Source organism: Allobosea sp. BH3, from assembly GCF_025499465.1.
Lineage (GTDB): Bacteria > Pseudomonadota > Alphaproteobacteria > Rhizobiales > Beijerinckiaceae > Allobosea.
In genome coordinates this window covers 796,321-852,572 of sequence record NZ_JAIMCA010000002.1, presented here as the reverse complement: position 1 = coordinate 852,572, position 56,252 = coordinate 796,321, and the positions used below count along the sequence as shown (strand labels likewise).

The 56,252-nt window shown below is 62.6% G+C and carries 52 protein-coding genes and 1 tRNA gene (1 of these 53 running past the window's edge); 24 read left to right on the top strand and 29 right to left on the bottom strand.

Annotated features, from left to right (window positions below):
• The first annotated feature begins 46 nt into the window (after positions 1-46).
• Positions 47-123, top strand: a tRNA-Met gene (locus tag BoBH3_RS09025).
• Here BoBH3_RS09025 and BoBH3_RS24530 read toward each other — a convergent pair.
• The 10 genes from BoBH3_RS24530 to BoBH3_RS08975 all read right to left on the bottom strand — a co-directional run bounded on the left by BoBH3_RS24530 (position 80) and on the right by BoBH3_RS08975 (position 10,914).
• The gene (locus BoBH3_RS24530) at positions 80-1,711 is read right to left on the bottom strand and encodes a recombinase family protein (protein ID WP_410050575.1); all 1,632 of its coding nucleotides are present in this window, start codon (positions 1,709-1,711) and stop codon (positions 80-82) included. The two genes, BoBH3_RS09025 and BoBH3_RS24530, sit on opposite strands and share 44 nt — an antisense overlap.
• Positions 1,711-2,778: a tyrosine-type recombinase/integrase gene (locus tag BoBH3_RS09015; RefSeq protein WP_262330425.1), complete on the bottom strand. Its 1,068-nt coding sequence runs from the start codon at positions 2,776-2,778 to the stop codon at positions 1,711-1,713. Before BoBH3_RS09015 ends, BoBH3_RS24530 begins: the two co-directional genes overlap by 1 nt.
• A complete protein-coding gene (locus tag BoBH3_RS09010; protein WP_262330424.1) occupies positions 2,775-4,529 on the bottom strand; it encodes a tyrosine-type recombinase/integrase in 1,755 nt (584 codons plus the stop codon). Before BoBH3_RS09010 ends, BoBH3_RS09015 begins: the two co-directional genes overlap by 4 nt.
• A gap of 171 nt (positions 4,530-4,700) precedes the next feature.
• Positions 4,701-4,883 carry a helix-turn-helix domain-containing protein gene (locus tag BoBH3_RS09005; protein ID WP_262330423.1) on the bottom strand — a complete coding sequence of 61 codons (183 nt, stop codon included), beginning with the start codon at positions 4,881-4,883 and terminating at the stop codon, positions 4,701-4,703.
• A gap of 260 nt (positions 4,884-5,143) precedes the next feature.
• The gene (locus tag BoBH3_RS09000) at positions 5,144-5,947 is read right to left on the bottom strand and encodes a transcriptional regulator domain-containing protein (protein WP_262330422.1); all 804 of its coding nucleotides are present in this window, start codon (positions 5,945-5,947) and stop codon (positions 5,144-5,146) included.
• 9 nt (positions 5,948-5,956) lie between these two features.
• Positions 5,957-6,202: a helix-turn-helix domain-containing protein gene (locus BoBH3_RS08995; protein ID WP_262330421.1), complete on the bottom strand. Its 246-nt coding sequence runs from the start codon at positions 6,200-6,202 to the stop codon at positions 5,957-5,959.
• Positions 6,203-6,360: 158 nt separating this feature from the next.
• Positions 6,361-6,666, bottom strand: coding sequence for a hypothetical protein (locus BoBH3_RS08990; protein WP_262330420.1), 306 nt, complete (start codon positions 6,664-6,666; stop codon positions 6,361-6,363).
• Positions 6,667-7,126: 460 nt separating this feature from the next.
• Complete coding sequence (locus BoBH3_RS08985; protein ID WP_262330419.1) at positions 7,127-9,370, bottom strand: xanthine dehydrogenase family protein molybdopterin-binding subunit; 2,244 nt, start codon at positions 9,368-9,370, stop codon at positions 7,127-7,129.
• Positions 9,371-9,381: 11 nt separating this feature from the next.
• On the bottom strand, positions 9,382-9,852 hold the full coding sequence (locus BoBH3_RS08980) for a (2Fe-2S)-binding protein (protein WP_410050570.1): 471 nt from the start codon (positions 9,850-9,852) through the stop codon (positions 9,382-9,384).
• Between the two features lie 168 nt (positions 9,853-10,020).
• A complete protein-coding gene (locus tag BoBH3_RS08975) occupies positions 10,021-10,914 on the bottom strand; it encodes a LysR family transcriptional regulator (RefSeq protein ID WP_262330418.1) in 894 nt (297 codons plus the stop codon).
• 324 nt (positions 10,915-11,238) lie between these two features.
• On the opposite strand from BoBH3_RS08975, the gene BoBH3_RS08970 reads away from it, so the two are divergent.
• From BoBH3_RS08970 to BoBH3_RS08950, 5 genes are all read left to right on the top strand, one after another.
• The gene (locus BoBH3_RS08970; protein WP_262330470.1) at positions 11,239-12,225 is read left to right on the top strand and encodes an aldo/keto reductase; all 987 of its coding nucleotides are present in this window, start codon (positions 11,239-11,241) and stop codon (positions 12,223-12,225) included.
• A gap of 76 nt (positions 12,226-12,301) precedes the next feature.
• On the top strand, positions 12,302-13,459 hold the full coding sequence (locus tag BoBH3_RS08965) for an NADH-dependent flavin oxidoreductase (RefSeq protein ID WP_262330469.1): 1,158 nt from the start codon (positions 12,302-12,304) through the stop codon (positions 13,457-13,459).
• Positions 13,460-13,461: 2 nt separating this feature from the next.
• Positions 13,462-14,139: a nitroreductase gene (locus BoBH3_RS08960; RefSeq protein WP_262330417.1), complete on the top strand. Its 678-nt coding sequence runs from the start codon at positions 13,462-13,464 to the stop codon at positions 14,137-14,139.
• A 31-nt stretch (positions 14,140-14,170) separates the two neighbouring features.
• Positions 14,171-14,635 carry a cytochrome P460 family protein gene (locus BoBH3_RS08955; RefSeq protein WP_262330416.1) on the top strand — a complete coding sequence of 155 codons (465 nt, stop codon included), beginning with the start codon at positions 14,171-14,173 and terminating at the stop codon, positions 14,633-14,635.
• Positions 14,632-15,345 carry a DUF4405 domain-containing protein gene (locus tag BoBH3_RS08950; protein ID WP_262330415.1) on the top strand — a complete coding sequence of 238 codons (714 nt, stop codon included), beginning with the start codon at positions 14,632-14,634 and terminating at the stop codon, positions 15,343-15,345. Before BoBH3_RS08955 ends, BoBH3_RS08950 begins: the two co-directional genes overlap by 4 nt.
• Positions 15,346-15,991: 646 nt before the next feature.
• Here BoBH3_RS08950 and BoBH3_RS08945 read toward each other — a convergent pair.
• The 9 genes from BoBH3_RS08945 to BoBH3_RS08905 all read right to left on the bottom strand — a co-directional run bounded on the left by BoBH3_RS08945 (position 15,992) and on the right by BoBH3_RS08905 (position 22,871).
• The gene (locus BoBH3_RS08945) at positions 15,992-17,359 is read right to left on the bottom strand and encodes a glycoside hydrolase family 130 protein (RefSeq protein ID WP_262330414.1); all 1,368 of its coding nucleotides are present in this window, start codon (positions 17,357-17,359) and stop codon (positions 15,992-15,994) included.
• 38 nt (positions 17,360-17,397) lie between these two features.
• On the bottom strand, positions 17,398-19,683 hold the full coding sequence (locus BoBH3_RS08940) for a glycosyltransferase family 4 protein (protein ID WP_262330413.1): 2,286 nt from the start codon (positions 19,681-19,683) through the stop codon (positions 17,398-17,400).
• Entirely contained in the window at positions 19,680-20,606 is a 927-nt protein-coding gene (locus BoBH3_RS08935) for a class I mannose-6-phosphate isomerase (protein ID WP_262330412.1), read from the bottom strand. Before BoBH3_RS08935 ends, BoBH3_RS08940 begins: the two co-directional genes overlap by 4 nt.
• A 231-nt stretch (positions 20,607-20,837) precedes the next feature.
• Positions 20,838-21,095 carry a hypothetical protein gene (locus BoBH3_RS08930; protein WP_262330411.1) on the bottom strand — a complete coding sequence of 86 codons (258 nt, stop codon included), beginning with the start codon at positions 21,093-21,095 and terminating at the stop codon, positions 20,838-20,840.
• Between the two features lies 1 nt (position 21,096).
• Entirely contained in the window at positions 21,097-21,234 is a 138-nt protein-coding gene (locus BoBH3_RS08925) for a hypothetical protein (protein ID WP_262330410.1), read from the bottom strand.
• A 116-nt stretch (positions 21,235-21,350) separates the two neighbouring features.
• Positions 21,351-21,704 (bottom strand): hypothetical protein, encoded by a 354-nt coding sequence (locus BoBH3_RS08920; protein WP_262330409.1) that lies wholly within the window; start codon positions 21,702-21,704, stop codon positions 21,351-21,353.
• Positions 21,705-21,953: 249 nt separating this feature from the next.
• Entirely contained in the window at positions 21,954-22,166 is a 213-nt protein-coding gene (locus BoBH3_RS08915; protein ID WP_262330408.1) for a hypothetical protein, read from the bottom strand.
• A gap of 74 nt (positions 22,167-22,240) precedes the next feature.
• On the bottom strand, positions 22,241-22,510 hold the full coding sequence (locus BoBH3_RS08910) for a DUF1488 domain-containing protein (protein WP_262330407.1): 270 nt from the start codon (positions 22,508-22,510) through the stop codon (positions 22,241-22,243).
• 79 nt (positions 22,511-22,589) lie between these two features.
• Positions 22,590-22,871, bottom strand: a complete 282-nt coding sequence (locus BoBH3_RS08905; RefSeq protein WP_262330406.1) for a hypothetical protein — start codon at positions 22,869-22,871, stop codon at positions 22,590-22,592.
• A gap of 495 nt (positions 22,872-23,366) precedes the next feature.
• Here BoBH3_RS08905 and trhA point away from each other — a divergent pair, with 495 nt between their 5' ends.
• Complete coding sequence (gene trhA / locus BoBH3_RS08900) at positions 23,367-24,149, top strand: PAQR family membrane homeostasis protein TrhA (RefSeq protein ID WP_262330405.1); 783 nt, start codon at positions 23,367-23,369, stop codon at positions 24,147-24,149.
• A gap of 213 nt (positions 24,150-24,362) precedes the next feature.
• Here the strand turns inward: trhA and BoBH3_RS08895 are convergent, their stop codons facing one another.
• The 3 genes from BoBH3_RS08895 to BoBH3_RS08885 form a co-directional block, all read right to left on the bottom strand.
• Positions 24,363-25,487, bottom strand: coding sequence for an extracellular catalytic domain type 1 short-chain-length polyhydroxyalkanoate depolymerase (locus tag BoBH3_RS08895; RefSeq protein WP_262330404.1), 1,125 nt, complete (start codon positions 25,485-25,487; stop codon positions 24,363-24,365).
• Positions 25,488-27,330: 1,843 nt separating this feature from the next.
• Positions 27,331-28,392, bottom strand: coding sequence for an IS110 family RNA-guided transposase (locus BoBH3_RS08890; RefSeq protein ID WP_262330403.1), 1,062 nt, complete (start codon positions 28,390-28,392; stop codon positions 27,331-27,333).
• Between the two features lie 204 nt (positions 28,393-28,596).
• The gene (locus BoBH3_RS08885; protein WP_262330402.1) at positions 28,597-31,875 is read right to left on the bottom strand and encodes an NERD domain-containing protein; all 3,279 of its coding nucleotides are present in this window, start codon (positions 31,873-31,875) and stop codon (positions 28,597-28,599) included.
• 537 nt (positions 31,876-32,412) lie between these two features.
• On the opposite strand from BoBH3_RS08885, the gene BoBH3_RS08880 reads away from it, so the two are divergent.
• The 3 genes from BoBH3_RS08880 to BoBH3_RS08870 are packed head-to-tail and all read left to right on the top strand — an operon-like array spanning position 32,413 to position 36,508.
• Positions 32,413-33,291 carry a hypothetical protein gene (locus BoBH3_RS08880; protein WP_262330401.1) on the top strand — a complete coding sequence of 293 codons (879 nt, stop codon included), beginning with the start codon at positions 32,413-32,415 and terminating at the stop codon, positions 33,289-33,291.
• Positions 33,291-35,486 (top strand): DEAD/DEAH box helicase, encoded by a 2,196-nt coding sequence (locus BoBH3_RS08875; protein ID WP_262330400.1) that lies wholly within the window; start codon positions 33,291-33,293, stop codon positions 35,484-35,486. Before BoBH3_RS08880 ends, BoBH3_RS08875 begins: the two co-directional genes overlap by 1 nt.
• Positions 35,487-35,533: 47 nt before the next feature.
• A complete protein-coding gene (locus BoBH3_RS08870) occupies positions 35,534-36,508 on the top strand; it encodes a hypothetical protein (protein WP_262330399.1) in 975 nt (324 codons plus the stop codon).
• 200 nt (positions 36,509-36,708) lie between these two features.
• On the opposite strand, the gene BoBH3_RS08865 is transcribed toward BoBH3_RS08870, so the two are convergent.
• Positions 36,709-37,110, bottom strand: coding sequence for a hypothetical protein (locus BoBH3_RS08865; protein ID WP_262330398.1), 402 nt, complete (start codon positions 37,108-37,110; stop codon positions 36,709-36,711).
• 343 nt (positions 37,111-37,453) lie between these two features.
• Here BoBH3_RS08865 and BoBH3_RS08860 point away from each other — a divergent pair, with 343 nt between their 5' ends.
• The 13 genes from BoBH3_RS08860 (at position 37,454) to BoBH3_RS08800 (ending at position 49,511) form a co-directional block, all read left to right on the top strand.
• Positions 37,454-38,362 carry a LysR family transcriptional regulator gene (locus BoBH3_RS08860; RefSeq protein WP_262330397.1) on the top strand — a complete coding sequence of 303 codons (909 nt, stop codon included), beginning with the start codon at positions 37,454-37,456 and terminating at the stop codon, positions 38,360-38,362.
• A gap of 98 nt (positions 38,363-38,460) precedes the next feature.
• On the top strand, positions 38,461-39,291 hold the full coding sequence (locus tag BoBH3_RS08855) for a DUF1932 domain-containing protein (protein ID WP_262330396.1): 831 nt from the start codon (positions 38,461-38,463) through the stop codon (positions 39,289-39,291).
• Positions 39,291-40,280 (top strand): Bug family tripartite tricarboxylate transporter substrate binding protein, encoded by a 990-nt coding sequence (locus BoBH3_RS08850; RefSeq protein ID WP_262330395.1) that lies wholly within the window; start codon positions 39,291-39,293, stop codon positions 40,278-40,280. The genes BoBH3_RS08855 and BoBH3_RS08850 overlap by 1 nt, the downstream gene beginning before the upstream one ends.
• A 4-nt stretch (positions 40,281-40,284) precedes the next feature.
• Positions 40,285-41,400 (top strand): 4-oxalomesaconate tautomerase, encoded by a 1,116-nt coding sequence (locus BoBH3_RS08845; protein WP_262330394.1) that lies wholly within the window; start codon positions 40,285-40,287, stop codon positions 41,398-41,400.
• Between the two features lie 23 nt (positions 41,401-41,423).
• A complete protein-coding gene (locus tag BoBH3_RS08840; protein WP_262330393.1) occupies positions 41,424-42,149 on the top strand; it encodes a PIG-L deacetylase family protein in 726 nt (241 codons plus the stop codon).
• Complete coding sequence (locus tag BoBH3_RS08835; protein ID WP_262330392.1) at positions 42,146-42,829, top strand: 4-carboxy-4-hydroxy-2-oxoadipate aldolase/oxaloacetate decarboxylase; 684 nt, start codon at positions 42,146-42,148, stop codon at positions 42,827-42,829. Before BoBH3_RS08840 ends, BoBH3_RS08835 begins: the two co-directional genes overlap by 4 nt.
• Positions 42,830-42,882: 53 nt before the next feature.
• On the top strand, positions 42,883-44,058 hold the full coding sequence (locus BoBH3_RS08830) for an ABC transporter substrate-binding protein (protein WP_262330391.1): 1,176 nt from the start codon (positions 42,883-42,885) through the stop codon (positions 44,056-44,058).
• Between the two features lie 40 nt (positions 44,059-44,098).
• Positions 44,099-44,956, top strand: coding sequence for a branched-chain amino acid ABC transporter permease (locus tag BoBH3_RS08825; protein ID WP_262330390.1), 858 nt, complete (start codon positions 44,099-44,101; stop codon positions 44,954-44,956).
• Entirely contained in the window at positions 44,953-45,972 is a 1,020-nt protein-coding gene (locus BoBH3_RS08820) for a branched-chain amino acid ABC transporter permease (RefSeq protein ID WP_262330389.1), read from the top strand. The genes BoBH3_RS08825 and BoBH3_RS08820 overlap by 4 nt, the downstream gene beginning before the upstream one ends.
• Positions 45,969-46,724 (top strand): ABC transporter ATP-binding protein, encoded by a 756-nt coding sequence (locus tag BoBH3_RS08815; protein WP_262330388.1) that lies wholly within the window; start codon positions 45,969-45,971, stop codon positions 46,722-46,724. Before BoBH3_RS08820 ends, BoBH3_RS08815 begins: the two co-directional genes overlap by 4 nt.
• Entirely contained in the window at positions 46,717-47,427 is a 711-nt protein-coding gene (locus BoBH3_RS08810) for an ABC transporter ATP-binding protein (protein WP_262330387.1), read from the top strand. The genes BoBH3_RS08815 and BoBH3_RS08810 overlap by 8 nt, the downstream gene beginning before the upstream one ends.
• 24 nt (positions 47,428-47,451) lie before the next feature.
• Entirely contained in the window at positions 47,452-48,561 is a 1,110-nt protein-coding gene (locus tag BoBH3_RS08805) for a 5-methyltetrahydropteroyltriglutamate--homocysteine S-methyltransferase (RefSeq protein WP_262330386.1), read from the top strand.
• Positions 48,558-49,511, top strand: coding sequence for a catechol 2,3-dioxygenase (locus tag BoBH3_RS08800; RefSeq protein WP_262330385.1), 954 nt, complete (start codon positions 48,558-48,560; stop codon positions 49,509-49,511). The genes BoBH3_RS08805 and BoBH3_RS08800 overlap by 4 nt, the downstream gene beginning before the upstream one ends.
• A 288-nt stretch (positions 49,512-49,799) precedes the next feature.
• Here the strand turns inward: BoBH3_RS08800 and BoBH3_RS08795 are convergent, their stop codons facing one another.
• From BoBH3_RS08795 to BoBH3_RS08770, 6 genes are all read right to left on the bottom strand, one after another.
• Positions 49,800-50,606 carry an enoyl-CoA hydratase/isomerase family protein gene (locus tag BoBH3_RS08795; protein ID WP_262330384.1) on the bottom strand — a complete coding sequence of 269 codons (807 nt, stop codon included), beginning with the start codon at positions 50,604-50,606 and terminating at the stop codon, positions 49,800-49,802.
• Between the two features lie 22 nt (positions 50,607-50,628).
• A complete protein-coding gene (locus tag BoBH3_RS08790; RefSeq protein WP_262330383.1) occupies positions 50,629-52,290 on the bottom strand; it encodes an AMP-binding protein in 1,662 nt (553 codons plus the stop codon).
• Position 52,291: 1 nt separating this feature from the next.
• Positions 52,292-53,092: an ABC transporter permease gene (locus BoBH3_RS08785; RefSeq protein WP_262330382.1), complete on the bottom strand. Its 801-nt coding sequence runs from the start codon at positions 53,090-53,092 to the stop codon at positions 52,292-52,294.
• Entirely contained in the window at positions 53,089-53,937 is an 849-nt protein-coding gene (locus tag BoBH3_RS08780; protein WP_262330381.1) for an ABC transporter permease, read from the bottom strand. Before BoBH3_RS08780 ends, BoBH3_RS08785 begins: the two co-directional genes overlap by 4 nt.
• A gap of 81 nt (positions 53,938-54,018) precedes the next feature.
• Complete coding sequence (locus BoBH3_RS08775) at positions 54,019-55,068, bottom strand: ABC transporter substrate-binding protein (RefSeq protein WP_262330380.1); 1,050 nt, start codon at positions 55,066-55,068, stop codon at positions 54,019-54,021.
• Positions 55,069-55,099: 31 nt separating this feature from the next.
• Positions 55,100-56,155 (bottom strand): ABC transporter ATP-binding protein, encoded by a 1,056-nt coding sequence (locus BoBH3_RS08770; RefSeq protein ID WP_262330379.1) that lies wholly within the window; start codon positions 56,153-56,155, stop codon positions 55,100-55,102.
• 66 nt (positions 56,156-56,221) lie between these two features.
• Here BoBH3_RS08770 and BoBH3_RS08765 point away from each other — a divergent pair, with 66 nt between their 5' ends.
• Positions 56,222-56,252: the beginning of a TetR/AcrR family transcriptional regulator gene (locus tag BoBH3_RS08765; RefSeq protein WP_262330378.1), read on the top strand. The gene runs 710 nt beyond the window's last position; the window shows 31 of its 741 coding nt (coding positions 1-31); it begins with the start codon at positions 56,222-56,224; its stop codon lies off the right edge, out of view.

The window sequence follows — 56,252 nt, the reverse complement described above, 5'->3', positions numbered from 1 at the left end:
ATAAGGCCGCGCCGCCAGTCCTGGACGCCAAAGGCCAAAAAGTTGACGCGGGGTGGAGCAGCCCGGTAGCTCGTCAGGCTCATAACCTGAAGGTCGTCAGTTCAAATCTGGCCCCCGCAACCACTGAGAGTGAAAACCCCGCCTCCCCGCGAGATGGGGTTTTCGCGTTCGCGGAGCACAACGCCAGGATCCGCGCCAAATCGCCGTGGAGCTCGAGATCGACGCCGCCGCCATCGCGTGGCGAAACTACGATCCGCTCGATCATCGAGCGGATCGCCTCAATCGCTTCATCACGTAGCTCAGGATCGTTCAGCAGACTCTCCAGCTCTGCTACTCGCCGTCGATACGCCTCCGCTAGATTGGGGTGGACGAGGACCGGGGAGGGCTCCCACGCTTCAGAGAGCCGAGCCGTCAGCAGTCGCTTCTCGTCCTCCAGCTCGGCCAACCGCAGCTTCATCGACGGCTGATAGAGGCCGTCCTCAATGGCGCTCATGATGCCATCGATCTTGCGCTGTACGGAAGCCAGAGAGGCGACAGTGCTCAAACGCAAGCCGTCGGCTTCGGCAGTCGTCCGATTGCACTCTTCTTGATAGGCGCGCGAAAACTCCGCCACGAGCTCAGGCGTCAGCAGCTTCTGTTTGAGCGCCCCTAGGATCCGCTCTTCGAGTTCTACGCGACTAACTGTCCGGTCATTGGCGCAGATGCCCTTGGAGCGGCGTCCGGCACAGCCGTAGCGACCAGAGGCGACGAGCGTATAGCCCTCCTGGCAACATCCGCACGAGAGCAAGCCCGAGAGCAGGTACTTTCGGCGATGTGCCCGGTTGAGCGCGTTACCCTCGTCGTCACGTCCCATCTTTAAGGCGACGGTCTCCTGGCGCCGCTTAACCGCACCCCAGAGCTCCTCGTCCAAAATGCGAAGCTGTGGCACGGCTTTGCGCTCCCACTGATCGGGCGGGTTCGGCCGCGCCAGCCTGCGCCCCGAGTTGGGGTCCTTCACATAGGAGCACCGGTTCCAGACGAGTGCGCCGGCGTAGAGCTCATTGTTTAGCAGGCCGGTGCCGCGCTCCTTTTGACCGCGGATCGTGGTGTCCAGCCATGGCCTGCCTTCGGGTCCTGGCACCGCTTCGTCGTTTAACCGATGCGCGATCGCGCGTGGGCTAACACCGGCGGCAAAAAGCTGGAAAATCTTGCGGACGGTTGCCGCCTCAGCCTGATTGATTCGGCGTTCGCCCCGCTCTTCCCCTGGAGCAATCTCGTAGCCGAATGCCTTGCCTGAGGCCGCGCGTCCTTGGAGGATGCGGCCGAGCTGACCGCGACGGGTCTTCTCGCGGAGATCCGCCACATAAATCTGGGCCATGGTGCCGAGCATGCCGACATGCATGGTCTCGACGCGGCCGAGGCTAACCGCATGAAGCGCGATGCGTGTGAACTGGAGCTCGTCGTGCAGTCGCGCGATCTCGGACAGCTTGCGCGACAACCGATCGAGCGCTTCGACGACGATCACATCGAACTTGCCGCGGCGTGCTTCCATGAGGAGATCCTGGTAGCCAGGCCGTTCTAGGGTCGTGCCGGAAATGGCGCGGTCGTTGAAGATCGCGACGACCTGCCAGCCCTGCGCAGTTGCATAACGCCGACACATCTCGACCTGGTCCTCGATCGAGGCGTCACGCTGGTTCTCGCTCGAATAGCGGGCATAGATGGCCGTGCGCATCATCGTGCCTTCTTCCTAGGCGGGTTCAAGAGCGCATCAATGCGCCGACTGGCCCGAAGTGTGTTGGCCCGGATGTAGTAGCGCTTGGTCGTCGAGAGATGCCGATGCAAGAGCAAGTTCGCCGCGGCGTACTCATCGTCGGGCGCATCTTCCGCCAAATGGGTTGCACCCATCGCCCGGAACTGATGCGGGTTAATTGGCCTGCCGGTGAGCCGCTGCGTCACCTTACAAATACGCTCATGCAGCCAGTAGTGGTTGCGGTTGACGCCGAACTTGCAGAGCCAGAGCCTGTCCGCCGTCGCAGCGTGCGGGAAACACGGTCGCACCGTTGCGAGGTAGAAGGCCAAGGCCTCGTTCAGGGCTATGGGAAAAGGCATCATGATCGGCGCGCCATTTTTGGTCTGCTCACCGGCGATCATGATGTTCCAGCCAGTGTTCGACGGCTTTAGCTCGTGGCCGAGCCGCAGCGTCGAGAAATTGGTTGCTCTCAGGGGCCGACGGACCAGCAGCGCGAGGCAGAGGGCATCACGGAAGCGCGCCGCGGCTTTGAGAGAGGGTTCGTCTTCGCCAAAAGCCTCTCGGGCCTCAGCGAGCTCTGCGCGTGCCAGACGATCGAGCTCGACGGGGCAGGGCAGGTCGGGCCGTCGTGATTGCTCTTGTGACGCCACAATCTGCAGCCGGTTGCAGGCTTCTTGAAGCCAGCGCCAGTTGATCTCCGGATGCATCGCCTTCAGCGTGACCTTCAATCCGACCAGTAGAGAAAGCTGCGAGACGGGCGAAACGATCGTGGCGGTGTGCTCATGGTAACGTTCAACTACGTCGAGGGTCGCGCGCTCGGCGGGCGTCTGATGCGGATCAAGCTGCCCAGACCAGGCGAGATATCCGAGGAAACGGCCGTAGTTCTGGATGTTCGTAACCTTGGTCCGTGGCCGCCAGTGGGCTGCGGTTCCGCCTTCGCCGAAGAGCGTGCGCTTGGCGATGGCGCGTGTCCAAAGCTGCTGGTCGATGACGGGCCACTCGTTGAAAGGCAAGGAGCGTCGCGCGGGATCGAATGAACGAATGCTCATGCGTTATCTCCCTCTTCCGGCTCGCCGCCCATGAGGAGCGCGTCAAGGCGTTTGCTCGCGGCGTTGCCGTTACGGTCGGCGTAGAACGTGATCGTGGTCGATGTCGAGGCGTGGCCGAGGACCCGCGAGACCTCGGCGACCGACCTCGGGTCGCGCTCGACACACATCTTCTGCAGCAGGTGTCGGTAGAGGTGAGGATTGATGTCCATACCGAGCTCACGTCCGACATCGGTCACCTGCTCATACATGGCATTTTTGGAGCGTGGTCCGCCGTCCTCGCCTGGAAAAAGATAGGGTCCGGAGGCGCAAGGCAGGTCAGGGCGAAAGTCGTGGATGAGTTCATCGATTAGCGCCCCGCAATCGGCATTGAGCCAAACCTCCAAGGCTCGTCGAGCTTTGAGCGCGGTGGGAGGGATGCTAAGAACGACTGAGCCGTCGGCCTGATGCTTGAGCCAGAACAGCTCGATCTGCCGCAGCGTCGCCAACCGAGGCGCAACGCGCAGCAAAATCGCGATAGCAACCGCCTGTTCCATCCGCTTGGCCGCGCGGTATGGGTTTGTCATCTGGCGCGCCTGCGCGGCTGCCCGTTCGGGAAACCTCAAGAGCTTCTCATAGTTGCCGGGTTCGTCGAACTGCGCGAGGCGCAGTCGGTTCTGCTCCGTGATCTCCTTGCGGCGTTCGGGGCGGCCCAAGCACAGGCGCTCGAGCCCGGCGATCTGTCGATCCGTGACGCCGTCGAAGTGTTTGCACAAGACGCGGATCTTGTTCGCCATCTCCAGCACGCGGCGGTCGTTGCCCTGCAGTCGGTCATGCTCGAACTCAAGCGCGACGCGCAGCTTGTCGGGATCGCACAGACTGTTCAGGCTAATGATCTCCTTGATCTGCATGGCGCCGGATCTGACGAGAGCGCTCGCCACCTGCCGGAACAGTGAGAGCTGGCTCTTGACGGTGTCCGGCCGAAGCTCTCTCAGCAGACCTTCATCGCGAAAGATCGAGCGGCTCGTCGCCGCCGAGCTCGTACGTCGCTGCCAAGACGCCAGCTCTGCCTTGAAGCTTTCCGAGAATGCGGCCAGCGGAAAGATGTGCGGGACGGGGGTGGTGGGAGAGGTAAGACGAAGCTGAGGCCAACCAGCGATGTCACGACCAGCCCGGTTCCAGGCCGACACCGTGCCATGCACGATAGTCTTCGGCAACTTCACCACTTCCGTGGCAAGCAGCTCAGCTAGAAAATCCGCCAGCGTGCTGTTGGTGACCGCTGCTGGCGATATCCGCCGGCTCGAGCAAAATGCCGCGAACCGCGATAGAGCATGCCGGCGGAAGGGGACATCGATCAGCTCGACGAGTTCCATCCATTCCGCATTCCATTGCCGCTTGACGGCATGGCTTTCCCTGACCTCGACCGGGCCGTAGGTCTTGACGGCAAAAGCAAGGGTCGAGCGCAACGTCTGGAACGACTTCTTCTTCAGATTGTGCTGCCGCGGCGTTGTGCCTTCCAGTATGTGGCGGACCGCTGCGGCCGTCGCCGGTATCGCAACCAGAGGCTGCCCGGCGATCGTCGCGAATCGGTTCAGGCCAGAAAGGAGATCGCGGCGACGGGTATCAGCGAGGCACCTATCTGCCTGAACGAGCTCCGCGACGTCGGCGAGGGTCTGAGCCTCCTTTCTCGGCAGGTTTGGGCTCCTAACCTGCGCCGGGCTAGCTTCCATCAAAGCCGGCTCTGATCTCTCAAAATTGAAGGAGATCTGGTCCATCGGGAACTCCTTTTGTGGACAGACATGGACAGGATTGGAAGGAAAGGGACGTGCGACCCAGTTCGGGAATTAGCACACGGTCGGTCCTACGGCGTTCGGCCTGGTGGGGTTTCCCGAAAGCTCGCAAGGCATTGTTTGAAATGGACAAAGATGGACAGCTACATCCACTGATCAGGTTGCGTTCTGGCGCTCGAAACGCAGGATCTCGCTCTCGGAAATCCTCAACGACTTGCCGACGCGGATGGCGCTCAGGCCCTTGGCGTCAATCAGGCGACGTACAGACTTCACGCTGACTTTCCAGCGCTGCGCGACCTCGGGCAAAGAGAATAAAGTTGAAGCCTGAAGCCTAGCCATTGGAATGCCCGCTGACGCTCGATGCCGAAGCGATCGGGTGGTGGGCCTTGGCTTCCTGCAGTCCAAGAAGGCCCGCAAGGCGCTGGAGCGCCGCAAATCCGGCCGCACTGTGGGAAACAGGCGGGGAAGGGTTGTTAATGCGCCTTGGCGGATTTGATGGGCTGGTGGGTAGCATTGGGAACCTCCGCCCCTCCAATGGTCAGGAAGCTCCCTTGATGGCCACTGCGAAAGAACGCCGCTGCTATTTCCTCAGTCCCCGGCTAAGAAATGCTGATGAAATCGGTGCGCAGTCGCTGAGCGGTCGAGTATGTATCTCTGCCGGAATGATATGTTTTAGCCTTATGCTTACTCGTATTTGCAAATTCTGCTTTGGTGATCCCCATGTCCATTGCATCGAGAGCGCGAATATAGGCGGGAAATTTCTTTTGATGTATACGCTTTAGTTTAAATTTCTTTTCTCTTTCTAGGAAATGTCGAAGATAGTTCAATTGCTCATCTGTGTCTGCGCGCGGGTCAAGCGTCGCGTAGAAAACCAGCGGGTCTGATCTTAGCAATGTGGTTATGTCTTCACCGTGGTAACGGATACGCTTTTCCCGTCTCGACTCTATGAATTTAACGGTCCCCTCAAAATCAGGCTCAAACATGTTTCTGGGACTGAACTCCCACTCCGATGCAGATCTTCTAATAGAATTAAGGCCTCGACGGGGGTTTGGGACATTTTCCAAATGAAAAACGTTTCCTAAGAATTCATCAAGGGAAAATCTGTCTTGTGTGTAATTGAAGAATTTATTACTCATATCCTTAGATATGTATATTAGATAAAATCTACGGTAAAGCTCGTTGCGACGCAGGAATTCCCATCTCCACTCGATACGAGTGAGGTCGGACAGTCTGTCGTACGAATTTGTGTCGTCCCAATTTTTATCTGCAAAGTAACTGGCGTGAAATATGCCATCGGTCATATCAATAATTTCGTGCGCTACGCGCGTATATTTATAACCTAAATAGGAAAGGTTTATAGTTTTTGCTAAGAGTTGGCGGTTGCCATCATCGTAGTATTCCATAATCCCTTGCTACTCGTCTTCAGCGTGCAAAAGCTTGTCGATCAATTCGTGCGGGTCGAAGCCGATTGCACGGGCCAGGGCCAGAAGCTCCGAAACGTCGACTCGACGCTGGCCGCTCTCAATGTTCGCAATGAACGGTTGATGCCGACCAAGACGCTCCGCGACTTGAGACTGATGCAGTCCAGCCTTCTCGCGATACTCCGCCAGCAGCGCAGCCAGCTTTTGATGTCGAGCTGAGCGGAAAGTCGCAGCCATGAGCGCCCTGAAAGGAAGACGCTCCGAGGTACGAGCTTGACCAATGAATTCAAAAAATGGATATCTAAAAATCGGATATAGTCTGACGCAACGTGAGGGGTTATGGAAGCGGCAAAAGTGGTGGCAGGAAACCCCTCGCACGCCGAACGGTGGCTGAATCAGTTGCCAACGAGGTGGGCCGCCGCTGGCGCAGCGGCCGGCTTGGCGCTTGCATCCTTCATCCTTCTTGCTGCGTCATTTCCCGGCGGCATCATTGAGCGCGCGCTGGTGTTGCTGGCCATCGGAGTCGGATCAGGTTTGTCTTGGCTACTCATCGGATATTGGGCGCGATGGAGTTTGCGGGCAAAATTCTCCATGTCGCCCGATTCCGCTGTCTCCTCGATCAGGCATAACTGGTTGACCGGTGCGGCGATTCTGGCAGTGGCCCCAGTCGTTTTGCGGAAAGCAGTGATCGAGCTCGGCACATACCGGGGCGTTCCGCCTACGATAGCGGATGATCTTCTCCAAGCTGGGGCCGCGCTTGCCGTCTTGCTGACAGGGGCTCTTGCGCTATCGATTGTTTCGGCGCGGGGGTTGTCGCGTCAGATCCTCAAGGATTAAGAAATTTCCGCGATGGCCCTGCGACCTGCGCATCCACGGAAAACGATGCGCAGTCGCATCTAAGCGGACGTGCGATCGCGCCTCGCCAAATTGGAGCCGTAGACTCTCACTCTGCGCCACAACCGGACATTGGGAGATCGCCCAAAACCGGACATTCCTCGTTGAACCTTACAAATTCAGCTAGTGACCGATTGTGCAGAAAAAAATCCGCAACAATACTTCGGACGAGATCAGCCGTCCCGGATGTGGAAATTTCATCTCCCCACAGATGGTGGTGCGAGCCTTAAAGCGCATTTTGCAGCAAGCTCTCCCGCATTCGTCAAATTAGCTGATCGCGAAGGGCAACTGCCGCATGCGCCTGCCCGTCAATTGAGCGACAGCATTCGCAAATGCCGGAGCAAGAGGGGGCAAGGCGGGCTCTCCCATACCGGTCGGGGGATCGGCGCTCGGCACGATGTGAACCGAGAACTCCGGCGCCTCGGTCATCCGAGCCACCGTGTAATCGCCAAAGTTGCTCTGCTCGACGACCCCGTCCTTTAGTGTGATTGCCGAACCGGGGAGACACATCGACAGCCCCATGATGGCCGAGCCCTGAACCTGTGCCTCGATCGAACGCGGGTTGACGGCCAGATTGCAGTGAACGCCCGCCGTTACCTTGTTCAACACGGGTTGGCCGTCTTTTATTGATGCCTCCACGACATAGGCCACGATGGAGTCGAAGGACTGGTGCACGGCGACGCCCCAGGCACGGCCGGTTGCCAGTCTGGTTTTGCCGTACCCACTCCGGTCAACGGCAAGCTGGAGGGCTGCGCGATGACGTGGGTGATTGTTGCCAAACAGCGCCATGCGGTAAGCGACCGGATCCTTTTTCACGGCCCGGGCGATCTCGTCGAGCAGCGTCTCCATAACAAAAGCGGTGTGGGTCGAACCGACACTGCGCCACCAGAGAACCGGAACGTTGAGCTTCGGGTGGTGCACGGTGAGACGCATCGGCACGGCGTAGGGGTCACGCATGCCCTCGGTGGCCGTGGCATCGACACCGTCTTTCACCTGGAATGAGCCAAAAACCGTTCCGGTCGTGATCGACTGGCCCACAATCACATGGTCCCAGGCCAGAACCTTGCCTTGGTTGTCGAAGCCGATACGTGCCCTGTGCAGATGCATGGGGCGGTAGTACCCGCCCTTCATATCGTCTTCACGGCTCCAAACGGTGCGGATCGGCCCATTGAGACCGGCCGCCTTGGCCGCTTTCGCGATCCCGCAGGCTTCGACGGCCACGTCACTGGTGCTGGAGAACCTGCGACCGAACCCGCCACCGGACATCAGGACGTTGACCCGGATCTGCTCCGGCTGGAGGCCGAGCGCCTTGGCGGCTGCCGCGCCGTCGAGGCCCGCACACTGGCTGCCCATCCAAATCACGGCTCTGTCGTCGGCAAGATCGACCGTGCAGTTCAGCGGCTCCATCGCCGCATGGGCCAGATAGGGAAACACGTACTCGGCCTCGAGCTGGCGCGGGGCCGACGCCAGGGGAGTCATGTCAGCGTCCATCTTGCGCGGACCTGGCTGGCTCGCCAGTTCGCGATACTGCGCGAGCTGGCGTTCGCTATCGACCTTCTCGACCGTGGATGTGTTCCATTCCAGCTTCAGAGCGTCACGGCCCTGTGTCGCCTGCCAATAGCCCTCTGCCACAACGGCTACGCCTTCCGCGCCGTTGTCGAGCGGCACGCGCAGAATGGCCTTTACGCCCTTGATGCTGCGAGCCGCAGTGTCGTCGAACGATGCGAGCTTACCGCCGAAAACGGGGGGGCGGGCCACGACGGCCGTCAGCTGCCCGGGCAGGCGCATATCGATGCCGAAGTCCTGACGGCCGCTGGTCTTGTCCTGAGCGTCCAGGCGCGGGGTCGGACGGCCGATGATGCGGAAGTCCTTCGGATCCTTCAGGGTGAACTTCTCGGGAACGGGAAGCGCCATGGCTGCTTCCGCCAGCTCGCCGTAGCCGGCTTTTAGCCCCTGCGGGCCAACAACCGTGCCTGCCTCGGTCCGCAAGGTTCCGACGTCGACGTTCCATTTGGCGGCGGCGGCATTGAGCAGCATGAGCCGCGCGCGGGCGCCCAGCTCACGATATTGCATGAAGCTGTTTTTGATCGTGTGCGAGCCGCCAGTCAGGTGAATTCCGAACTTGGGGTCCGCATAAGCCATGTCGTTGGTGCCGTGACGGCTCCGAACCAGGCTCCAGTCGGCATCGAGTTCTTCTGCCAGGATCATCGGCAGGCCGGTATTAACGCCCTGGCCGAATTCGAGCCGGTTGATCGTGATGGTGACCTCGCCGCTACTGGCAATCTGCACGAATGCGGCCGGCAGCTGGGATGGTTTGAGTGTCGGGGGAGCCGCATTGCTGGCGACCGTTTGCGCCGCGCCCGCATGCGGAAACGCGCCGAGTGCGAAACCGGCGGCTCCGGCCATCTTCAGAAAGCTGCGGCGGGGCAGGGTAGCGGTGGGCATGTTGCCCTGAGCCATGAAACGCTGAAAGGCGCGCGGCACGTCGGTCGGATCAATATCCTGAAGCATCGCTCGCCCCCTTAGACCAGGCTACGTGAAGCATCGGCGATGGCGGCGCGGATGCGGGCATATGTCCCGCACCTGCAGATGTTACCGGCCATTGCGGTGTCGATCTCGTCGGGTGTTGGCTGCTTGCCGGCCGGAAGCGATTTGATGAGGGCGGTTGCGCTCATGATCTGCCCGCTCTGGCAGTAGCCGCATTGAGCAACGTCGTGCTTGACCCACGCGACATGCACCGCAGCCCCGATACGATGGTCGCCGGCAGCGACGGCCTCGATCGTCGTGATCTGCTTTCCAACGGCCTCAGAAATCGGCGTGCTGCACGAGCGGGTCGGCTCGCCATCGAGATGGATGGTGCAAGCGCCACACAGCGCGGCGCCGCAGCCAAACTTGGTGCCGGTCATGCCCAGGGTGTCGCGAAGAGCCCATAGGATTGGCGTGCCGGGGTCGAGATCGAGCGTGTGCTCGCGGCCATTCACGACAATCTGCATGATGCGCTCCTTGGGGTTTCGGATCGACCTGAGGGAATGCAGGCATGCCCGCACTTCGACAGCGATCAGTCCCGCGAAGGTTACAATGGGTGCAATGTAGCGACTATGAGGGGAATTCAGCTTGGGCTTATGCACGCATTCGATAAATAGCCCAGCCGAAAAGTGCCCCTAGCTGCGATGGCGTAGTGCGTCGACCAAGGCCGTCAGTGCGGGCGGCGTCTGCCGGCGGCTCGGATAATAGAGGAAAAACCCGGGATAGGGCGCGCACCAATCCTCGAGGACGCTGATGAGCTTTCCCGATGCGATGAGCCCGGCGGCCTGGTCCGCAAAGACGGTGGCCAGCCCTCGGCCATCCAAGGCGGCCTGCAGGATCATGTCGGCGTCGTTGATGATCAATGAGCCTTCGACGCGCACTGTCAGCTCTTGGCCATCCTTCTCGAATTCCCAGGCATAGAGGCCGCCTGAAGCCCGCTGGCGGTAGTTGATGCACTGATGTTTGGCGAGGTCCCGGGGCGTGACCGGGACAGGATGGGCCTCAAAGTAATCGGGAGAGCCGACGATCGCCGACCGAATATCAGGGCTAATGCGGACAGCGATCATGTCTGTTTCGACGCTTTCGCCCAGACGCACGCCAGCGTCGAAGTTTTGAGCAACAATATCGGTAAGCCCGTCATCGAGCGAGAGTTCCACCTTCACATCGGGATGCTCGGCCATGAAGCCCATCAATTTGGGCCAAAGCACTGAAACAGCCGCATGCTTGACGGTTGTCAGCCTCAGCGTGCCCGCCGGCTTGTCCCGCAGCTCACTCAGACCCGCGATTTCCGCGTAGATCTCAGACAAGGCCGGTTTCAACGTCCGCAAAAGGCGGCGACCCGCTTCTGTGGCCGACACGCTGCGCGTTGTGCGTGCCAACAATCGGATGCCAAGGCGCTCCTCGAGCTGCTGGATCGCATGGCTCAATGCCGATTGAGACATGTCGAGCTTGGCGGCGGCACGCGTGAAGCTGCCGGCCTCCGCAACGGCGACGAACGCCGCCAGATCGTTGAGTTCATCCCGTTTCATTGATGCACAAGATCGATAGGCCCATGCGGAATGTCAAGGCTAATCGAAAAGTGCGCCGTGCGCTATATTATCGACATAACGAGAATGCTCTGCCGAATTTCAGGGTGTTCAACAATACAGCAATGAGATTGGGCACCTATGAGCGAAGAGTTAAAAGCAAAACAAACTACCGATCCGCAACAATATGACGCTGGTCGCCGCTACTTCATGGCTAAAGCCGCTGCGGTCGGTGCAGCAGGTGGATTATTGCTGCTGGATCACAAGGTTATTGCCGCTTCGCCTGCAACAAATTCTGCCGTCAAATCAAGGAATACTGCCGTGAATATGGACAAGCGCAAGCTCGGGAGCCTGGAAGTATCGGCCCTTGGTTCGGGCTGTATGAACATGAGCGGCAACTACAACGGGCCGGTCGACAAGGCGCAGGGGATCAAGACGATCCGCGCAGCGGTCGACAACGGTGTGACGTTCTTCGATACCGCCGAGGTCTATGGCCCCTACATCAACGAAGAGCTGGTTGGCGAGGCGCTGCAGCCGGTCCGTGACCGGGTCAAGATCGCCACCAAGTTCGGCTTTGCCATCGATGGCACGATCGCGCTGAACAGCCGGCCTGAGCATATCCGCAAGGTGGTCGAGGAGTCCCTTAAGCGCCTGCGGACCGATCACATCGATCTTTACTACCAGCACCGTGTCGATCCTGCGGTTCCGATCGAGGACGTCGCCGGCGCCGTTAAGGACCTGATCCAGCAGGGCAAGGTGCTGCATTTTGGCCTGTCGGAGCCGAGCGTGAAGACCATCCGTCGCGCACATGCTGTCCAGCCAGTGGCCGCCGTCCAGAACGAGTATTCGATGTGGACCCGCAATGTGGAGCTGAACGGCATTCTCGACGTCTGTGAGGAGCTCGGCATCGGCCTGGTTCCGTGGGCGCCGGTGGGCGAAGGCTTCCTGACCGGAAAATATGATCTCACCACCAAGTATGACGCGAAAACCGACTTCCGGTCGGGATTCCCGCGGTTCTCGAAGGAGTTCATGCCGCTCAACATGCCGATCATCGAGTGGCTCAAGGGCTACGCGACGGCCAAGGGCGCCACACCTTCGCAGATCGCATTGGCCTGGCTGCTGGCGAAGAGCCCGAACATCGTGCCGATTCCGGGAACTCGTAGCGAGACCCACTTGCTCGAGAATCTGGGCGCCCGTCGCTTCCCGCTGACCCCGGATGACGTCCAGGCGATCGACACCGCTCTGTCGAAGTTCCCGGTTTTCGGCGACCGCATGGGCGCCGAGCACATGAGCCAGATCGACTATTCGGCCTGATCTCAGCTCGCGAAGACACCAGCCGGCGCTTTCGCCGGCCGTGCGTCGCGATGATCCACCAACAACCTGGCACCCTATTATGACCTCGAGCACCCTTTTCCAGCCGTTCACACTCGCGCCCGGCCTCGTGCTGCGCAACCGCGTCGCCATGGCGCCGATGACCACCTGGGCCGGCAACGACGATGGCACCGTCTCCGATGATGAAGTCGCCTATTATCGGCGCCGTGCTGGCGACGTGGGATTGGTCATCACGGGCTGTACCCATGTCCAGGCCAACGGCATCGGGTTCACCGGGGAGTTTGCCGCCCATGACGACATGTTCATTCCCAGCCTGACGCGCCTGGCGGCAGCGGCGAAGAGCGGCGGGGCGCCCGCGATCCTCCAGATCTTCCATGCAGGGGTGAAAACCCTGCCAGAGCTGACCTCTGACATCGTCGCGGCCAGCGAGGTTGAAGGCGAGGCGGGGCCGTTCGCGCCCGGTCTGATGCCGCGCGCGCTGTCTGATGATGAGGTCGTGCGCGTCGTCTCGGCCTTTGCCGATGCAACCAGGCGGGCCATTGCCGCCGGGTTCGACGGGGTCGAATTGCACGGTGCGCACGGTTTCCTGATTCAGAATTTCTTCTCGCCGCATTTCAATCGACGGACCGACCGCTGGGGCGGGTCTCTTGAAAACCGCATGCGCTTCCCGTTGTCGGTCGTAGCGGCGGTCAAGGCAGCGATCGAAGAACATGCTGATCGGCCATTTGCCCTCGGCTACCGGATTTCGGTCGAGGAAGGCCAGGAGGACGGCCTGCGTATCGCGGATTCTCTTCAGCTGATTGATCGCCTGATCGAAGCGGGCGTGAGCTACATCCACACTTCCCTGGGAAGTGTGCTGTCGCAGAAGCCGGCTGACAGCCCCTCCGGCCCGACCATTGCGACGGTCGTGCATGAGTATATCCGAGGCCGGGCGCCGCTGATCGCAGCGGGACAGGTGCGGACCCCGGACCAGGCGGAGCAGGCCATCCAGGCCGGCCTCTCGGTGGTCGCGGTCGGTCAGGGCCTGGTCATCAATCCGGATTGGGTGGAGCTGGCCAAGGCTGGGCGTGGAGGAAGCGTCAAGCTCTCCATTTCCGCATCGGCGGCCGAGCAGGCTGACGTTCCGGGCAAGCTCTGGGACGTCATAGAAGGCACCCCCGGCTGGTTTAGCGTCGAGGCCCCGGCCACTGCGCCTAATGCGATGGAAGTCGCCTAGAAATGAACGCCGCCATGTCATTCCACGACACAGTGCGCGCGCGGCGCTCCTATCGGGGTTTCAAGCCCGATCCCGTGCCGGAGTCCATCATTCGGGCCGTGCTCGAGGACGCTGCTCTGGCGCCCTCGAACTGCAACACCCAGCCTTGGAACGTCCACATCGTCAGTGGCGCAAAGCGAGATCAGCTCTCGGCTGCCTTGCTCAAGGCAGCGGCGGCCGGCCAGCTGTCGCCAGACTATTCCTGGGACGATGACGCCTTTTTCGGTGCCTATGACGATCGGCGCCGAGCCCAGGGTAAGGCCTACTACAGCAGCCTGGGGATTACCCGTGAGGACCGTGAAGGCCGCGCACAGGCAGGCGCCCTGAACCTCTCGTTCTTCGGCGCGCCCCATGCGGCATTCCTGTTCAATTCGGTCGTGGGCGACAGCGTCCGCGTTGCCGGCGACCTCGGCATGTACGGGCAGACCTTCCTGCTGTCGCTCGCTTCACACGGGCTTGGCGGCGTGCCGCAGACCGTCCTCGGCTTCTACGCCGACACGGTGCGCGAGGTGCTCGGGATCTCCAGCGACCTGAAGCTGCTCTACGGCATTTCGTTCGGCTTCCCGAAGCTCGACGCGCCAGCCAATCGCGACCGGATGCCGCGCGAGCCGGTCGAAGCGACCGTCACCATTCACGGCTGACCTTCCATCCATCATAAAAGAGGGGCGATATATGCATCGCAGGTGGAGTTTTCTGGCCGCGTTCGCGGCGCTTGTCGGCATTCTGAGTTCGGCCGCGTTGGCGCAGACCAGCCGCGCCACATTTCCGAAGGACTTCGACGAGTATGTGCTCTACGCGACCTATGATCGGGGCTCGGCCAAGGAAGAGGCCTTTGCGACGCGAGAGACATTGGCGATTGCCAAGGCTGGCAAGCCGCTGCCTCCTGGCACTCAGCTCGTTCTGGGAATCTGGAAGAACAACGCCCTGACAGAGTATTTTGTCATGGAAAAGGGCGTGAATTGGGGTGCTGACTTCCCGGCCGAGGTGCGCAACGGCGACTGGCATTTTCAGCAGTTCGACCTGAACCGGCAGGTGCGCCGGACGGCAACAGGCGACCGGTGCATGTCGTGCCACGGCTCCCAGGCCAGAAGCGACTTCCTGTTCACCTGGGACCGTATGCAGTCCTATCTGCCTTGAAACCCGTTTTCCGTCTGCGGCTGGCGCTTGATGCGTTGGCTGCAGCGCTCCTCCTGGCCGCGCTAGCCTATGACTGGCGCGGAAACGTGGTGCACGAGCTGATCGGCACGGCGATGTTCGCCTTGCTGATCGCCCACAATGTCTTCAACCGGCGCTGGTACGGGACGCTCGCGCGGCTGCGGGCGTCTCCGCGCAGCAACGTGGCTAAGGCGCTGAATCTGATCTTCCTGGCGACGATGTTGGAGCTTCTCGTGACGAGCATCATCATTTCCCAACGCGCTTTTTTTAGCTTCCTGCCTCTCACCAGCACATTCACGGCCCGTCAGCTGCATGCGTCGGCCGGCTACCTGGTGCTGATCGGTGCCGGACTTCATGTTGGGCTGCAGTGGGGCATGCTGATGGCCGTGGCCCGAAGAATGCTCGGCATCACCTCCGAAAGCCGGGTTCGGACTGGGCTGATGCGGATTGCGACAGCTTTCGTGGCAGGGCTCGGAATTGACAGTCTGTCGGCTCTGGGCGTGGGCTCAAAAGTTCTGATGCAGACGACCTTTGCGTTCTGGGATTTCGAGAACGATGCCCTGGCATTTTTTGCCCGGGCAACGGCCATTTTCGGCCTGTCCGTAGCGCTTTCTCACTATGCGATGAGGCTCCTCGCCCGAATGTCTGGGGTCAAGATCAGATCAACACCCGTTCAACCTCATCCAAAGTGATATCGTCTGAATGCGATGAAATCCTGTATGCTCTCGCGCAGCATTCATGTCCTCCGGCGACAGCGTCAAGATTGAATAAACCTCGGATCGAGCAACGCAAGATCGCGTCAGCGAACGGACAAGATACCTCGCCTGCCGGGCGCGGTGAGCGGACATTGGGCCACTGCCAAAAAGCGGACCTGGTTGGCGTGTGGGCTACACTTTCGTCGCCCACTGAAATCGCCCTGTTAGCTCGCGATGCCGTAGCTTCTTCCACAGAGCTCGCTAGGCCGGCTCGACGGGTTAGGTCCGCTTTGGTTCAAATCTGCCGGCCATTACGCCCAAAACCGACAGATCGAGGTCAAAGGCTTCCCAATGCAAGCCCAAGCCGTCCCCAAGGATACGGCAACCACCTTTTCTTTGTCGGTGAGGAGGGGGCTCGGGCCACCATCGAAGCTATGGAGAGGCTGCGCCGCTCGGCGAGTGAAATACGCAGGGATCTGTCAGAACCACTGACCGATTGAAGCCACGGGTTAATTCCATCAAACTAGGCGGATCAATTCTCCACCGCGCCATTACCAGACATCGAGCTTCCGCCGGAAAGCGGACGTCGTTGGCGCGCCGAAAAGATGTCGCCGGACGCCGAAATGGTCATCCCGGCGCCCGATCAGGATACCCGCGGCGGCTTATCGCCATTGGCCAAGCGAGCCTGTTCCATCGCGGTCTGGAATGTGTCGCAGAGTTCCATCGACTGCAGCAGCGCGGCGGTCTTGACCGTGGCGAATTGGCAGAAGGTATCGGAGACCGCGTATGGCAAGATGATCATGTCGCCCTGGCGCATCGCGCCACAGGTGTAGACGACATTGGGAACATACCCTTCGCGCTCCGAAGGCTCGGGCCGGACGAAGGGCTCGCGCGAGCGGGCGAGCACTTTGGACGGGTCTGCCTTGTCAAGCAGAACCGCGCCGATCGTGTATCTTCGGACCGGCCCCACGCCGTGGATCAAGAGCAGCCAGCCTTCGTCCAGCTCGATGGGCGAGCCGCAGGTGCCGATCTGGACGAACTCCCAGGGGAAACGCGGCTTCAGGATCGGCATGCCGCCGTTCCAGGTCAGGAGGTCGTCCGAATAGATCAGGTAGAGGTTTTCATTGTCCTGGCGCGAGATCATCGCGTACCGGCCGCCGAGCTTGCGCGGAAACAAGGCCATGCCCTTGTTCACGGCGGCCGAGCCCCGCAGCGGCGACATGCGAAACGACAGGAAGTCACGGGTCTCGATCAGCTCGGACCGGATCGCCTTGCCGTCATAGGCGGTATAGGTGGCGCGGAAGACCGTCCCGTCGTCTTCCGCAAATGCGACGAAGCGCGCATCCTCGATGCCGTTCGATTGGGAGGCCGTCACGGGGAAGATCACCCGCTCGCTGATGTCGCCATCGGCTGCAAAGACGACCTCGACATCCTCACCTTCGAGATGCGCCATCCGGTTGTGCAGGGTGGCGATCGTCGCCAGACGCGAGGTCGGATCGACGCTGACGCTGCCGTCGGCGGCGATCGATCCGGAGCGGAACGTCAGGGATGAGATATGTCCCTCTCCGACGGCGCGAACGCTCAGCACGAAGCGCTGCCCCCCCACCGGAGCGCCGGACTGGTCGGGATGCGCAACGATGCTCGGATTGAAGAGCGCCGCCGCCTCGAACGAGTACTCGTGCAGGAAACACGATCCGACCAGCCGGCGCTGCACCTCTGTGAAGAGGTGGTGCGAGGCGAAGGCACCCTCCATCTCGTCGGCGCGCGCCTCGAACCTCTCCAGCAGATTGCGGTGCCGCCCCTTGAAATTCTCCAGCACCTCGGCGAGGAGGCTCGCCGCCTCCTTGGGGGTGAGCGACAGCACCCGGTCGACGATATGGTTCGCCTTGGCCTTGTCGGCAGGTTGGAGATCCCTGGGCTCGCCAACGGGGCCAAACCTGCGCACGACGACCCTCGCGGGGTCGGGATGCAGATAAAGAGCCTGCCTGTTCAGGAAAGTGGGTCGAGACAAGACGATCCCAATCTGTCTGTGCGGTTTCTGTCAAAGGCTCAGGCGCGCAGGGCCTGAAGTTGTGCCAATTTTGGGCGGTCCTCGCTGATGCGGGCGAGCTGTCGAATTTCGGCGAGGCTGAGAAGATAGGATACCGCAGATTCGCCTCCGCGGTTCTCATTCGGCCTGTCGCGATGCAATCCATCGCGGCAGGCGCCGGTGTCCAGATCGACCAGCGGCGACGAGAGATCGTTGTGGCCGAGAAACCAGGCGAAGGCGCGATCGGCTTCGGTACGCCATTGCGTATCGCCATCGGCGCGCCAGGCTGCGAGGCAGGCGGAAATGGTCGCGGTTGCTTCCAGAGGCTGCTGATCGAAGGCCTTCGGAGCGATGCGCCTGTCGCCAAAACTGTCCGAGCCGACCGGCCTGAACAAGCCCGCTGGCGTGGTCTGGAGTGCCGTAAGCCAACGCAGCGAACGCAAGCCGGCTTCGAGATAAGCCGAAGCCTTCATCGATACGCCCGTTGCGATGAGGGCTTGGGGCAGGCGCGCATTGTCATAGGACAGGCCATCTTCAAACCAGACCCAGTCGGGCGTCTCGACCGCCGAGAGCAGGCCGAGCAGGCGGTTGGCGAGCAGCGTGCGCAACGAGATGGCAATGTCGGGCGCACCGGCGAGGCTGCAGCACGCATCCAGACCGAGCAGGGCGAACGCCCAGGCGCGCGGGGAGGTGAAGCCCTCGACGGCGGGCACAGCTTCGGCGAACAGCGCGGCGGCCCATCGGCGCCGCGAAGCGCTCGCGTCGTCGCGTGCGCAGACGCCGAGCGCCCAGAGTGTCCGCCCGTGGCTGTCTTCCGAGCCGGCATCCTCCAGCCAGCGCCGGTCGAAGCTCATGAAATTGCGGAAGCGCCGGTTCTCCGGATTCCAGGCGTGCTGGATGAAGGAGGCGAACCGCCCCGTCAGCGCTTCCTCCAGGCGCGGCTCGCCGGCGCCGTTCAGCACACAGGCGAGGAGCAGAGCGCGGGCATTGTCGTCGACGCAATAACCATGCGCGCGATCGGGCACGGAATGGATCGCGTGCTGGAACAGTCCAGTATCGTCACACATGGCCAGAAGGTGGCCGGTCTGCATCTCGGGAGGCGCCGCCATAAGGGGTGAGGGTCTTGGCTGGGCGGCACCGGCTATCACGCTCAGCATGCGGCTGCGTCGGGCCGCCTCGAAGGTGGTGAGGTAGCGCTTCGCGGTTCGCTCCCATGTCATCGAGCGGCTGCTCGCATAGGCGCGCAGCCTCATGGCCTGTCGCCGGGCCGCATCGGTCAGCAACCCGGCGATCTCATTGCCGATGGCGACGGCATCGCCGAACGGCACCAGAATGCCGCGCCCGTCGGCAAGCAGCTCGCGGGCATGCCAGTACGGTGTCGAGACCACCGCCTTGCCGAGCCCGAAACTGTAGGACAGCGTGCCCGAGGTCATCTGCGCCTCATTGAGATAGGGCGTGACGTAGACGTCGCACATCGAGATGAAGTCCAGCAGCGTCGCCTGATCGACGAACTGGTCGAGGAAGACGACGTGGTCCTCGACCCCGAGTTCCCGTACGCGGGCCATCAGGCTCTCGCGATAGGTCTCGCCATGGTCCCTGACCAGATTGGGATGCGTCGCGCCCAGGATCACATAGACGGCGTCGCGCCGGCGCCTCAGGATCGAGGGCATAGCATCGATCATCACCTCGATGCCCTTGTTGGGCGAGAGCAGCCCGAAGGTCAGGATGACCGAGTGGCTGCCAAAGCCTAATTGCTCCTTGGCTTCATCAGGCTCGACAAAGGCGAAGTCGGGAATGCCATGCGCGATCACCTCGATCTTGTCGGCAGGCAGCCGATACACGGTGCGCAGCAGATCGCGCCCCTTCTCGGCCATGACGATGACGCGCGCCGAGGCGTCGACGATGCGCTCCATCACGTTGCGTTGCATCGACGTCGGTTCCGCCAGAACGGTATGGAGCGTGGTGACGACGGGCATCGTCAGGCGCGACAACAGCGCCATGACGTGCCCCCCGGCCTCGCCGCCGAAGATGCCGAACTCGTGCTGGAGGCAGACGACGTCGAACCCGCCCTCGTTCAGGAAGTCGGCGGCGCGGACATAGTCTTCGAGCCGTTCGTCGCTGATCTGGCACTGGACTTCGAGCGGATAGTCGTAGCTATGGCCACGGTCGTTCATGGCGACGATCGTGGTCTCCATGCCCGCCCCGGACGACGCGACCGCCTGCTGCAGATCCGTGGTGAAGGTCGCGATCCCGCAGCGGCGGGGCAAAGAGTTGCCGATGAAGGCGACGCGGCTGAGCGGTCTCATGATCGTACCTGCGCAAAAGGAACCGGCGATCGCACGAATGCCGGAGGCGCAGAGGCACCATCTGTGTCGACGCGATGGATGATGTCGCGATCAGGTGTCGCCGCATCGTAGGCGAGCAGACAGGAAAAGCCGTCCCGGCCCGCTGCGACGCGGACGGTCTCGTCCTCGATGAAGCAGCCCTGGCCGATGCCCACTTCCAGCTCCCCGATAGCGGCATTGCCGGCGATGGCGGCCAGCCAGCTTTCATGTGTGGCCTCCAGCTCCCAGATCGACCCGGCAGGCAGATCGAGCCGTTCGAGGATGAAGTGCGGGTTCACCGCAAGCACGCTCCGGACATCGCTCAGACGCTGCGCCGGCGCCTGGCGCTCGGCCGGCCCGGCATCGGCGACCGAAACGCCCTGCTCGACGTGCAGTTCGCGGGCGCGGCCATGGTCAAAGAGACGGAAGGTCGTATCGCTGCGCTGCTGGATCTCGGCCAGCACGAGGCCCGGGCCGATCGCATGGATCGTCCCGGCCGGAACGACGATGACGTCGCCCTTGACCGCCTTGCGCCATGCGACGAGGTCGGCGATCGAGCCATTGGCGATGGCGGCACGCAACTGCGTCGGCGTAAGCACCGACTTGAGGCCGACGCCGACCATGGCGTCAGCGGCTGCGGACAGGACATACCAGGCTTCGCTCTTGCCGTGCGGCAGCCCCATCGCCTTCGCGTCGTCGTCGCCGGGATGCACCTGGATCGACAACACCTCCTGCGTGAACAGCAATTTGAGCAGCAAGGCGGGCTCCGGCGCATCCGGGGTGCGGCGCTGGAACCAGAGCTCTCCGATCGGCACGCCCGCATCGTTTGCCGGGCTCCAGGGCAGGAGCTCGGTCGAGCCCCATGGCTTCGGCATGATCTCTATGCAGGCCTGTTCGAGCGCCATGTCGGACTCCTTGTTCTCATGGCCGGCGATCGGTCGACGGATTGTCGGCTTGATGCGGCCATGGTCGGCGACGGCTTGTCGTGGCGCCGGTGCGAGGGGTTTCCTTCGCAAGCGGCCTTGGGCGGCTCGCGCATCGGCACTAGCCAGCCTGCTCCGCATCTGGGAGCAGTCCCCTTCGAGGCATAGCGGATCGAGCCGCCATCGACGCGGTGGCGACTTACTGGCGCCTGCCTAGGCTTCGACGTCGGCCTCCAGGGCTCGCGCCAGTTCCCCGGAATTCACCGTAAAGACCTGAGAGCTGCCGGGTGTCGAAAGCGCCGGGGTATGCAGCATGGTCGCAATCTGCCGATAGGCGACGAAGGAGGCGGCTGAAATCTCTTCCTCGTCGATCACCAGGCGATAGGTGCCGGCCGGCTGCAGATGGTCGAGCGCGCTCAGTTCGAACGGGCTCCTGAACGTGACCGTGGTCTCCCGGCTGCGGATGTTCATATCAGGCCTTTTTCTTCTTCTTGCTCGCAAGATCGAACGCCGCCGGCATGATGCGCGCCGATACGGGCGCCGCCGCGGCTTCCCTCTTCTTCTTCGGCTTCTTGGCTTCCCGGTTGCCGCGCATCTGACCCTTCGCCATGACGATCTCCTCTATGTTGCTCGATGCGCGCCCGCATGGCGGCGAGTTCCGCCATCCCCGCGCGGATCATGCGCGGAGCGGCTCATCAGCCAGCGCGACGGTCGTTTCCGTCAGGCTCAGGTCTTCGGCATGCCGAGCGCTTCGGCACAGGCCTTGGCGACCGCTGTGTCCGGCGAGGTGCTGCCGATCATCGTGGCCCAGCCACCCTTGGCGATGAAATCGCCCTGACTCCACGAGTTGATCTTCTTCAACTCGATCAGCGCGGCACCGGCGTTGGGCTGCTGTTGGAAGTTGCTCACGCAGATTGGCGACAGGGCCGCGACAACGGCGTTCTGGGATCTCTCTTTCGCCAACCGTTCGCTCGACGAGGCTGTCGACCAGCCACCCCAGGTGAACCCGACGACCGCGAGGGCAATCGCACCACCCACCGCGCCCCAAATGGCAGGTTTGGTTTCTGCGGGGATTTTCATGGGACCATCTTTCATTCTGCGGAAGAAAAATCATCCGCAAAACATAATAGCACAGTTTTCAGAGAAAAATTTAATAATCATCGTTTTTGATAATTATAAAAATCTACCGCCTAGGGATCATAATGGCGGAAAACCGAACATGAATCATGCAATAACTCAGAAAATACTTTTTGCTGCGGAAATATAGAAATTTTTTTTGCGGAGAGGCATCAGCTCCCCGCGGGTCCACGAAGGCCGAAATCCGGGGCTTCAGCCGCCCCCGCGACGGGCAACGGTCCGCTGAATCTCATGGTGATCGACGGCACGTTCGCGGCCATCGGGCCCTATGACCCGATACTGATGCTCGCCATTGTCGCGTGGCGGCATAATGCGGAGAACCTTGTATTCGCCGAGTCTCTGCGTGTTGAACAGGCCGCTCGTCAGCTCAACGAGGTCGCCGATCTTGTAGCCAGCGGAGCTCATGGGTTTGCCTTTTGGCTATCGGAGGGGATGGGAGACCCGGTTGCAGTGAGGCGCACCAGGGATTCTGGTGACTTTCAGCCGAAGCTGTCCGGGGTCAGTCTGTGAAAGGCCAAAGGGCGTTTCCGATATGCCGCCCGAGCGGCGTCGCGAATGGCCTCGCGGTTGTGATCGAAAGCCGTCAGGGCAGATGTTTCCTGCCCGTCGAAGGGAGCGGGGTCGAGCTTACGCAGCGCATCCAGGTCGATCTGGAACGCGATCTCCAGCGATGCATCGGAGCCCCAGAAGCTGATGCATTGCCGCCCGGCCTCGTAGCGCCGGATAGAGTTGGGGAAGTCGAGTGCCATCTTATTGCTCCCGGCTGGAAGGCCGAATTTCGCGATCGAATTCACCTCGCGCGGCGCAAACCTATGCGCTGCGAATGCCTCAGCCCGGCCCATTGTCCTGACCGCCCTGCCGCGGCTTTCGCTGGGCGAGTTCTGCTCGATAAGCGTCGTCGTGAAGAATTCTGCGCCTTCTTCTCAGCCAGACTCCGACGGCAAAGGAGCCGAGGGCGAAGGCCTCGAGCGCAGCCAGGTGGGGCAATAGGGACAGGCTGTAAAACTCCGCCACGCCCCAGGCGGTCATGGCAAAGAGCGAACTCCCGACAAGGCCATACATGATGGCCGAGCCTTCCGGGGGCGGAGCGTAGGCGGAGGCGGCTTTCAACGCGCCCCTCCTGGCCCGCTCTAGCTCCATGAGAGAAGCACGACGGCGAACGCCAAGGCGAAGGCTGCGACCAGGCCCAAATGAGCGCTCCAGCCGCGATACCCCGCCGCGAGCAGAATTCGGTAAAAAGGCCGGCTTATTGAGATGGCTGTCATGTCGGGCTCCAGATATTGAGCCCACGGGCGACAACTCTATGCCGGGCGTCGCCCAAGGATTCTCAAAACAAAATAATATTTAGAGATATACGAATATCATCATATGTTAATTATGTCAAACACCTATTTAACAAATTGTTAAAAATAAGAAAAGGCCGCAACTAATAGATAAATATCATGATCTGACGATTTCAGATTCTCGCAATTACTTGGCGTCTCGCTTGCGCGCGCCCGCTTCAGAGCCCAGGCGGCCTTGGAGAACGCGCAGCGACACGCTGACAGGGAGACGAGACGATGGCTCGCCCCACCGCGGCGCGGCCTCTCATTCCCTGTCCGCGAGTTGGCGATATTCGAGATCGAGGCGGAAACAGTCGCAAAAGCCATATTTGTTTCATGCGAATGCGAGACGCTGCCGGGCGACGAACTCTCCCATCCCGGCACGGCCTCGGAAGGACACGACCTGCACCAACCCGCTTTCGGACGCTTCACATTCAACCGCGCCGAGCTTTGGGCGGACGGCGTGGTCCATGTCCTTGGGATCGTGCTGGGGATTGCTGCGGTCGCGGCGCTGATCCTGCGTGTGGCCGCCATAGCTCCGCTGCCTGATCTGATCCCCGTCCTGATCTACAGCGCCGCGCTGATGGCCGTTCTCATCGTTTCCGCCGTCTACAACCTTTGGCCGGTTTCGCCGATGAAATGGCTGCTGCGGCGCTTCGACCATTCGGCAATCTACGTGCTGATTGCAGGGACCTATACCCCGTTCCTGATGAAACTCGGCGAGAACATCATAGCCCAGGCGCTTCTCATCCTCGTCTGGACCGCATCGACTGCGGGGATCGTGCTCAAGGTGGCGCTGCCTGGCCGCTTCGACCGCCTGTCGATCGGGCTCTATCTTCTCATCGGCTGGAGCGGCATCGCGGTGTGGCAGGGCATCGCGCATTTGCCCGCCACCAGCCTATGGCTGATGCTCACAGGTGGCCTTCTCTACACGATGGGCGTCGCCTTCCACGTCTGGAAAAGCCTCCCGTTCCAGAACGCCATCTGGCATGCCTTTGTCCTCGTGGCGTCCGGCTGCTTCTATGGGGCCGTGTTTCAGGCCTATGCCGCGTTTCCTTCGGCTTGAGTCACCCAACCCTCGATCTCGGCGCCCGGCCGTCCTCCCACGCGCCTCGCCCCGATCGAAGGTATCATCCGGATCGCGTAACAAGGCCGCGATGCGGCAGATATCGCCTTCCTGACCACCGACAAGGCCTGCACCATCGTATCGCAGACAGTGCAGGTCTCCCGCAGTGACGAAGCGAGCTGAAGCCGCCCCTGTCGGCGCTCGCCCCGGTGCTCATCGCATGAGGCCGGCCACCCGCAACGCGTCCTCGATGACCTTTCCGACCCCGGAGGCGGGAGCGCTCGGCTGTGGAAAGGGGGGCCCTGACGCGCCGTCGGCACTTCCTGAAGCGGGCTCGGTTCTCTGGTTGCCGGATGGGATCGTGTGCGACAGCTCCGTTCCGGTCCCAATCAACTGCCAGAAGCGAGCGATGTGACGCGTCGAGGAAATCCCAGCGTCGAGCATGAAGGCGCCAGGGTTGCCGATCTCGTCCGCCCTGCTGAGCGGCGTGCCGTGCCCCATGCCTGCGACGCTGACCGCCTCTATCTTCGCGATGCCGGCCTCATCGCGCCACAGGCGTCGCGAATGCGGCCCGATGCTATTTCGCTCGGGCTGTGCGTTCAGCAGACCGTGGATACCGCGCCATTGCGCGATGATGGCGTCCATGTTGCCGGGCGCGACCGTGTGGTCGGCGCTGCCATGCCAGAGCGAGAGGGTCGGCCAGGGGCCTGCATGGCGCGATGCGCCGCGCACCAGCGCTTCGAGGCTGCGCACCGGCGGCTGCCCATGTCCGCGCATCCGGTCCAGCGCCTCCGGCACCGACGATGCGCATCTGAAGGGAAGGCCGGCAATGATCGCGCCGCCGGCGAATAGATCCGGATATGTCGCGAGCATCGCGCAAGCCATGGCTCCGCCGGCCGACAAGCCCGTGATGAAGACCCGCCGCCGATCAAGACGGTGGATCTCTGTCATCATCTGCACCATCTGGGCGATCGACAGCGCCTCTCCGGAGTCACGCCGGACGTCCTCAGGCACGAACCAATTGAAGCAGAGGTTCGGATTGTTGGCCCGCTGCTGCTCGGGGCATAGCAGCGCGAACCCGTGCCGGTCGGCGAGCTGCGACCAGCCCGAGCCGTAGTCGTACCCAGCCGCCGTCTGCGTACAGCCGTGGAGCACGACGACAAGCGGCGCGCGCTCCGGCAGGAGCTCAGGAACATGAGTGTAGGCTCGGAGCGCTCCCGGATTGGAGCCGTCCCAACCGAAAGGTGACAAGCGCGACGACGGGATAGGGTCGCCGGCCGAGGGAAGTCTCCTCTGCAATGCCTTCAGGCGGGCGATCGTGTCGGCCATATTGCGCATCGTGGCTGTCCTTTTCGGGTCATGCCGGATGGCGCTGACAGGAGGGCAACCGTCACAGGGCAATTATGTTGCAGTGCACAACGAGAAATCGATGCGCGTATCGTGCATGCCTTAACATGGCCCGGCTTCGAGAGGCTGCAGGGGAGATCATCGAGCGAGATAGAAGTCGTATTCGGGCCGCTGGGGCGGGCGCATGGCGATCACGGCCTGTTTCGGCGGCCTTCCATTGCTGAGCATCCTGCCGTCCACGGCACGGCCGGCGCGGCACATCGTCAAATTTTTCCTATTGGGATTCCCGGCACCGGACAGGCGGAACCATAAACGAGCTTTCTGTTCCCAGCCTCCTGAGCGTCGCAAAGCTGGAGCCGGTCGGATCCAGCCCCGGCGTAGGAGGCATCGAACCGCCGCGCTTCCGGCCGGCCATGTGACGAGCGTCTCTATCGAGATGGGGCTGTCAAAGCGCCCATCGTAGCGCATGTCCAAGATGGGGAAACAGGCCGTCGGACGCATTGCTGGAACGGTCTCACGCTATGCGCCGCCCCCTATTTGACCAGTCCTCCTGCGCTCCTGGCGCCGGCAAACTGGCCTCGTCTGCAATCCACTCGTCCGCTGCTACGCGGAACGAAACGGTCTGCTCGCTGAAACTTGTTATCGAGACGCGGTAAACAATGCTGCGTGGCCAACATATCGCGAGAGGGCTCTGCAATTTGCTGAATTGGCCAAATCTGCCTTCGATGAAGCCGATGTATGATTTTCTATCAGTGCTCAACGAATACGAACAACTAACAGCCATCCGACTGCACGGCGGAATGAGCACATGCGCTCTGCCGGTGATCCATGGCGGTCCCGCAGCTTCTTCTGCGGCAAGGATTTTTCTTAACATGGAACACTCCGCACGTGTGGCGCCCTTGTTCAGGGCAATTGTTTGAGGTGCTTATCGTGGGAGTTGACCCTGATTCATGTAGTTTAAATCAGATTGGTGACCACATCATAGCATCGCAGCAAAATATACCGCAATGAGCGGTGTGTATTTCCATTTTTACTGCGGGGAGATGGGGAGGCGATTTTAGATATTTTACTAAAATCGATTTTCAATCGATAGTCAAACTATATTTTATTTACTTATTTATTCGACCGATCGTTGGGTAAGCAAAAGCTCCGGCGACGCGAAGGCTAGCGCTGCTCGCCAATGCTCTCGCCGCTCATCGGCCCGGCTCACGGCAGCAATGCAATCGCTGACGGGCATGGATGTTCCCCGCTCGGATTGCGACGAGTCGGTTGCGTTCGGGCTGGTCGCTCGAGGACCATGCGCGCGGAAGCTTTGGACGAGTGGGGAGGGCGCGCTCGTTGGTCGCGCGAAGTCGTCAATGAAAATACTCGGCGCATCGCTGGATGGATGTTGCCAGGATCAGATGGGTCAGCGTGTCTCTGTTGATGGCCTGGGCAGTCAGGATGCCCGAGAGCGGACGTCCAGCACGACAGGAATGGGCCAGTTTCGGCCGCAGCATCGTCTCGTAAATTAGGTTGCCGGAAAGCGGACGTTCCGCGAGTCCGCAAAGGGCCAATCTCGGCTGCGCTGTGCTACGATCTGTCGGAGTCGCCTCCTGGCCCTTATGTATGGACCGGCTGCGTTTCACAACAGGTTCGGCGCGGTGACGGAAGTCGCTCATATGTATCCGGCCTACTGATCGGCTCGCGGGCCGTGGCCTTGATGAGAATACGCGCGCACCTTTGGCCTCATTAGCAGATCAGCCGTTTTAGAGGCAAAAAGGGCCACCTGGCTCAGGGTGCGCATATTGAATCCGTTCCATGCCTGCTCCGTCGCGAATTAGTTGGGAGGCTGCTAGATTGCGAGCGCCTCCCCGTGCGTGTCGAAGGACCGTCCGTTGCGCAGCACGCTCCAGCTGATGCGAGCCAGCTTATTGGTGAGGGCGGTCGCGAGCTTGTTGCGGTGAAGTCGCGGAGCCGCATCCTTCAGCCAGGTTCCGAAGCTGAACTTCTCCCAGTTCTGCGGTCTCATGATGATGACCTTCGCGGCCTGGATGAACAGCATGCGCAGATAGGTGTTGCCCTGTTTCGAGATGCGCCCCAGCACGGTTCTGCCGCCGGTGCTGTATTGTCGAGGGACGAGACCGAGCCAGGCGCCGAAATCGCGGCCTCGGTCGAAGGCTTCACCATCGCCGATCGCGGCGACCAGTGCCGTCGAGATGATCGGCCCGACGCCCGGCACGCTCATGAGCCGCGTGCAGGCGGCCTGCTCGGCTGCGATCTTCTCGATCTCGGCGGTGATCGTCTCGATCCGCTCGTCGAGCCAAAGCCAGTCCTCGTAGAGGCCGACGATCAGATCGCTCATGCGCGGCGAGATCTCATCGGCCCGGTTCTTCAGGATGTCGAAGAGCGAGGTGCGAAGGGCCCGCAATCCGGGGCGGATGGCGATACCCTGTTCGATCAGGAACGCCCGGATCTGGTTGACCGTCGCGGTCCGGCGCGAGACCAACCGCGACCGGATGCGGTGATAGGCCTGCAGGTCGAGTTCATCCTGTGTCTTCTCCCGCACCACCCGCAGGCTCGGACGTAGCGCGGCCTCCGCGATGGCCTCGGCGTCATTGTAATCGTTCTTCTGGCCCTTCATGAAAGGCTTCGCATACTTCGCCGGAATGATGCGGGGCTCGTGGCCGAGCCTGCGCAGCGTGCGGGCGACAAAATGAGCGCTCAGGCAGGCTTCCATCCCGACGATGCAGGCGGGAAGAGTCTTGAAGGTCTCCTCCAGCGCCAAGCGCCGGATCTTGCGTCGGAACGCGATCTTGCCGTTCACATCGAAGCCGACCAGATGGAATACGTCCTTGCCGATATCGATGCCGACAACGGTGAGTTCTGCCTCGGTGTTAGAGGTCGTCCTGTTCATGGGGCTGCTCCGCCTTGGCGATAACGCCGCAGCTTACGCGGCTGCGGGTGCAGCCGGTCCATCCCATTAGCTGACCCTTGACAGCTCTTGCAGCAACCTCCGCTTCGCGCTCCCACTGCGGACGTTTAGGCAAACTGTGTCTTCACCAGTAAGCAGACACTTGCAGCCACGAGTTTGAAATGGAGCCGGGCACGCCGCTCCCCTTCATTCGGCAACGCTGCCCTCCAAACGCTTAAGCGCCGCCAACGCGTGGCGCGCGAAGCGATGAGCCCGGCTTCGGCCTCGAAGCCTTTCGACGTCGCTTCGATCTCCATAAATCGCGACCGTGTCGAAGGCGAACGTCATTCCATCCTCCCTGTGCGGGACGCGATGGTAAAACTGAGCATCGGCTCCGTCGTCGATGAAGCGTCGTGATACCCTCAGGCAATCCGACGGATAGGCCGCCACGAAGTCTAACGGTGGATACGCATCGCCCCTTTCGCTCGGAATGAAGCGATCGCTTAGTGCCTTCTGAATCTCACTCAGGCAACCCACGACCAACTGAGCAGGCATTTCGTGGAGCCGTGCCCAAGCGAGCCGCGCCTCGGAGTCCGGTGATCGCTTTGCCTCGATGGCATAGATCAAGAAGCGAATTGCGACGAGGCAGGCTTCTTCCGACGCTGTCGGATTAACCGGCTCCAACTCGGCGTAATGTCGACCGACAAACCGGGTCGCGGTCGCAAAGGCACCCCATTCCTCTTGCGCAAACGGATTTGTCCGACTGGGCAGGCCCGTGAGTGGCTGCAGCAAGGCTGCGTCGGTAGGGTCGCCAAACGCCGCTACCTCCCTGGTAAGCCAATCCAAGCTCGTTGAACTCTTAATATCCGAAGCTCGCAGTGCTCGCCGATAGAGGCGTCGCCGTAGCTGTTCGTCCAGATTGTAAATTTCTTCGCCATAGATGGAGTCGAACGGATGGTCGAACATCCTCAAGCACAACGAGAGAGCAAGGTCGTTGTCGACGACATCTTCATCGTCAACAAGGACAGACGCCAGCTCGGCTTTGACCTGCGCCCGTGAATCCTCGGCCTCAACATCAAGTGCGCCGAGAATCTTCAGCGCGTCGACGATACTCGAATTGATGGCCCAGTTTGTCGGGTTCACGTCGAGAGCCTGGATAGCTTCGATCAGGCGTTCGAGCACCTCCTGCGGCACCCGACGTGCATAGCCGACTGAACTCAGCATAGCGAGTTGAACGTGGTACGGCTCCCACCGAAACCGCTCGCGAAACAGATAAATCAGTTGCTCGGCGAAATCGCTATCATTGCCATCGAAGAACGCCCGTCGCCCCTCCAGCAAGAAATGAAGTTGGCCTGAAGTCAGTTGCTCCACCTTGATCGGGAAGGCTCGCTCCTCTTTTGATGCTGGTTCAAAGCCGCGCTGCGTTGATCGGGCAACCTCGGTAAATCCGATGGATTCGCCGAACCCGTAGTACGTCAGCGCGAAGCTTTGACTTCGGATCGGATATCGTTCTTCACGAGCAAAATCTGCAAAACGGCTCCGCTCCGTCGCTAACCGGGCGTCCATCTCCGCACAGAGCCTCAGGAAGATGTCGAGGCCCGATCCGTGGACGGCAAGGCGACCGACCGCGCGGAGCCTTGCCTCTTCTGGATAGGTCCACTCGCGCCGGGTCGCATCTTCCCAGCCGATCCGGACTGCATCCCTTTCTTTCGACAGCGCAAGCCGAGCGCCGCGAATTTCCTCGACACAGGCTTCCGTCGCCTCGTTCAACAAATCCCATGCGCTCGAGGCTGCGATCGGACCAAAGTGTCCTCTCGCCGCATCGCCCAACAATGTCGAACTCGTCGCCTCTGAAAGCACGCCTCGACAGACAGCCGCATCGTCGATCGCCGCAACGATGTCGCCGGCGATCGGCTCGATGATCGGAGCCGACAATCGCTGCCCAAAGCTTATGGGATCGCTTTCCGCCGTTCGTGCCAGGTCGATCGCCGCGCACGCATTCAGAATCATCTCATGGGAGAACGACACCCGACCCGTGCGTCGAGCCAGCAGCCCGGCCGCAAACAGCGCATCGCACTCGGCAAAGCCCAGACCTTCAGCGCGCATGAAATCGTCGAAATTCGCCTCCGCCATCGAGAATGCGATCTGCGTATGCAGCGTGCTCGCGAGCCGCCTCAAGCCAAACGATCCAGCCCGCGCGTGCCCAGCCAAACGCTTGCGGATGTATTGATCGATCAGAAGCAGGCGAGTGGCGTTGGCCTTCAGATCGGCGCCAATTTGCCCGACGAGAGCGGCCTCGATGCCCGATCCGACTGCCCGGAGCACGTCCAGAGCGACCGGGGTGAGTTGCCCTCCAACTGCTCGTGCAATTCGCTTCTTCAACTCCAAGCTCGGGCGAGCCACCGCCACGCCTCCGAGCCCAGCAAACTCGCCCGGCTTTGCTTCTTGACCGGTAATGACGAGCAGCGCGCCCATCCGCCTCGCCAGTGCCCGGACACCACGGAGCGCCTCCGACGCCGCTGCACCGAACTCGTTGATGCCATCGACGATCAAAAAGACTGGCCGGTCGGAGCGCGCGACCGCGCGATAGAGCTTCACCGGAGCGCTATCGGTGAGAAGCCCAACTTCCCTGCGCAGGCACTCGGCCCACGAGCCGGTGAAGTTCTTCGCGGCGATAAAGAAAGTCGGGTGTCCCGCCTCAGCGAGGCTCGCCGCGAGCCATTTCGCCATCAAGGACTTGCCGCAGCCGGACGGGCCGCTGATGAAGCAGCCCGCATCCGCAGCAACCGCATCCATCATTTCCGCGCGTTGGTCGTCCGTCTCGGGGAGCCACGATTTTCCATCGCGTTCATATTCGGCCGCTACGGCGGCGGCGTAGCTGGCAAGCAGATCGAACTCCTCGCGCGCTTCTCGGCCCGCCGTGGCTTGATCCAAAGTCACCGGCCTTAGCTTGAGCGTGCGCGCGAGTTCCTCCCAGTCCGCCAATGACCAAGGTGATGCCCCGACCGTTTTCAGTTGGTCCGAGAAGAGATCGATGGTCGTGACGAGCGCCTTGAAATTGCCAGGCGTGACGACGGATCCCTCAGGGATTGGGCTGGTGAACACGACGTACCCATCCGGATAGAAGTTGCCCACCGACTTTGCCGCCTGCATCGCATCGCGCACATTGTTCTTCGCGCCAACCGCTTGCTGATAGGCGTTCGTGTAGTCTCTCCACTCGCCGGAGGCAGACAACCGCGTCCAGGTTCCGTTGACCTCACCGCGGATCGGCAGCCGGCTGGTCTTCACCTCCACGACTGAAGCGGAATCGGCCGTGGCAATTATGCAGTCGATTTGTCGACCTTCGAGTTCGATATTGGCGAGAACGATCGACGGTATCTTTTTCTCTTCGAGCCATGAAACTATAAATGATAAGAATTTTCGCTCCGACTCGTGCTCGATCGGCGCGCCAACGAAAATCTTTGTTTTAGTGGATTCCGTATTCATGAGAACATCATAGCAGAGCGCTCAGTGTACCGCATCGATGCGGCGGAGGGGCAGGCTCTCACCTTGCGCTAGGGCGTGATGGGTCGCCGCTCAGACAGAAATGCCGTATATGCGTGTTCGCGGCTACCGTCTGACAGCAGGATCCCGGCTCAGCGGTGAAAGGAACGCACGTGTGAGAGCCATTTGGCGGGGTGATCAAGGCGCATAGAAGGCCCTGTTCGGGCGAGCCTTCCTGCATAGCCGCTACGACGGTCGTCGTGGAGACCGATCGCAAGGGCGCGACGTCACCCACCTCGTCGGCCAGCACATCACGGATCTCTCGGCCGAATGCGCCAGCGTCGGCAACCGGGATATGGCTTTTCCGATACGCTAGGGCTGCGGCGACCAGATTAGGAATGGCGGTTCGGGCCCCCATTCGTAAGAGCTGGCGCCCAAGGCCTGCGCACCCGAGAGATCTATATTCCTGACCTGCACATCGATACTATCAAAGTGAAGGGACGAAACTTCCATTGATCTGCTCGGGGGACGCGCAAGCACATGGCCGACGTGGTTGAAGTAGGGTCGGCAAGCCCGCCTGCAACGGCATCGCCACCCCTGTCCACCCAAACCGTCTCAATCGACGCTCAATGCATCGGCGACCGTTGGGCGGCGCATGATGCAACGAGCCTGGCAAAGCTGATCGCCATCATTGCAATGGGCCAGGCGGCCTATGCCGCCTACATCCTCAGGGAACTCCTTCCGGCCGCCCCGGCGTTTTCGGACGCCGACTTGCGTCAAGAAGCACGGGTCAGGATGACCGTTCAGGACGATGCCAAAACGCCGCGAACCGGTTATCCCCGGTGGCAGCGCGACGGTTTCATCTTTGAAGCGATCTCCTGGATCGCCGCGCGGCAAGTCTATGGAACCGAGGTGCTGCTGAAAGACCCGCATGTAAGCGCCACGTCCCAAGGTCTGGACGGCCTGATGATCGAGCTGGCCGACGACAAATCAAAAGTCGTGATGACGACGATTTTCGAGGACAAATGCACTGACGATCCCAGGGGCACGTTTCTCCAAAAAGTCATTCCTGCGTTCCTCGACCGCCACAAGAACAAGCGTTCCGCCGAGCTCGTCGCCACCGCATCCGCTCTGTTGCGCATGAGCGGCATCGATGAGGGTGCGTCCGCCAAGCTGGCGGCAAACGTCATGGATCGTAAGCAGCGGCGTTACCGCGCAGCCTTCGCGCTGTCCAAGGATCAGGACAGCCAGGCCGAGCGGCAGAAACTCTTCAAGGGATACGATGCACTCGATGGCCTCAGTCAGGACCGCCGGATCGGCGCCAGCTTGATTGTCGAAGGAAAGGTCCGCGACTGGTTTGATAGCCTTGCAGCGCAGGCGATCGCCTATCTCGACGAGCTAGAGACGGAGGTTGCCTGATGTTCGATTCCGCTACGGCTCAGCTGCTCCGGTCGGCGCCCCCGGTTCCGGGCCTCGATCCGCAGAACATACCGGCGCTGCTGACGAGGCACTATGCGAACCTGGTGTCGGCGCGATTGAGCGGCACAGGCGACGCAGCCAGCGATGGTGAAAGCGGATGGACGCTTGAACGCATCTCAGACACTTACGAACTGGTCACATCGCTCCAGACCGAGGGCTCTGTGCGCAGGGCAGCCGCATTCGTCGCAGGAACAGCCCAGCAAATCCTCGCACGACGGCAAGCGGCCGCCCCGGATGGTCCCGCCGTCGTCTCCAACATTGACAGGGACCGCCTCGATCCAACGATCGCCGCCGCCCTGCTGTTTCTTGCCGCAGAACAATATGCGGACGCCCACGAAGCGGCCTCGCACATCCTTCCCCGTCGCGATGGTCAAAGCTACGAGGCGACCATTCTGTCTGAGAATGTCGCCGACCTGGCTCGCGGCCAGCTCGACCGCATCTACGAGCGTGCGACACGATGGCGGGCAAGGCGTCGAGCGATTGGCCTGGAAGAGCAAGCGCTCGCAGCACTGCTCGAGGCTCTCATTGTCGGCATCGAGATGCTTGCCGCACGCTTCCTCGGACTACCAACGCCGCAACCCGCCATTGGGCGTTTCGATACGGCGCGCACCGCCTTCGAGCGTGTGCTGCGGCTCTCCGCCGTCTTGGACGATCAATATGGCGATGTGCTCGGTGGCAACATCCTCAGCACCTACGCAGGACCGCATCACCTCGCGTCGCTCCTGATCGCGGCCCATGACGGTATCGCCAGCGCAGCGCTCACAGACCTCTCCCCTCCCGGCGGAGCCGACACAAAATTCTGGGGTAAATGGATCCGCGCGAGAGCAAATGCTTTCCCGTTCCTATGGCCTAACCACCGCGAGGCGATCGCAAAGGGTTTCCACGAGACCGGTAAGTCGGCCGTTGTGGTCCTTCCCACAGGAGCAGGCAAAACGACCGTCTCTTCACTGAAGCTGGCGGGCGCTCTCTCCCGGGGCAAGAAGGTCGTGTTTCTCGCGCCGACGCATGCTCTTGTTGAGCAGCTCACCGGCGATCTGCAAGAGATCTTCCCGCAGGAACTCCTTGGCTCGGTCGTCTCCAGCGACTTCGATTTGCTCTTCGGGCTGGACGCGCAGCTCCGGGAAATCGAGGTGATGACGCCGGAGCGTTGCCTCGCGATGCTCTCCTTTGCGCCCGAAGCGTTTTCCGATGTGGGACTTCTGATCTTCGACGAATGCCATCTCTTGAGCCCTCAGTCAGGGAAGATCCGGCGTGCGCTCGACGGTATGCTCTGCGTCCTCGCATTCAATCACATCGCGCCCGACGCCGATCTGCTCTTCCTGTCGGCGATGCTCAAGAACGGTCCTGAATTCGCCGACTGGATCCATCAGCTCACCGGACGCGACTGCGTGTGCGTTGACCTTTTGTGGAAGCCGAGCAGGCAAGCACGCGGCGTGGTGATCTACAAAAACGGAGAGCTGGAGGACGCGAAGAAGGCTGCGATGGCCGCCCAGCTCGCTGAGAACACGAAAAAAGCGAAGAAGGCTAAGGGGCTTCGGGTCATCGCGGAACGGCAACTCGTCGCGCACCCATGGGCGATCTGGGGGCTGCAACATAATTGGCTGCGCGAGAAGCGTGCTCACTGCGTCATGACGCAGGTGCTCGACGCTTCCGTCGCGCTCGCCGGCGATATCAAATATGGTCCGCTCCGGCTAAAGCCGAATGCCAATCACGTCGCCGCCAAGTTGGCCATCTCCGCCACTCGGAGCGGTCTAAAATCGATCGTGTTCGTCAACACGAAGAACGACGCGGTCTCGGTCGCGGGCGAGATATCAGACGAACTCAACGAGAAGATCGAGGTCACCGAGGCCGAGCAGGAGCGCTGGGACGCGCTCGAGGCCGAACTCGGCGGCCTCAAGCATTCCTTGCTCTCTCGACCCGCCATCGCCGTTCCGCATAATTCGGCAATGCTTCGCCTCGAGCGCGATCTCGCCGAGCGCATGTTCAAACGGGCCAACGGCGCGAAAGTCATCGTCGCAACCCCGACTCTCGCCCAGGGCCTAACCTCCCCGCCCAGCTTGCGATTCTGGCTGGCGACAAGCGCGCCGACGCTGCACAAAAAGGGCGCGCCGACCTCGAGGCGCACGAGATCCTAAATGCTGCCGCCAGAGCCGGTCGAGCAGGTCATCTCGCCAATGGCGTCGTGCTGCTAATCCCCGAGCCCATCATCAGCTTCTCCGACGGCGAGCCCTTGGGGTGGAAGGTTGTCGAAAAGCTGAAGTCTGTTCTGCCCGAAGACGATCGCTGCGTCGTGATCTCCGATCCGCTCGAGATCGTGCTGGACAGGCTCATGCAGGGTCAAACGGTCGATCCGGATGTCCGCTATGTCGTCAATCGAATGGCGGCGCTTCGCGAAGCGGAAGGAGCAGAGGAACCCAACGTCCTTTTCGATCTTCGAAAGTCGTTCGGGGCGTTCGCGGCGCGAAAGCGCCATGCCGAAGCGGAGTTTGAAGCCAAGATCACCGATCTAAAGAAAGCGATCGCGCTGGATGCGCAGGGAGAGGTCGACAACACGATCGCGGAACTGGCCTCTCAGAGCGGGTTGTCGATGAACCTGCTGCTCCGGCTGCGAAAGAGAATCGCCGATGGCACCGGAAAGTTGCCCACGACCGTCGGCGAATGGCTGACTTGGACGATCGATTGGCTGAAGGCTGATGACGATGCGCGCGACTCGCTACTGGGCGGCGTAAGCCGGTCGCTCATGGCATCATGCGGTCGAAAGCGGGACGCAGAACTAACCGCCGAGGAGTTGGCGCTCGTCCTCCCTGGCCTCGTCGCCTGGATCAGCGGCAAGCCTCTTTGCGAGGTCGAACGTGCATTGGGTGGAGATCCCGATTCCGACGACGACGCGGAGAAGATGTGTCCAAGGGCGCGTGAACTTGTCGGAACTGTCGTGCCTCGAGGCCTCTCGTTCATCATCGGACTGGTGTCCCATGTCGTCGGGGAGGTTGACCCTTTTGGCCACCAGGAAGAGCTGGATAGACAGGTCATCGAGTGTCTCGGCCCGGCCGTGCGTAAGGGCTACGACACGCCGGCGAAGGTCTTTCTCTCAAGCAATACGCCAGCTGCGCTTAGCCGGGTTCAACTTCATGCGTTGGCGTTAAGGCAAATGACTTGAAAGGAGCGGCTAGCAGACTGACATCCTTGAAAGACTGCAAGCGCGTCTTTTTTTGCAACACCGCCGCCTATAAGCTGACAGTCTGGAAGCGGTCCCAAACCGGCCATTCGTCCTAGCCGCGGCGAACTTCTGCTTCTTGGCGCTGCACGGAAGCGGGTGCTCGCCTTCGAAGCAAACACTTGAGGCAACTCTCGGTGGTTTCAGGCCCCCGCAACCAACTTTACCGAACATAGTTCTTCGGCATTGAGAATCGCCCTCCCAGGGACGGTTTCTTTGTTGTCGGCGCTCACCGCGACAGCAACCATGTTGGCGATCTCACCGACGAGCTCGATCTCGTAGCCACGCTCGATCGGGTGGATAAGGACGACCTCGATCAGCGACCGAAGAATATCCAGCGCCTCCGTACGCGTCTCGTCATCCGCCAAGGCCTCGCGAACGTCCTCGACCTTCCTGCGGTACAGGCCCGCAAGATTGGGGTGCATGCGAACAGGCGGCTCCGGCTCTGAGGTGGCCTGTCCGGCGAGCGTCTCGCGCTCAGCTTCGAGCAGGCCGAGCCGCGCCGCGACGCTCGTGGACTTCATGCCTTCCGCGAGCGCGGACACCAACGCATCGATCTGCCGCTCGATCTGCTCGAGCTTGTCGCATGCGACATCGGTCGCTCGCCGCTCGTCGATGTCAGTTTAACATCGCTATTGCTCATTGATTTCGATTCTTATGTCTGACCGAACGCGAATGAATTCTCCCCTATCTTATCGTCGAACGGCGGCAGCAATCTTGCTCGATGACTTCTGGCGTGCGCCATGACCAGACATTGAGGCTCTGCCCAGAAACGGACATTCCGCAGAGCTGCGGGCTGCCGCGCCTTGCATGCGACGCGCCTGATGCCCCCCGGATCTCGTCTATCAAAACGGTCGCTTTTGTTGGCAGGCACAGCTAGCAAAATGCATGCGCGCCGACATCCTTGGGCTTCAAGCCTTCATCAGCATTGCCGAACGCGGCAGCTTCCGGGCTGCCGCATCACATCTCAACCTGTCGCAGACAGCGCTGAGTCATCGTGTCCGCAAGCTTGAGGAAGCGCTCGGAACGCCGCTCTTCTTGAGGACGACGCGGCAGGTCTCGCTGACGGCGGCCGGAACCACGCTGTTGCCGCGCGCGCGACGGATCTTCGAGGATCTCGGATCCGCTATCGACGAGGTAAAGGTTGAGGTCCGCGAGCGCGACACGGAGGTTTCCGTAGGTTGTCTGCCGACCGTCGCCGCCCACTGCATGCCTTCCGTCATCGCGGCTTTCGCCAAGCGCCATCCGGGCCTGGGTGTACGGGTGCATGACAATTCCGCAGCGGAGATCGCCGACAAGGTGCAATCCGGGGAAGCGGAGTTCGGGGTGACCATTGTCGCCGCGAACCGCTGGGACCTTGAGCTCAAACCGGTGGTCAAGGAGCCTTTCGTGCTCGTCAGCCATCGCGACATGCCGCTCGCGCAAGCAACTTCGCTTACCTGGGCCCAGCTTCAGGGCGAGCCGCTTGTCCGCATCAGCGCCGAGACGGGCAACCGCATCCTCATCGACGATGCGCTGGGCTCACGTCGCGAGACATTGACCTGGCGCTACGAAGTGCAACGCGTCGTCACTGCGGTCAGCCTTGTGCGATCCAGCATCGGCTATGCCATCGTCCCACAGCTCGCCCTCGATGTGGTCGATGCCGGCGGGCTGGTCGCGATTCCCCTTCGAGCGCCGTCCATTACCCGGACATTGGGCATCATCACGCGAAAGACGGTGCCCTTGCGCCCCGCGACACGCGATCTGCTTTCGTTGCTGAGCGCCTCGCTCAAGCGCAGCATCGCGCGTCCTGATTGATGAATTAAATTGCCTAATCGCTGCAATCTTATCATTTGATGAGGCAATGATCTTATCCCACCCTTGCTGCGGGAAGAAACGCACAAGGAGTGGCGACGATGGCTGGTTCAGCACCGGCGGCGATCGCGTTCATCGGCTTCGGCGAGGTCGGACAGACGTTTTCACGCGGCCTCCTGGCCAACGGCGCGACGGGCATTCGGGCCTATGATCTCCTGTTCGGCGGCCATTCCGGTCGGCGGCTGGAGGATGCGGCACAACAGATCGGGGTTAGCTGTGGCAGCTCCGCAGCCGAGGCGTGTTCGCAAGCCTCCTTCGTCTTCTCGGCGGTTACCGCCGATCGCGCCGAAGAGGTTGCCATCGAAGCTGCGAACTGGCTGAGGTCCGGCCAGATCTTCGTCGACGTCAACTCGGCCGCGCCCTCGACCAAGCAGCGCGCCGCGCAGGTGGTGCAGGCCAGCGGCGCCGATTACGTCGAGGCGGCGGTGATGGCGCCGGTGCTGAAGCCCGGGCTCGACGTCGCGATCCTCGCCGGCGGCCCGAAGGCCGAGGCCGCATCTGCGACGCTCAATGCGCTCGGCATGAATCTGACACCGGTTTCCGAGCAGTTCGGCCGCGCCTCGGCCATGAAGCTCTGCCGCAGCATCGTCATCAAGGGGCTCGAGGCGCTGATGGTGGATTGCGCCGCCGCCTGCGATGCCTGGGACGTCAAGGACCCCGTCTTCGCCAGCCTGCACGCGACGTTCCCCTCGATCGATTTCCACGCTCTCGCGGCGGACATGCGCGAGCGCGTCGCGACCCATGGCATCCGGCGTTCGGCCGAGATGCGCGAGGCGGCCGAGATGCTCGCCGCCGCGGGGTTGGAGCCCGGCCTCGCCAGTGCCGTTGCTGCAGCGCAATTGCGTGGGGCACGCCGCAAGGGAGGCGCCTGATGCAGCTTGATCGCCGCTCCATTCTCTCTGGTTTCGGCACGGCCGCACTATCTGGCTTCGCGCCGACACCGGCCCGGGCCGAATGGCCGAGCCAGGTCATCCGCATCGTCGTGCCCTTCACGCCGGGTGGCAGCACCGATGTGCTCGCCCGGCTGATCGCCGCGAAGCTCGAACAGGCCATTCCGGGCAAAGGCTTTATCATCGAGAACCGGCCAGGCGCGGGCGGCATGACGGCCGCCGGCCAGGTCGCGAGATCCGAGCCCGATGGCCACACTCTGATGATGGGCCATATCGGCACGCTGGCCTTTGCGCCCTCGCTCTACCCCAACGTGCCCTATGATCCGATCAAGGATTTTCAGCCGGTCGCGCTGGTCGCCATGGTTCCGAACATCCTGGCGATCAATCCGAAGCTGCCGGCCAAGACGCTGGGCGAGTTCATCGCCTATGCCAAGGCCAATCCCGGCAAGCTGAACTTCAGTTCCGGCGGCCAGGGCAGCGCCGCCCATATCGCTACCGCCTATCTGACTTATCGTGCGGGCATCGACGCGGTGCATGTGCCCTATCGCGGCACGGCGCCTTCCGTGAACGATCTCGTCGCCGGCAATGTCCAGTTCACGCTGACTGGCGGGCCAGCGGTGCTGCCGCTGGCGGAAGGTGGGCAGCTCCGTGTGCTCGGCGTCGCCAGCCGCGAGCGTGTCGGCTTCGCTCCCGATCTGCCGACGCTCTCGGAAGGCGGGTTGCCCGATTTCGAAGCGGTGCAATGGTATGGCCTGGTCGCGCCGGCGCGGACCTCGCGTGCCATCGTCGACCGGCTCAACCGGGAGATCAACGCGCTGCTCGGTCAGCCTGACTTCGCCGCGGCGCTGGCCCGCGACGGCGCTATCGCTCGACCTGAAACGCCGGATGGCTTCGGCACGCTGATTTCTTCGGAGCTTGCTCTCTGGCGCGATGTCATCACTCGCGCCGGCATCAAGGCGACGGCGGAGTGAGGCCATGGGGCAGATCGCCGTTCCTTGCATGCTGATCCGAGGCGGCACCTCCAAAGGGGCCTACTTCCTGCGTGACGACCTGCCGACGGACGTCGCCGCGCGCGATGCCTTCCTGCTCGCGGTGATGGGTTCGCCCGACAAGCGGCAGGTCGACGGGCTCGGTGGCGCCCACCCGCTGACCAGCAAGGTCGCAATCGTCTCGAAATCGAGCGAGCCAGGCTGCGACATCGATTTCCTGTTCGCGCAGGTCGGTATTGAAGCGGCGCAAGTCGATACCACGCCGAATTGCGGCAACATCCTTGCCGGTGTCGGGCCGTTCGCTCTGGCGCGCGGATTGGTCAAGGCGAGCGGCGCGCGCAGCCCGGTTCGCGTTCGCACGATCAACACCGGCACCATCGCCGACCTATCCATGGAGACGCCGGAGGGGCAGGCGAGCGCCGAGGGCGGTGCCCGCATCGACGGCGTGCCGGGCACCTCCGCCCCGATCGATATCGGCTTCCTCGATGCCGAAGGCTCGGTCTGCGGCGCGCTGCTGCCGACAGGTAATGTCGTTGATGTCGTCGAGGGCGTGCCCTGCACTTTGATCGACAACGGCATGCCGGTCATCGTCATGCGCGCCGCCGATGTCGGACGCACCGGCTATGAACCGCGCGACGAGCTCGACAAGGACATCGAGCTGAAGGCGCGCATCGAGCGTATTCGGCTCGCCGCCGGGCCACTGATGAATCTCGGAGATGTCGCGAAGAAGGTCGTGCCCAAGATCGCGCTTGTCGCGCCGCCGCGGGCTGGCGGCGCCATCTGCACGCGCAGCTTCATCCCGCATGAGTGCCACGCCTCGATCGGCGTCTTCGCTGCGGTGACGGTGGCGACGGCCGCCGTGCTGCCGGGCTCGCCTGCGGCCTCGGTCGCGCAGATGCCGCCAGGCCGCGAGCGCTCGCTCTCGGTCGAGCATCCGACGGGCGAGTTCACGGTGACGCTGACGGTCGGCGGGACGGCAGAGGAGCCGGTGGTCGAGCGGGCGGGGCTGCTGCGCACCGCGCGCATTCTGATGGAGGGTAAGGCCTTCGTGCCGGCCCATGTGCTGGTCGCCTATGACGGCGCCCGCCAGGCAACAGAATGAGAAAGATGGAGGGCTGAGCGACGATGTCGGGCCAGCAGAAGACAGGTCTTGTGATCACGGCCCATCCGGGCGATTTCGTCTGGCGTGCGGGCGGAGCCATTGCACTCCATGCCAAGCGCGGGATGCGCGTGAAGATCCTCTGCCTCTCCTATGGCGAGCGTGGCGAGAGCCAGTTCGCCTGGAAGAGGGCCGGCGTCAGGATGGAGGACGTCAAGGCGCAGCGCCGGGAGGAGGCTCAGGCCGCCGCCGAGCTGCTCGGCGCCGAGATCGAGTTCATGGATGCCGGAGATTACCCGCTCCGGACGACGGCCGAAATGCTCGACCGCACCGTCGATATCTTTCACGAGCTCAATCCGAGCTTCGTGCTGACCCATGCGCTGGAAGACCCCTACAATGCCGACCATCCCGAGGCGGCGCGGTTCGCCCAGGAGGCGCGCATCATCGCGCAGGCCGCGGGGCATAAGCCCGATCCCGACCGCGCCTATGCCGCGCCGCCGGTCTTCCTGTTCGAGCCGCACCAGCCCGAACAATGCGGCTTCAAGCCAAACGTCATCCTGAACATCGACGAGGTCTGGGAGCAGAAGCGCAAGGTCTTCGAGATACTCGCCGCGCAGAAGCATCTCTGGGAATACTACACCCGCGTCGCGCTCAACCGCGGCATGCAGGGCGGCCGCAACTCCGGCAAGGCCATGACCTATGGCGAAGCCTATCAGCGGCTCTTCCCGGAAGCTTTGGAGGCGCTGGCATGAACCCCGTCGTCATTCGCACGAAGAAGCGCGCCTCGGCTGCCGCGATGGCCGATCTGGAGGAGCTCGGCGTCTCGACCACGCATGAGGCCATGGGGCGGGCCGGGCTGATGAAGCCGTACATGCGACCGATCTATGCCGGCGCTCAGATCGCCGGAGGGGCCGTCACCGTGCTCGCCCAGCCCGGCGACAACTGGATGATCCATGTCGCGATCGAGCAGGTGCAGCCCGGCGATGTCCTCGTCGTCGCCTGCACCACCGACAACACCGACGGCATGTTCGGTGACCTGCTCGCGACGTCGCTCAAGGCGCGCGGCGGCATAGGCCTCGTCACCGATGCGGGCGTGCGCGATGTGCGCGTGCTGACCGAGATGGGCTTTCCCGTCTGGTCCCGCGCCATCTCGGCCAAGGGCACGGTCAAGGCGACGCTTGGCTCGGTCAACGTGCCGGTGGTCTGCGCCGGCGCCCTCGTCAATCCTGGTGACGTGGTCGTCGCGGACGATGACGGCGTCGTCGTGGTGCCCCGGCTCGATGCGGAGTCCGTCGCTGCGGTTGCTCGCAAGCGCGAGGCAAACGAGGAGGAAAAGCGCCGGCGGCTCGCATCTGGCGAACTCGGGCTGGACATGTACGCTATGCGCGAAGGCCTCGCCAAAGCAGGTCTCGTCTATCGCGACGAAGAATGAACGGAAGCCTCGCCAAGGGGCCCCTCAAGGAAGGAAACGGGGAGGAACGACGCATGACGCATCGCAGGACGATTCTGGGTGGAATTCTCGGCCTCGCGCTCACCGGATCGGCGAGTGCCGCGGCGCTGGCGCAGGAGGCGGTCAAGGTCGGGCTGATCCTGCCGATGACGGGCCCCTTCGCCTCGACCGGCAAGCAGATCGACGCTGCCGTAAAGCTCTTCCTCGCCAAGGAAGGCGCCACCCATGGCGGGCGCAAGCTCGAGGTCATCCTCAAGGACGATGCCGGCAACGCCGACACGACGCGCCGCCTGGCGCAGGAGCTGGTCGTCAACGACAAGGTCTCGGTGCTCGCGGGCTTTGGCCTGACGCCGCTCGCCATGGCGACCGCGCAGGTCGCAACGCAAGCGAAGGTGCCGCAGATCGTCATGGCGGCGGCGACCGCCACGATCACCGAGGCCTCGCCGTACATCGTGCGCACCTCCTTCACGCTGCCGCAGGCTTCCGAACCGATGGCGGATTGGGCGGCGGCGAACGGCATCAAGAAGGTCTTCACGGTCGTCACCGACTACGGCCCGGGCATCGATGCCGAAACCTCCTTCGCCGCCAAGTTCAAGGCGGCGGGCGGCACGGTCGAGAGCGTCCGGGTGCCGCTGCGCAACCCCGATTTCGCGCCCTTCCTGCAGCGCGTCTCGGAAGCGAAGCCCGACGCGCTGTTCGTCTTCGTGCCGTCGGGTATCGGCGCTCAGTTCATGAAGCAGTTCGTCGAGCGCGGCCTGGACAAGGCCGGCGTCAAGCTCATCGGACCCGGCGACGTGGTCGATGACGATATCCTCGAAGGTATCGGCGACGTCGCCATCGGCGCGATCACCACCCACCATTATTCGGCCAAGCACGACAGCGCCGAGAACAAGGCCTTCGTCGAGGCCTTCCAGAAGGCCAATCCCGGAATGCGGCCGAACTTCATGGCGGTCGGCGGCTTTGACGGCATGAAGCTGATCGCCAAGGCCCTTGAGGCGACCAAGGGCGATGCCAGCGGCGACAAGCTGATCGCGGCGATGAAGGGAGCTGCCTGGGAGAGTCCGCGTGGCCCGATCAAGATCGACCCCGACACCCGCGACATCATCCAGAACATCTATGTCCGCAAGACCGAGAAGGTCGGCCCGGAGCTCCACAATGTGGAATTCGCGACGATCAAGGACGTCAAGGACCCTGTGAAGGCCCGCAAGTGACGCGAGCGACCACGAGAGGCCGCGGCGAGGTTACAGGCGCATGCTGACCATCCTGTTTGACGGGATCGCCTATGGGATGGTGCTCTTCGTCCTCGGCTGCGGGCTGTCCGTGACGATGGGGTTGATGAACTTCGTCAACCTCGCCCACGGCGCCTTCGCGATGCTCGGCGGCTATGTCGCCGTCCTGGCGATGCAGCGGCTCGGCCTGCCTTTCCTGGCGAGCCTGCCGCTGGCCTTCCTCGTGGCTGCGCTGGTGGGGATCGTTCTGGAGCGGCTGATCTACCGGCCGATGTATGCCAAGAGCCATCTCGACCAGGTGATGTTCTCGATCGGGCTGGTCTTCATGGCAGTCGCCGGCACTGACTGGCTGATGGGCTCGACCCAGCAGTTCATCCGGCTTCCCGCCTGGTTGCAGGGACGCTTCGAGATCGCGGGCATTGGCATCGGCCGCTACCGGCTCTTTGTCATCGTCATCTGCGGTCTGCTCGCCGTCTCGCTGCAATGGGGCTTCACTCGCACCCGTTTCGGCAGCCGGCTGCGCGCGGCGGTCGACGATGCGCGGGTGGCGCGCGGGCTCGGCATCCCGGTCAATAGGCTCTTCGCACTGACCTTCGCGCTGGGCTCGGGCCTCGCCGGTCTGGGCGGCGCGCTCGGCGTCGAGCTGATGGGTCTCGACCCGACATTTCCGTTGAAATTCATGATCTACTTCCTCATCGTCGTGACGGTCGGCGGCACCTCCAGCATCACCGGCCCCTTCTTCGCGGCGATGCTGCTCGGCGTGGCAGATGTCGTCGGCAAGTATTTCGTGCCGCAAGTCGGTGCTTTCATCATCTACGCTCTGATGGTCGTCCTGCTGATCACGCGCCCGCACGGGCTCTTCGCGAGGGCGAGAGCATGACCGCGCCCGCCTTCGAGACACGCGTCCGGCAGTCGCTCCTGGAGGCGCGGCGCTGGCACCCGGCCGAGATCGCCTTCTGGCTCCTGGCTGCTGCGGCCTCCGTGCTCTTCCCGCGGCAATGGCTGCTGCTCAACGAGATCGCGATCCTGGCGCTCTTCGCGCTCTCGCTCGATCTGATCCTGGGTTTCGCCGGCATCGTCTCGCTGGGCCATGCCGCCTTCCTCGGCATGGGCGCCTATACGGCGGGGCTGTTTGCCAAGCATGTCACGGCCGATCCGCTGGCGGGCCTGGGCGTCGGCATGGCGGCGGCCGGGCTGCTCGGACTCGTCACCAGCCCGCTGGTGCTGCGCGGCACGGATCTCACCCGTCTCATGATCACGCTCGGCGTCGCACTCATCCTCTATGAGCTGGCGAACTCCTTCGGATCGCTGACAGGCGGTGCCGACGGCCTGCAGGGCATCATGATGGGCCCGGTGCTCGGTCTGTTCGATTTTGATCTCTTTGGCCGCACCGCCTATCTCTACTCGCTCTCGGTATTGTTCGTGCTTTTCCTCGTCGCGCGGCGGGTGACGAACTCTCCCTTCGGCCTGAGCCTGCGCGCCATCCGCGACAACCCGCTGCGCGCCTCTGCCTCGGGCGTACCGAACGGGAAGCGCCTCGCGGCAGTCTATGCCCTGGCTGCGGCCTATGCCGGGGCGGGCGGCGCGCTGCTGGCGCAGACCACGCAGTTCGTCTCGCTCGACGTGCTCGACTTTCACCGCTCCGCCGATCTGATGCTCGTGCTCATCATCGGCGGCGCCGGCTATCTCTATGGCGGGCTCATCGGCGCGGTTGCTTTCAAGCTGCTGCAGGACGTGATCGCGACCTTCACTCCGCAATACTGGATGTTCTGGATCGGGCTGTTCCTGGTGCTCTTCGTGCTCGGTGGACGCGAGCTGATCCACGGCGCGATGAAGACGGTGGCGGGGCGCTTCGCGCGCCTCGGCAAAGGGCTTGGCAGGGGACGGGCAGGATGACCTCCGTCGCGCTCCGGACCTTCGACCTCCACAAGAGCTTCGGCGGCATCACCGCCACCGACCATGTCGATTTTACGCTCCAGCGCGGCGCCCGCCACGCCCTGATCGGCCCGAACGGCGCCGGCAAGACGACCTTCGTCAACCAGCTCACCGGTGTGCTCAAGCCCAGCGGAGGTCGTATCGCGCTGATGGGCGAGGACATCACAGGGCTGTCGCGCGAGGCGCGGGTCCGGCGCGGGCTTGCCCGCACCTTCCAGATCAATCAGCTCTTCGCCAGCATGACACCGCTGGAGATGATCGCGCTCGTCACCTCGGAGCGGTTGGGGCGCGGCGGGCGAGCCTTCCACGCCCTCGACCGCGATCCTGCGCTCGTCGCCGAGACCGCCGAGATCCTGTCGCGCTTCCGACTGGACGACATCATGGACCAGCGCATCGCGACGCTGCCCTATGGCAAGCAGCGTCAGATCGAGATCGCGGCCGCCTTTGCCGCCAGGCCCAGCGTGCTCTTGCTCGATGAGCCGGCGGCGGGCGTGCCGGAGGCGGAGCGGCGGGCACTGATGAGCACGGTCGCCGCACTGCCGGAGGATGTCTCCGTACTGCTGATCGAGCACGACATGGACCTCGTCTTCCGCTTCGCGACGCGCATCACCGTGCTGGTCAACGGCCGCGTGCTGGCGGAGGGCACGCCGGAGGAGATGGCGCGGGACCGCGCCGTGCGCGAGGCTTATCTCGGCGAGGCCGCACATGTCTGAGCTGCTGCATATCGAGAAGCTGAGCGCCGGCTACGGCGAGGCGCTTGTGCTCTTCAACATCGATCTCGATCTCGAGGAGGGGCGTTCGCTCGCTTTGCTCGGCCGCAACGGCGTCGGCAAGACGACGCTGGTCAACAGCATTATCGGCGTCACGCGCCGCCGCGGCGGGCGGATTGTGCTGGCGGGTCGCGACATCACCGCGGCCACGCCCGAGCAGAGGGCCCATGCCGGCATCGGCTGGGTGCCGCAAGAGCGTAACATCTTCAAGTCGCTGACCGTGCTGGAGAACCTGACGGCCGTCGCCCGGCCGGGACCATGGGACGCCGCGCGTGTTTTCCGCATGTTCCCCCGCCTGGCCGAGCGCAAGGCCAATCTCGGCAACCAGCTCTCCGGCGGCGAGCAGCAGATGCTGGCGATCGGTCGCGCTCTGATGCTCAATCCGAAGCTGCTCCTGCTCGACGAGCCGACCGAAGGGCTGGCGCCGATCATCGTCGAGGAGCTGCTGAAGGCGTTGAAGACGCTGTTCCGCGAGGAGGGGCTCGCAGCCATCGTCATCGAACAGCACGCCTGCAAGATCCTTGAACTGACCGACGACGCGATCGTGCTCGAACGCGGCCGCGTCGTGCTTGCCGATTCGAGCGCCACGCTGCTCGCCGAGCCGGAGCGGCTCGAACATCACCTCGGCCTCGCCGCCGCGGCCTGACAATCAAGAACGGGAGGACACGATATGACCCTCAGACAAAAGCCGCCATTCCGGGGCGACATGGTCGGAAGCCTGCTGCGCAGCGCGCCAGTCAAGGATGCGCGCGCCAAGGTCGCTGCCGGCGAGATGAGCCATGCCGAGCTTGCCCAGATCGAGGATGAGGAGATCAGGAAGCTCGTCCGCAAGCAGGAGGAGGTCGGGCTGCAGGCGGTCACCGACGGCGAATATCGCCGCGCCTTCTGGCATTTCGACTTCCTCGACGGCCTGGCCGGCGTCACCACCTTCGAGACTGACGCGGGGATCCAGTTCAAGGGCGTCGCCACGAAGGGGCACGGCATCCGCGTGACCGGGAAGCTCGACTTCCCGGCCAACCATCCGCATCTGGCGCATTTCAGGTTCCTGGCCTCGGTGACCAGCCGGGTGCCGAAGATGACGATCCCGAGCCCCTCCATGCTGCACTATCGCGGCGGCCGGAAGGCGATCGATCCGAGCGCCTATCTGAAGATGGAGGATTACTACGACGACCTCGGCAAGGCCTACGCCAAGGCGATCAAGGCCTTCTACGATGCCGGCTGCCGCTATCTGCAGCTCGACGACACCAGCCTCTCCTATTTCTGCGACCCCGAGCAGCGGAAGATGCTGGCCGACCGTGGCGACGACCCCGACAAGCTGATCTTCATCTATCGCGACGTGCTCAACGCCGCGCTGAGGGCCAAGCCCGCCGACATGGCGATCACCACCCACACCTGCCGCGGCAACTTCAAGTCGACCTTCATCGCCTCGGGCGGCTACGAGCCGGTTGCCGACATGGTCTTCAACCAGATCGACGTCGACGGCTATTTCATGGAGTGGGACGACGACCGCTCCGGCGGCTTCGAGCCGCTGCGCTTCCTGCCGAAGGGCGACAAGCAGGTCGTGCTCGGCCTCGTCACCTCCAAGTTCGGCACGGTCGAGAGCAAGGACAATCTCAAGCGCCGCATCGAGGAAGCCGCGAAGTTCGCCCCGCTCGAGCAGCTCTGCCTGTCGCCGCAATGCGGCTTCGCCTCGACCGAAGAAGGCAATGTGCTGGCCGAAGACGAACAGTGGGCGAAGCTCGCTCGCATCGTCGAAGTCGCGAAGGAAGTCTGGGGATGAGCACTGAGCCCTGCTTCGACATTGCGCATCTTGGCCATGTCGAACTCTTTACGGACAAGCCCGAGGCGAGCCTCGACTTCTTCGTCAATATCTACGGGCTGACGGAGAGCGGCCGCGATGGTGCCTCGGTCTATCTGCGTGCCTGGGACGATTACGAGTTCCACACGCTGAAGCTGACGGCCTCGAACCGCACCGGCGTCGGCCATATCGGCTACCGTGCGACGAGCGAGGCGGCGTTGCTCAGGCGCGTCGCGGCGATCGAGGCGCTGGGGGCGGGCATCGGCTGGGTCGAGGGCGATCTCGGCCACGGCCGGGCCTATCGCTTCCGCGATCCCGACGACCACATCTTCGAGATCTATTTCGATACGAAGAAGTATGTCGCGCCGGAAGCGGAGCGTCCGGCGCTGAAGAACCAGGCGCAACGCAACCATGGCCGCGGCTGCGCCGTGCGCCGGCTCGACCACCTGAATCTCCTGGCGCAGGATGTCGCGGTGATCCGCGACTTCCTGCCGAAGGCATTGGGCAGCCGCGTCACCGAGCAGATCGTGCTGGATTCCGGCGAGGTCGGTGGCTGCTGGTTCACCGTCAACAACAAGAGCTACGACATCGCCTATACCCGCGACCACACCAACGCGCGCGGGCGCTTCCACCACGTTACCTACGCCGTGGATCAGCGCGAGCATATCTTGGAGGCGGCCGATCTCTTCCTGGAGAACGGCGTCTTCATTGAGACCGGACCGCACAAACACGCCGTCCAGCAGACCTTCTTTCTCTACGTCTACGAGCCGGCCGGCAACCGCGTCGAGATCGCCAATGCCGGGGCGAGGCTGATCCTCGATCCGGACTGGCAGACGGTGACCTGGACGGAGACCGAACGGAAGAAGGGCCAAGCCTGGGGGCTCAAGACAATCGAGAGCTTCCATACCCACGGCACACCGCCGACGACTTAGGTGATAGGAGCGAAATCGCCCGGTTGCTCGGAATACGCCAGAAGCGGACATTGAGCTAAGGCACGGAAGCGGACGTTCCGCAGCCGGACCCATAGCAGCATGCCCTTAAATGCGAGCGTCCAGCAGCTTAGAGCATCAGCCTGGCTAGCCAGCGGCCTTGATCTACTCAGTCTCAAGGGAAATCCGGCGGATCCATGACCCTTCGGATCTCCAAGAGCAATCTGCAAAATCGGAGTCATCTCGGAGAGCGCTGAACGACCCCAGAATCGAGAATATACCTGCCGGGTTTCAAGTTTTTTCCTTTTCTTTATACAGAAACGATTCAACTTTTTCTTCGCCATTGTAAGCAAGTCGCTGCATGCGATAGAGGTTCTTTACGTAGTCCAGCGCATCCTGCCGCGACATGTCCATGCAGCGGACCGAAGCTTCCATCTCGACGCGCAATGCGAGAAGCGGGTGCCGTGCAATGCGCGCCGCGTATTCCTCGGCTTTTGCCAGGACCTGATCCGACGGTACGACCGCATTGACCAGATTCGCCCGCAGGGCGTCCTGCGCAGACAGCGGATCTCCGGTGAGAAGCATTTCCATCGCAACGGTATGTGGGAGGAAATGGGAAAGCCGGGTCGAACCGCCTGCGCCCCCCATGCCGTAGGCGATCTCGGGGAAGCCGAACTTCGCATCCTCCGACGCCACCCGGATATCGGTCAGGTGGCTGAGATAGATCATGCCCTGGCCGTAGCAATAGCCGCGCACGGCACCGACGATCGGCTTGAACCGGTTGAGCGACAGGACCTCACGTGACCAGCTGAAGGTATCGGGCTCGCCTTCAGCGACGCGGTGCTTGGGCGCCAGATAATAGGTGAGCTCGTCCATCGGCGTGGCAAACTTGGCGTAGTCGTTCTTGATGTCGTCGCCGGCCGAGAAGGCGCGGTCTCCGGCTCCCTGAAGAATGCCGACCCGCACCTCGTCATCGGCGAGGAACTCGAGCATCATATGATAGAACTGCTTGTGCATGGACGGCGTCATCGGATTCACCGATCCGTTCCGGATGGTAAAATAGCCGATCTTGCCGCGGCGCTCATATTCGAAAGGCATGTGTCAGTTCCTCTTGTGGATCTCAGAGCCACTGATTGGTGACGCGATCGAAGCTGCCGGCGCGCAGGTCGGGCTTCTCGGCAATCAGCTTCTGCTTGGCGATTTTTTCGGAGGGCGTCTTCGGCAGCGCCTCGCGATACTCGAGGTAACGCGGCGTCTTGAAGGGCGCGAGGCGGGACTTGCAGTGCGCGAAGATCCTCTCGGGAGAGGCCTGCGACGCCGAGACGCCGGGCTGCAGGACGACATAGGCTTTCACCTCTTCGCCACGTGCGGGATCCTTGACGCCGACGACGGCAGCCTCGAGTACCTCGGGCATCTCGGCCAGGGCGGCTTCGACCTCGCGCGCGGCAATGTTCTCGCCGCTTCTCCTGATCATGTCCTTGAGCCGGCCAACGATGTAGTGGAAGCCCTGCGCGTCGCGCCAGAACAGGTCGCCCGTGCGAAACCAGTCGCCGCGGAAGGCTGCGTGGTTCGCGTCCGGCTTGCGATAATAGCCCTGCATGATGCCAGGGCCGCGAATGCAAAGCTCGCCGATCTCACCATCCGGCACGACGTTGCCGTCGGGGTCGGTGATTTGCGCCTCACGAAACGGCGCGACCATGCCGCAGGAGCCCGAGCCGATCATGTGATAGGCCTCTCTCGGCAGGAACAGCGCCGATCCGACCTCGGTCATGCCGAAGGACTCACGCGCCACCGTCCCGAAGCGGCGCTCGAAATCGGCGTGGAACTCCTTGTTGAATCCGAAGATCGAGACCCGCTTCAGCTCGTTTTCCGCATCGAGCGGGCCGGGCGGCTGCTGGTAGATGATCTCGGGGAACAGGCAATAATGGATGCGGTAGCGGCGGACCCAGTCCAGGAAACGGGTTGCGCTCGCGCGGCGTGCGACGAAGATTTGCCCGCCGACCCGCATCGCCATCAAGGTCAGCCATTGCGGGTCCATGTAGAAGAACGGCTGCGCGGCCAGTATGTTCTTCGGGTTCTCGGTCTCGCCGCCGCGCATCGCCGCCACCAGCGATATGGTGAGCCAGTAGCGATGCGTCAGCATGCAGCCTTTCGGGAAACCAGTCGTCCCGGAGGTGTACTGGATGTTGACGAGGTCATCGAGCTCCGGCTGAGGAAGGTCGGGCGGAAGCGAAGCAGCGTTCGCGTCGATCCGTGCATAACCATCGGCGCCGGCGGCTGCGTCGTCGCCGATAAGGAAGACCGCCGCTTTCGGCAACGGCGCCGCATCTCCCAGTGCCTCGTAGGCCGGCAGGCAGCTGGCATGGACGACCAGATGGGCGGCCTGCGAATCCGTCAGGACATAATCGAGCTCGCGCCCGGTATAGCCGATATTGACCGGCACCATGACGGCGCCGAGCCTGGCGAGCGCCAGCCATGTAACGGGGAATTCGGGGATGTTCGGCAGCATCACTGCGACATGCGTGCCCATCCGCACTCCCGCGGCATGGAGGCCGGCCGCGGTCCGGTCGATCGCGGCCTTGGCCTGCGCATAGCTCGCCACCCCGCCTTCTTCCTGTTCGAAGAAGGTCCACAGCGTCTGGTAGCCGCAGGTCGCGGCACGCTCGTCGACGAAGGCGCCGAGGTTTCGCGGCAGGGCCGTCGCCTCGATATTGCTGCGCATCCGCTCGACGAGGGGCTGGAGCTGCGACCAGTCGCGCGTTTCGCTTAGGGCTTGCTGCATGTCAGGCCTCGGGTACGGAATGTGTCTGGTATCGGAGTTCGTTGCGGCGCCGGACGATCTCGCCGATCGACATGCCGACGATGCTGATCAGCGTCAGCATGACGGCTACGGCCGGCACGGTGGGATCGAGCTTGAGGCTGAGATCGTTCCAGATGCGGACCGGGAGCGTCTGCAGCCCGCCGGAGATGAAGAGCGTTATGATCAGCTCGTCGAAGGAGGCGAAGAAGGCGAGGATCGCCGATGCGAACATCGCCGGCGCCAGGAAGGGCAGCGCCGTATGGACGAAGGCCCTGACCGGGCCGGCACCAAGGATTCGTGCGGCTCGTTCGATCGTCATGTCGAAGCGGCGCAGGCTCCCGGCGACGATCATCACGACGTAGGGCATCGCGATAAGCGCGTGGGCGAGCGTCAGCGCATAGATGTTGTTCACAAGGCGCCAGCGCAGGAAAACGATGTAAAGCGCCAGCGCCAGCACCACCGAGGGGATGATGAGCGGCGCGATGAAGAGCGCCGTCAGCACGCCCTTCGCCGCGAAGTCGGCGCGGACCAGCGCAATCGCCGCCAGCGTGCCGAACAACAGGCTGAGGATTGTCGCGCCGACGCCGATCTTCAGGCTAACCAGCGTCGCATCGAGCCAGCTCTGGTCCGTGAAGAACTCGCGGTACCAGCGCAGCGAGAGCGATGTCGGCGGAAATTCGAGGAACTGACTGTCCGTCAGCGAGATCGGCACGAGAAAGATCAGCGGCAGCAGCAGGAAGCCGGTGACGATAGCGAAGTAGACGGCCAGGACGATGCGGGTCATCGGGCGAGCCCGCCCGTCGCGAATTCCGAGCGCTTGCGGGTCAGGCCCCAATAGACCAGCAGGCAGGCGAAAGTGGCGAGCAGCAATGCCGAGGCCATCACCGCCGCCAGATCCCATTTCAGGGTCTTGTGCACCTGCAGGTCGATCAGATTGGCGATCAGAATGCTCGTGCGCCCGCCAAGCAGCGTCGGCGTGACGTAGAAGCCGAGGCAGAGGATGAAACAGATGATGCCGCCGGTCGCGGCACCGCTGACGCTGAGCGGGAACACGACTTTCCAGAAGGCCTGACGCGGCGTCGCGCCGAGCGAACGGGCTGCCTTCACCAGATCCCGCTCGACATCGAGGATCGAGGTCAGGCAGGTCAGCACCACGATAGGCAGGAGGATCTGGACCATGCCAACATGCACGGCGACCGGCGTGTAGAGCAGCTGGATCGGCTCGCCCGTGAGGCCGAGGGCCGAGAGCGCCTTGTTCACGACGCCCTCGCGACCGAGAAGTATGATCCAAGTATAGGTCCGGATGAGGATGCTGATCCAGAATGGCAGCAGGATCAGATAGGTCGCCATCACGCGTTTGCGCGGGGCGAGCCCCGCCATGAAATAGGCCATGGGGTAGCCCATCATGAGGCAGATCGCCGTCACGGTCGCGGCCGTGACGAAGGTCCGTTGCAGAACGATGATCGACAGCTGCGACGAGTAGATCTGCCGCACCGGCTCGGTGGTAAACGACGTTCCGTCATGCACCGTCAGGGTAAGGACGCCGAATACCGGATAGACGAAAAGGATCGCCGCCAGCACCGTCGCCGGTGCCAGAAGCAGAAGGGTTTTCGTCCATCGGATGCGCATGGCGACGGCAGACTTTCGCGAGGCCAGGCGGTCTGCCTGGGCCGGAGTCGGATCAGGTCGAACTCGGGGCAAGTTCGGGGGTCAGATCAGCAGCCATTCGTTCCAGCGGGTGGTGATGGCATCGATGTTCTCGGCCCACCAGGCGCTGTTGAACTCGAACTGCACGGCGGCGTTCTCCGGCGATGTCGGCAAGGTCGCCGCGAAGGCGGGCTCCAGCAGCTCGGTCATGCCCGGCACGAAGCCGGGGTAAGGCACCTGCTTGACGAAGGCGGCCGAGGCGACCGGGTCCATCCGGAACTTCATGAACCGCATCGCTTCCCTGGGATGACGCGCCCCCTTCGGGATGCCCAGATAGGACAGCATCAGGGCGCCGCCCTTGAAGGTGATGTCGACCGGCTTGCCTTCGTTCTTCAGCGGCGTGATCCGGCCGTTCCAGCAGGAGGTCAGGTTGACCTCGCCATCGATGAGCAGCTGCACATGCTGGGCACCGTTCGTCCACCAGACCGGAATGTGCTTCTTCAGCTGGTCGAGCTTCCTGAAGGCGCGGTCGACGTCGATCGGGTAGAGCTTGTCGGGCGCGACGCCATCGGCGAGCAGGGCGAATTCAAGATTGCCCTTCGGCGAGTTCTCCAGGGAGCGCGGCCCCGGGAAAGCCTTCACATCCCAGAAATCGGCCCAGGATTGCGGGGCCTTGCCTTGGCCGAACTTGTCGGTCCGGAACGCCATCACCGTCGAGTAGGAGGCGCGCACCATCGCCGTCGGCTGCTTTGCGATGGCCGGCAGCTTGTTGTCGGGGTCGATGATCGCGTAGTCGATCGGCATCAGCCAGCCGGCCTTGGTGGCGGTGACGACGTCGTCGCCGTTGAGTTCGGTCAGGTCCCACTCGACATTGCCGGATTCGACCATCGCCTTGAGCTTCGGAAGGCTGACCGGCGCCGTCGGCTTGACCTTGATCCCGGTTTCCTTGGTGAAGGGCTCCTCGAAGATCTTGGTGATCATCGTCGCCAAGGCTCCGCCGGAGCCGTTGACGACGATCGTCGTCTCTTGCGCGAACGCCGGAAATCCGGCTGCCAAGGAAGCAGCCGCGGTGCCGGCCCCGATGCCGAAGGCTCGCCTGGTCATCTTCGTCATGACAATCCCCTTCCGATATTGTTGATTGTTATCAAGCGGTCAGTGCGACGAGGTCGGTCGTGTCGAGGTCGAAGCCGACCCTGGCACCGGCCGGCCGTATCTCCTGCCCCGGCCGGCGCGGCTCGATCGCCGAAATCTCCTTGTCCGCGTCGGTCAGCAGCACGTAGCGTACGGAGTTGCCGAAGAAGACCGTCTCCTTCAGCCGGGCCGGGTGGGCACCGCCGCCGCCATGGCGAACCCGGACGAGCTCCGGCCGGATCGAGACGAACTCCGCGCCGGAAAGATGTGCGATGTCGCCCTTGATGGGGCCAAGGCCCTCCAGGGCCATGCCGCCGTTCTCGGCACGCTCCACCGTCAGCAGGTTGTTCGCACCGATGAACTCGGCGACGAAGCGCGAGCGCGGCCGGTCGTAGAGCTCCTCGGGCGGGCCGACCTGCAAGACGCGCCCCTTGTCCATCACCGCCACGCGGTCCGACAGCGTCAGCGCTTCGCCCTGGTCATGGGTCACGTAGATGACCGTGCAGCCGATCTGGCGCTGATAGGCCTTGATCTCGAGCTGGAGCGTCTCGCGCAGCTTCAGGTCGAGGGCCCCGAGCGGCTCGTCCATCAGGAGCACGCGGGGCTCGAACACGACAGCGCGGGCGAACGCGACCCGTTGCCGCTGGCCGCCCGAAAGTTCGTGCGGCATGCGATCGACAAGGGCGTCCATCCGCACCATCGCGAGCGCCTTCTCCGAACGACGCCGGGCTTCGGCGCGCGGAACGCCGCGCATTTCCAGGGGGAATGAAACGTTGCGCAAGACGCTCCGATGCGGGAACAGCGAATAGCTCTGGAACACCATGCCGATCTCGCGCTTCTCGGTCGGCAGATTGGTGATCGATACGCCGTCGATCAGGATCTCGCCGCTATCGATGTCGGTGAAACCGGCCAGCGCGTTGAGCGCGGTGGTCTTCCCCGAGCCGCTGGCGCCGAGCAGCGTCATGAATTCCCCCCGCCCGACATGCATCGAGAAATTCTCAAGCGCGACGAACTTCCCATAGGACTTCCGCACGTTCCGAAAGTCGATCGTCGCACCGGTGGAACTCATCTATTGCGGCTCCCGTCGCGGGTATGCGAAAAAACTGACGACGATGTCATTTTTTGTCAAGCGCCTTTGGCCACCGCGATTTGCGCTCCGGGCCGCC

What these genes read in the sequence shown, in the direction of transcription:
- BoBH3_RS24530 (WP_410050575.1), bottom strand. Translation starts at nt 1,711, where the DNA reads ATGCGCACGGCCATCTATGCCCGCTATTCGAGCGAGAACCAGCGTGAC.
- BoBH3_RS09015 (WP_262330425.1), bottom strand. Translation starts at nt 2,778, where the DNA reads ATGAGCATTCGTTCATTCGATCCCGCGCGACGCTCCTTGCCTTTCAAC.
- BoBH3_RS09010 (WP_262330424.1), bottom strand. Translation starts at nt 4,529, where the DNA reads ATGGACCAGATCTCCTTCAATTTTGAGAGATCAGAGCCGGCTTTGATG.
- BoBH3_RS09005 (WP_262330423.1), bottom strand. Translation starts at nt 4,883, where the DNA reads ATGGCTAGGCTTCAGGCTTCAACTTTATTCTCTTTGCCCGAGGTCGCG.
- BoBH3_RS09000 (WP_262330422.1), bottom strand. Translation starts at nt 5,947, where the DNA reads ATGGAATACTACGATGATGGCAACCGCCAACTCTTAGCAAAAACTATA.
- BoBH3_RS08995 (WP_262330421.1), bottom strand. Translation starts at nt 6,202, where the DNA reads ATGGCTGCGACTTTCCGCTCAGCTCGACATCAAAAGCTGGCTGCGCTG.
- BoBH3_RS08985 (WP_262330419.1), bottom strand. Translation starts at nt 9,370, where the DNA reads ATGCTTCAGGATATTGATCCGACCGACGTGCCGCGCGCCTTTCAGCGT.
- BoBH3_RS08980 (WP_410050570.1), bottom strand. Translation starts at nt 9,852, where the DNA reads ATGCAGATTGTCGTGAATGGCCGCGAGCACACGCTCGATCTCGACCCC.
- BoBH3_RS08975 (WP_262330418.1), bottom strand. Translation starts at nt 10,914, where the DNA reads ATGAAACGGGATGAACTCAACGATCTGGCGGCGTTCGTCGCCGTTGCG.
- BoBH3_RS08970 (WP_262330470.1), top strand. Translation starts at nt 11,239, where the DNA reads ATGGACAAGCGCAAGCTCGGGAGCCTGGAAGTATCGGCCCTTGGTTCG.
- BoBH3_RS08960 (WP_262330417.1), top strand. Translation starts at nt 13,462, where the DNA reads ATGAACGCCGCCATGTCATTCCACGACACAGTGCGCGCGCGGCGCTCC.
- BoBH3_RS08955 (WP_262330416.1), top strand. Translation starts at nt 14,171, where the DNA reads ATGCATCGCAGGTGGAGTTTTCTGGCCGCGTTCGCGGCGCTTGTCGGC.
- BoBH3_RS08940 (WP_262330413.1), bottom strand. Translation starts at nt 19,683, where the DNA reads ATGAGACCGCTCAGCCGCGTCGCCTTCATCGGCAACTCTTTGCCCCGC.
- BoBH3_RS08935 (WP_262330412.1), bottom strand. Translation starts at nt 20,606, where the DNA reads ATGGCGCTCGAACAGGCCTGCATAGAGATCATGCCGAAGCCATGGGGC.
- BoBH3_RS08930 (WP_262330411.1), bottom strand. Translation starts at nt 21,095, where the DNA reads ATGAACATCCGCAGCCGGGAGACCACGGTCACGTTCAGGAGCCCGTTC.
- BoBH3_RS08925 (WP_262330410.1), bottom strand. Translation starts at nt 21,234, where the DNA reads ATGGCGAAGGGTCAGATGCGCGGCAACCGGGAAGCCAAGAAGCCGAAG.
- BoBH3_RS08920 (WP_262330409.1), bottom strand. Translation starts at nt 21,704, where the DNA reads ATGAAAATCCCCGCAGAAACCAAACCTGCCATTTGGGGCGCGGTGGGT.
- BoBH3_RS08915 (WP_262330408.1), bottom strand. Translation starts at nt 22,166, where the DNA reads ATGAGCTCCGCTGGCTACAAGATCGGCGACCTCGTTGAGCTGACGAGC.
- BoBH3_RS08910 (WP_262330407.1), bottom strand. Translation starts at nt 22,510, where the DNA reads ATGGCACTCGACTTCCCCAACTCTATCCGGCGCTACGAGGCCGGGCGG.
- BoBH3_RS08895 (WP_262330404.1), bottom strand. Translation starts at nt 25,487, where the DNA reads ATGCGCAATATGGCCGACACGATCGCCCGCCTGAAGGCATTGCAGAGG.
- BoBH3_RS08890 (WP_262330403.1), bottom strand. Translation starts at nt 28,392, where the DNA reads ATGAACAGGACGACCTCTAACACCGAGGCAGAACTCACCGTTGTCGGC.
- BoBH3_RS08885 (WP_262330402.1), bottom strand. Translation starts at nt 31,875, where the DNA reads ATGAATACGGAATCCACTAAAACAAAGATTTTCGTTGGCGCGCCGATC.
- BoBH3_RS08880 (WP_262330401.1), top strand. Translation starts at nt 32,413, where the DNA reads ATGGCCGACGTGGTTGAAGTAGGGTCGGCAAGCCCGCCTGCAACGGCA.
- BoBH3_RS08875 (WP_262330400.1), top strand. Translation starts at nt 33,291, where the DNA reads ATGTTCGATTCCGCTACGGCTCAGCTGCTCCGGTCGGCGCCCCCGGTT.
- BoBH3_RS08860 (WP_262330397.1), top strand. Translation starts at nt 37,454, where the DNA reads ATGCGCGCCGACATCCTTGGGCTTCAAGCCTTCATCAGCATTGCCGAA.
- BoBH3_RS08855 (WP_262330396.1), top strand. Translation starts at nt 38,461, where the DNA reads ATGGCTGGTTCAGCACCGGCGGCGATCGCGTTCATCGGCTTCGGCGAG.
- BoBH3_RS08850 (WP_262330395.1), top strand. Translation starts at nt 39,291, where the DNA reads ATGCAGCTTGATCGCCGCTCCATTCTCTCTGGTTTCGGCACGGCCGCA.
- BoBH3_RS08845 (WP_262330394.1), top strand. Translation starts at nt 40,285, where the DNA reads ATGGGGCAGATCGCCGTTCCTTGCATGCTGATCCGAGGCGGCACCTCC.
- BoBH3_RS08840 (WP_262330393.1), top strand. Translation starts at nt 41,424, where the DNA reads ATGTCGGGCCAGCAGAAGACAGGTCTTGTGATCACGGCCCATCCGGGC.
- BoBH3_RS08835 (WP_262330392.1), top strand. Translation starts at nt 42,146, where the DNA reads ATGAACCCCGTCGTCATTCGCACGAAGAAGCGCGCCTCGGCTGCCGCG.
- BoBH3_RS08830 (WP_262330391.1), top strand. Translation starts at nt 42,883, where the DNA reads ATGACGCATCGCAGGACGATTCTGGGTGGAATTCTCGGCCTCGCGCTC.
- BoBH3_RS08825 (WP_262330390.1), top strand. Translation starts at nt 44,099, where the DNA reads ATGCTGACCATCCTGTTTGACGGGATCGCCTATGGGATGGTGCTCTTC.
- BoBH3_RS08820 (WP_262330389.1), top strand. Translation starts at nt 44,953, where the DNA reads ATGACCGCGCCCGCCTTCGAGACACGCGTCCGGCAGTCGCTCCTGGAG.
- BoBH3_RS08815 (WP_262330388.1), top strand. Translation starts at nt 45,969, where the DNA reads ATGACCTCCGTCGCGCTCCGGACCTTCGACCTCCACAAGAGCTTCGGC.
- BoBH3_RS08810 (WP_262330387.1), top strand. Translation starts at nt 46,717, where the DNA reads ATGTCTGAGCTGCTGCATATCGAGAAGCTGAGCGCCGGCTACGGCGAG.
- BoBH3_RS08805 (WP_262330386.1), top strand. Translation starts at nt 47,452, where the DNA reads ATGACCCTCAGACAAAAGCCGCCATTCCGGGGCGACATGGTCGGAAGC.
- BoBH3_RS08800 (WP_262330385.1), top strand. Translation starts at nt 48,558, where the DNA reads ATGAGCACTGAGCCCTGCTTCGACATTGCGCATCTTGGCCATGTCGAA.
- BoBH3_RS08795 (WP_262330384.1), bottom strand. Translation starts at nt 50,606, where the DNA reads ATGCCTTTCGAATATGAGCGCCGCGGCAAGATCGGCTATTTTACCATC.
- BoBH3_RS08790 (WP_262330383.1), bottom strand. Translation starts at nt 52,290, where the DNA reads ATGCAGCAAGCCCTAAGCGAAACGCGCGACTGGTCGCAGCTCCAGCCC.
- BoBH3_RS08785 (WP_262330382.1), bottom strand. Translation starts at nt 53,092, where the DNA reads ATGACCCGCATCGTCCTGGCCGTCTACTTCGCTATCGTCACCGGCTTC.
- BoBH3_RS08780 (WP_262330381.1), bottom strand. Translation starts at nt 53,937, where the DNA reads ATGCGCATCCGATGGACGAAAACCCTTCTGCTTCTGGCACCGGCGACG.
- BoBH3_RS08775 (WP_262330380.1), bottom strand. Translation starts at nt 55,068, where the DNA reads ATGACGAAGATGACCAGGCGAGCCTTCGGCATCGGGGCCGGCACCGCG.
- BoBH3_RS08770 (WP_262330379.1), bottom strand. Translation starts at nt 56,155, where the DNA reads ATGAGTTCCACCGGTGCGACGATCGACTTTCGGAACGTGCGGAAGTCC.